Source organism: Frankia sp. CcI156 (assembly GCF_001983015.1).
Lineage (GTDB): Bacteria > Actinomycetota > Actinomycetes > Frankiales > Frankiaceae > Frankia > Frankia casuarinae.
This window is the reverse complement of record NZ_MOMD01000022.1, coordinates 57,672-115,342: the sequence shown is the minus strand read 5'-3', so window position 1 is coordinate 115,342 and position 57,671 is coordinate 57,672. Positions and strand designations below refer to the sequence as shown.

The window sequence follows — 57,671 nt, the reverse complement described above, 5'->3', positions numbered from 1 at the left end:
AGGCCGGGTGGGACCGCTGCGGGGCCGCGGTCGGCCGCTACAGTCGGCCTATGAGGCTTGCGGTGATTGGCGGTGACGGGATCGGCCCCGAGGTGGTGGCGGAGGGGTTGCGGGTGCTGCGCGCGGTACATCCCAAGGTCGACACGACCGAATACGACCTGGGTGCCCGGCGCTGGCACGAGACCGGGGAGACGCTGCCCGACTCGGTGCTGGAGGAACTGCGCGGTCACGACGCGATCCTGCTCGGGGCGGTCGGTGATCCCGGCGTGCCCAGCGGTGTCCTCGAGCGTGGCCTGCTGCTGCGGCTGCGGTTCGAGTTCGACSATCACGTCAATCTCCGGCCGGTGCGGCTCTATCCGGGAGTCCGCTCGCCGCTGGCCGGAGATCCGGCCATCGACATGATCGTGGTGCGGGAGGGCACGGAGGGGCCGTACGCGGGCGCGGGGGGTGTGCTCCGGAAGGGGACGCCCCATGAGGTGGCGACCGAGGAGAGCCTCAACACCCGGTACGGCGTCGAGCGCGTCGTGCGCGACGCGTTCCGGCGGGCCGATCGACGCGAGCGTCGCCACCTGACTCTCGTGCACAAGAACAACGTGCTGACCAAGGCCGGCGACCTGTGGTCGCGCACCGTGGCCGAGGTGGCGCCCGAGTTCCCCGACGTGCGCGTCGACTACCAGCACGTGGACGCGGCCTCGATGTTCTTCGTGACCGATCCGGGTCGGTTCGACGTCGTCGTGACGGACAACATGTTCGGTGACATCCTCACCGACATCGGCGCGGCCATCACCGGCGGGATCGGCCTGGCCGCCAGTGGCAACCTCGATCCCTCCGGTGTCCACCCGAGCATGTTCGAGCCCGTGCACGGCAGCGCCCCGGATATCGCCGGCAGGCAACTCGCCGACCCGACGGCCACCGTCGCCTCGGTGGCGATGCTACTCGATCATCTCGGCCACGCCGAGGAGGCGGCGAAGGTCGAGGCCGCCGTCGCCTCCTCCCTGGCGGATCGTGCCGCCGCGGGAGCGGCCCAGCCGTCGACCCGGGAACGTGGCGAGGACCTTGCCGCGCGGGCTGCGGGCTGAGTTCTCGTCACGCCGGTCTTCTCGTCACCCCGCCACGCCGGTCTTCTCGTCACCCCGCCACGCCGCCGGTGGAGGCCGGATGGTTGATCGCCGCGGGGCCCTTCCGGTCCAGGTGCGTCGTGGTTATTCTCTACGGGAGCCGTAGATCCGGTAAGACGGCAGCCGACAGGGCCCCACCACGGCGAAGATCGGCGGATTCGTCATCTCCTGTTCGCTTCGTCGCACTTTGGCCTGGAGTCGCCGTGCCTATCACCCCAACCTCGAAGATCTGGATGAGTGGAGAGTTCGTCGACTGGGACGACGCCCGCATCCACGTGCTCAACCCGACCCTGCACTACGGGTGGGGTGTGTTCGAAGGCATCCRCTGCTACGAGACGGCCCAGGGGCCCGCCGTGTTCCGGCTGACGGACCACATCGCCCGTCTCTACCGCAGTGCCAAGATTTATGTGATGGAGCCGTCCTTCACGCCGGAGCAGGTCGTCGCGGYGACGAAGGAGACCATCGCGGTGAACGACATCGCCTCCTGCTACATCCGGCCGCTGATCCACCTCGGTTACGGTGAGATGGGGCTCAATCCGTTGCCCTCTCCTGTCGAGGTCATGATCGCGGTGTGGCCGTGGGGTGCCTACCTTGGCGAGGAGGCGGAGGAGAACGGCGTCCGCGCGATGATCTCCTCCTGGAAGCGGAACGACCCGAACATCACGCCGCCGGCGGCCAAGGCGTCCGGGCAGTACCTCAACTCGTCCCTGGCGAAGGTCGCGGCGGTCAAGGCCGGTTACGACGAGGCAATTCTGACCAGCCCCAACGGCCACATCGCCGACGGCACCGGGGAAAACGTCTTCATCGTCTCCGGACGCAAGGTCATCACTCCGCTCCTCACGGACGGTCCGCTCGGTGGCATCACCCGCGCCTCGATCATGAGGATCGCCGCCGACCAGGGGTACGAGGTGATCGAGCAGCACATCGTGCGCACCGACCTCTATCTGGCTGACGAGGCGTTCTTCACCGGCACGGCGGCCGAGATCGTGCCGATCGTCGAGGTGGACGACCGGCAGGTCGGGAGCGGGAAGCCGGGCCCCGTCACCCGGGAGCTGCTGGAGATCTTCCACCGCGCGACCCGAGGGGAACTGGACCGATACCAGGAGTGGAACGAGTTCGTCCAGCAATAACGCCGTGGCCGGCGTCGTCGCGGGCGTTCCACGTTGCCCCGCGTCCCGGCCAGGGCCGTGAGCCCGGCCCCGCGTGGCCGGGCTCACATAATGCCCATGCCGAAGCATCGTGTGCTCTGGTCAACACGGCAGGCAGGGCCTACCGTCGCGAGTAGCAGTTTTCACGAATGCACAAGCGTCGGGAGGGCGTCGTGCGGGTTTCGGAGGGTATGAGTTCCCTTGTTCTCATGATCGGCCCGGGGCACACGCTTCGCCAGGCGGCGAGGCTGATGGCGGCGCGCAAGGTCGGTGCCGCGGTCGTCCACGATGCGGACAGCGAGGGCTACGGGATCCTGACCGAACGGGACGTTCTGCGGTCGATCGCCGCGGCTCAGGATCCGGATGTCGAGATCGCGGGTGACCATCTCACCCGCGATGTCGTCTTCGCGGATCCGGAGTGGTCCTTGGACGAGGCGGCTGCCGCGATGCTGCGAGGTGGTTTTCGGCACCTTATCGTTACCTCGGGTGGTGGCGTAGCCGGAATCCTCTCCATGCGCGACGTGGTACGTTGCTGGAGTAGTCATCATGTTACGGTATGATGTCGACTGTGTCGTACGCCGGGAATGCTTGCGGTCTGCCGCCGCATCCGATCCCGTCGTCCGGGGTAGTTGGGGAACATGAGGCAGGCGGACGGCGCTACGGTCACCGCATGCACGACAACGAGGCGGTCGCCCTGCTCCGAGCGACCACGCTGCTGAAGGAACTGCAGGAGGAGGACCTGTTGCGGCTCGCCACACGAGCCGTCACGCGACGTTTCCGGCGTGGACAGGTTGTCTTCACGGAAGGMGAACCCGCTGACACCCTTCTGGTGGTCGCCTCCGGACGGTTGAAGGTGCTCACGAAGGCCGATGACGGCCGTGATCACGTTTTGAACATTGTCGGGCCACGGGAAACCCTGGGAGAACTCAACATCGTCGAAGGGGGGACCCGGTCCGCCGGCGTCGAGGCGCTCGAACCGAGTACCGCGCTGGTTCTCGACCGCACCGCGGTGTGGGAACTCGTGCGGGAACGACCGGCCGTCGCCGAGCAGCTCATCCGAGCACTGGTGGCGCACGTGYGACGCCTCACCGGAGCGAATGCCGACCTCGTCTTCCTCGATCTGCCGCGACGCGTGGCCAAGTTGCTCCTGCTGCGGATGCGGGAGGCAGGGCGTCCAGTGATCGAACTCGGCCTCACACAGACCGAGATCGCCTCGCTGCTCGGCGGTTCCCGCCAGTCGGTGAACCAGGCGTTGCGCGAGTTCGAGCGGAGGACCTGGATCCTCTYGGAAGGTCAGACCATCACGATCCTGCAGGTCGACCGGCTACGTCGGTTCGCGGGGGACTGAGATCCTCCGCTATGGCGCACGCCACACCCGTCACATGTCGGGCCTGTTACATCGTAGGCTTGTCACCCGGCGGCGAACCCGTCTCCGTCGCGCGCTTCGGTCGCTGACCCCTGGGACCGGGCGCGTGGCGGCCCCAGGTTCCCGAACTCTGCTCGGTTCGGCGTGCCGGAGGTTGTCCGGACCGCTCGGCTTGGCCGGGGCGGAACGACCCAAGATCCTTGCGGAGGGGCGCCCCGTGCGGCCATACGATCCCGATTCCCTGCACGTCTATGACACGACATTGCGGGACGGTACCCAGCAGGAGGGGCTGTCGCTCTCGGTCGGCGACAAACTCGCGGTGGCCCGTCACCTGGACGATCTCGGCGTCGGTTTCATCGAGGGCGGCTGGCCGGGATCGAACCCGAAGGACGCGGAGTTCTTCACCCGGGCGCGCGGCGAACTGAACCTGACGACCGCCGTGCTGACCGCCTTCGGGGCCACCMGGCGGGCGGGCCGCGCCGCCGCGGACGATCCCCAGGTGGCGGCGCTTCGGGACGCGGGGACCTCGGTGGTCTKCCTGGTCGCCAAGTCGGATCTGCGCCATGTCGAACGTGCCCTGCGCACCACCCCGGCCGAGAACCTCGCGATGATCCGGGACACCGTCGCGCATCTGCGCGCGGAGGGAAAGCGGGTGTTCGTTGACGCCGAGCACTTCTTCGACGGCCATCGGGTGTATCCCGACTACGCTCTTGAGGTCGTCTCCGTTGCGGCCGAGGCCGGTGCCGAGGTCGTCGTGCTGTGCGACACGAACGGCGGCATGCTCCCGACGCGGATCGGCGCGGTCGTCGCCGATGTCCTCGCCGCAACCGGCGCCCGGCTCGGTATCCACTGCCACGACGACGCCGACTGCGCGGTCGYGAACACCCTGGTGGCGGTGGAGGCCGGCGTCACCCACGTGCAGGGCACCGCAAACGGCTACGGCGAGCGGTGCGGGAACGCCAACCTGCTGAGCGTCATCGCGGGCCTGGAGACCAAGTTGGACCGGGCCGTGCTGCCGCCCGGGCGGCTGCGTGAGCTCGTCCGGGTCTCTCACGCGATCGACGAGGTCACCAACTCCGTGCCCGACCCGCACCGGCCGTACGTCGGGGCCAGCGCCTTCGCGCACAAGGCCGGCCTGCACGCCAGTGCCGTCAAGGTCGATCCGGACCTGTACCAGCACATCGACCCGGCGGTCGTGGGCAGTGACATGAGGATGCTGGTCTCGGAACTCGCCGGTCGGGCGACCATCGAACTGAAGGGCCGTGAGCTCGGCCTCGACCTGTCGAACCAGCGTGAGGCGCTCGGACGGGTGGTGGACCTGGTCAAGGAGCGGGAGGCAGCCGGATACGTCTACGAGGCCGCGGAGGCCTCCTTCGAACTCCTGCTGCGCGACGAGGTGACCGGCCGGCAGCGGTTCTACACCCTCGAATCCTGGCGCGTCATCGTCGAGCAGCGTCCGGGCGGCGAGGTGGCCAGCGAGGCGACGGTGAAGCTCACCTCGCACGGCGAACGCCACGTCGCGACGGCGGAGGGGAACGGACCGGTCAACGCTCTCGACACGGCACTGCGCAACGCGCTGGAGAAGGCGTATCCGGGGTTGGCCGATCTGGACCTGGTGGACTACAAGGTTCGGATCCTCGACGGCAAGCAGGGGACCGGCGCGGTGACCCGGGTCCTGCTGGGAACCAGCGACGGCCGCGAGCGCTGGGACACGATCGGCGTGGACGAGAACATCATCGCAGCCTCCTGGGCGGCCCTGGAGGACGCTGTCGACTACGGACTGCGGCGGCAGGGGGAGAGCCCGGACCCGGTCGCGCCCTGACGCCGGGCCCCACCCCCGGGCGGGCCGCGCCCGGGGGTGGGGCCCGGCGTATCGCCCGCGGAGCAGCCCGCCGCCGCGGGCCGGTCCGCCGGCTACGTGCGGTCAGTCCTGCGGGATCTCCTCCCACCACTGGCACCACCAGTCGCCGCCGACCAGAACGCGCAGCTTCGGGTGCCAGCAGTAGGCGATGTCCTTGTCGGTGTCCAGGTAGTACAGGCAGTTGTCGCACCGCTCGTCGCCGTTGGGTTTACCCCGCAGGATCGCGTCTTCGGCCAGGTGGCCCAGTTTGACGCTCAGCTCCTCGTCGATCGGCTTCGGCTCGGGTGCGCCGACGTCGTAGACGGGGGTGGTGTCGGTCTCGCTCACCGTCTTCCTTTCCTTTCTTCTGCCGGTCCTCTGCCGGGTAGCTTGCCGGGTAGCTCCGCGGTGATGTCGGCCGTCCGCGTCGGCTCTGGTCAGTACAGGACAGCGGGACCGGGTGGCCGCCATCCGCTRGTGGACCAGGCGGTGGACCAGGCGCGGATTCTGGCCTGATTCTCGGTCACTCGTCACCGTTCTGGCGAACCTGATCAGGCCCCGGCCGTGGTCATGTCGGTCATACAAGTCATACCCGCGGCGTGGCGGGGCCGCCCACCGGCCGGTCGTGTCAGCGCCTTCCGCGGGCTCGGTACGGTTTGGGGGTGCGTATCGCGAGGTTTACCGATGGTTCGGAGCCTGGGTTCGGGGTCGTGGAGGGGTCGATCGAGGCGGGTACGGCCGTGATCCGCGGCATCACCCCGCATCCGTTCGGTCCGTTCTCCTTCACCGGCGTCCGCCGGGGGCTCGGCGACGTGCGGCTGCTCGCTCCCGTGCTGCCGAGCAAGGTGCTCTGCGTGGGCAAGAACTATGYCGACCATGTCCAGGAGATGGGCGGTGACACCCCGCCGCAGCGTCCGATCCTCTTCCTCAAGCCCTCCACCAGTGTCGCCGGCCCGGGCGATCCGATCATCCTTCCGTCGGACAGCGAGCGGGTCGACTTCGAGGGCGAGCTGGCGATCGTCATCGGYCGGCTGTGCCGTGACGTCCCGGTGGAACGGGCCTTCGAGGTGGTGCTCGGCTACACCTGCGCCAATGACGTGACCGCTCGCGATCAGCAGAAGGCGGACGGCCAGTGGACCCGGGCCAAGGGCCATGACGCCTTCTGCCCCCTCGGTCCCTGGATCGAGACGGATCTCGACCCGGCGGATCTGCCCATCCGCACCACCCTGGACGGCGAACTGCGCCAGAGCTCCCGAACCGGCCTGCTGCTGCGCGACGTCCCCTCGTTGATCGCCTACCTGTCGTCGGCCATGACGCTGCTACCCGGCGACGTGCTGCTGACCGGAACGCCCGCGGGCGTGGGGCCGATGTCACCGGGGCAGACGGTGGCGGTGACAGTCGAGGGCATCGGGACGCTCACCAACCCGGTGACGGCTCGCTAGCGCCCGCGGTGCGATCCTCCGCCGGGTGGCCGTGGATCGGGTGGCTGCCGGTCGTTCCCGATGCCCCAGCCACGGGACGTGACGGGGATGACCGGCGTACATCGGCACCCCGGCGCGCTGATGTGCCCTCTGCATGAGGTACAGTAGGCAGCGCCCGGACAGGGCCCATGGGGTATGGGGTAATTGGCAGCCCAACGGATTCTGGCTCCGTTAGTCTAGGTTCGAGTCCTGGTACCCCAGCTGCACCAGATCTACCGCTCGGTTGAAACTGGCCGCTATGCTGTATAGTGTGACACGGCTGTATGGTGTGATACGCGCGTAAGCGCGTAAGTAAGAACCAGAGTCTTGGCCCCGTCGTCTAGCGGCCCAGGACGCCGCCCTCTCAAGGCGGTAGCGCCGGTTCGAATCCGGTCGGGGCTACACAGTGATTTTATCTTTGATTCTTCGCAGAGGGTGAGAGATGCGCCCTCGCACCAAGACCATCGATGGCCCCCGGATTCCTCTCCGGGGGCCATYGTCATGTCGGGCGCGATCCGGGCCTACCGCACAACCTCGAACCGCAGCATGGCCGCGGGGTGGCGGGCCATCGTGCACGCGCGGCAGCCGCAGGACGCCGGGCCTCCGCGGCCGTGGACCACTTCGATCTCGGTGTCCGGGGTCGAGGCCACCAGGCGCAGCTGGGGGCGCGCGGCTCGGGCCATGACGGCGGTCAGCGCGGGATCGTCGGTGGCACCCGGCTGCGGCGGGCCGATCCGACCCGCGGTCGACGGGGCGATCGCGGAAGCGGTCGAGGCTGTCAGGGCCACTGAGGGCACGGTGTCCTCCTCCATGGGGGGCCGTCTCGGGGCCACCCCGCGGACCACAGCCTGGCGGGGAGAGCGAGGTCCGCGCCATGCTCCGTTGAGCCCGGTACCAGGTGGTGCAGATGGCCTAGTCAAACCTGGGCACTGTCGCCATGCGACACCACCCTTGACAACCATGGTGCTCCAGCACCGGATCGGTACAAACTTGCGCGGATGTCCACCGTCAGTCCATCGACACCCGAACGCGCACGGCGTCGGCATGGTAGTGCGCATGTGGGGCGCGCCGCCCGCCATGCTGGTCGGCTGCGTCCGCCGGGATCGGCACCGGAGCAGGTGGACGTCCTGCCGGGAGTTGCCCGGCGCATCACCTCGCTSCTTCCCCAGGGCCGCGGTCTGCCCATCGAGGACTGGACAGCCCGTCACACGTTGATGTGCCTGGTGCTGGCGATGCACCCGCCGGTCATCGTCTGTTACGCGATCTGGCGCGACCTGAGCCTCGTGCACGGCTTTCTGGCGGCCAGTCTGCCGGCGCTGCTGTTCGCCTCCGCGGTGGTGCCCGGCCGCCGTCGGGTCCGTGCCCTGGCCGCCAGCCTCGGGCTGTTGTGCTGTTCGGTCGTCCTCGTCCATCTCTCGGGCGGCCTCACCCCGATGTACTTTCACTTCTTCGTGGTCGTCGCATTGATCGCGCTCTACGAGGAGTGGACCGTCTACCTGCTGGCGATCGCCTTCGTGTTCGTCGCCAATCTGGCGATCGGCAACATCATCTCGGCCGACGGGGAGTTGCTGGACAACGCCTGGCTGGTGGCCGGCCTGCACGCCGGCTTCATCTTCGCCCTTGCCTGCGCACAGATGGTCTTCTGGCACTACAACGAGCAGTCCCGCCGCCGGGTGGAGCACTACCGGCAGCAGCTCTACGAGGGTCAGCAGAGCCTGATGGCCCGGTTGGAGGAGACCGACAGGATCCGCAGCGACCTGGTTGCGACGGTGTCGCACGAGTTCCGCACGCCACTGACCGGTATCCGCGGAAACCTGCTGACCATCAAGCGCCGTCGCGACCGGCTCTCGGACGCCCAGCTCGACGATCTGCTCGATGCGGCGGTGAACTACTCCGATCGCCTCTCCCGCCTGCTGGAGAACATGCTCACGGCCGCCACGGCCACCGGCACGGACGAGACCACCATCGCCGATCTGCCGGAGGTCGTCCGGCACGTGCTCGCCACGCTCTCGTACGCCGGGTCGCCAAGCAGCGTGACGGTGGATCTTCCGCCAGAGCTGCCGGTGCGGATGGYCCGGCAGGCCCTCATCCAGGTGGTCGCGAACCTCGTCGACAACGCGCTGGTGCACTCCTGGCCGGGAGCGCCGGTACGGCTCATCGCCGGCCGGGTGGGCGACGAGGTCGTCCTGCGCGTCCGCAATCCCGGGCCCGATCTCGACCCCGACACCATCCRCCAGCTCTTCGAACCGTTCACCCAGCGGGACAGCACGGCGACCCGCCCCACGGACGGGGCCGGCATGGGGCTCTATGTCGTGCGACGCCTCGTCGAGGTACACGGGGGACGGCTGCGGATGTCCTCGGAGAACGGCGAGATCATCGTCGAGGTGGACCTGTGGGCRGCGACCAGCCTGGCGGCGCTCGCGCCGGAGCCTGAGGCGGAACTACCGGTTCCGATGCCCCTGCCGCGCAGTATCCGGGTTGACGAGGAGCCGGGTAAGCCACGGCTTACCGGCGGGCCACTCGCTGGTTCCCGGGACGACATCCGCTCGTTGCCCATGGACCGTTTCGGCTGAGCGGGGCGGGAAGACCGTTCCCCGCGCCGGGCTGATCCCCGTGCGGGGCTGATCCCCGTGCCGGGAAGGCGCCGGGACCTGCCCCGCCGGCGGCCCGATGGTCAGGCGTTCAGGTCCTGGCCGTCGATGTCGATGTCGATGTGGGGGTCGGGGCCGGGGCGGACGCTGGGGGCTTGGTGCAGGCCAGGGTCAACGTCACCGTCGTGGAATGGCGTGGACGCTGTCCGGTGGGGGAGTACGCCGACACCTTGCTGGTCTCGCTGTTGCTGCATGACCCGTTGACCGCGGTGGAGGTGAAACCGGCGAGGGTGAGCTGCCACTTGGCGTCCGACTCGGTCATTCCGATGACGCCGGGTACCTGCGCGCAATCCTCAACCTGCAGGTTAATCGTGGCTGTTTTGGCAATCTTCCCCGACTTCGGGGACTGGTGCGCGACGGTGTCGACCGCACCGGCGCCGTAGCACCCGAAGGCCTTACTGAGGTTCGTGAAGCCCGCCGATTTCAGGGTGTTCTCCGCCGTGGTGAACGAGCTGCCCTCGGTGTTGGGAACGGTCGCCGTGCCGTCGTCGGTGGGTGACGGGGACGGGCTGCTCCGCGCCGTCGGGCTGTTCGTCGGCGTGGCCCCCGTGGGGCTGGCCGCAGGCGCCGTGCCGGCGCCGGGAGAGGGAGATCCCTTCGCGCTGGGCCGCGGGGTCGCCCCGCCCCCGGAGAGGCTCGTCGGGTTGACCCCAACGGCCACGCCCGGAGCGGCTCCGCTGGTTCCGAAGCCGGAACCGCCCGAGGCCGCCGCGGCGGACACCCCGCCGGGACCGTCCGCGCTCAGTTCCGCGCCGGTGCCCCCGCTGGAGGCGAGCGCCCAGCCGCCGGCACCGGCGACGAGGGCGACGACAAGGCCCGCACCCGCCGCGATCCGGCTACGCCGCCGCCGGTCGGCAGCCGCCCGCGAGGCGGCCGCGGCCCCACCGATCGGGGGGCCGGGTTGGTGGTTCGCCGGGATCGCCGACATGACTGTGTTCGTGTCCGCGGCCGGGGCGTCGGAGCGGGCCGGGACCCGCAGCGCCGGCTGCATGCCGGTCGGGGCGTCACCGTCCCACCCTCCCCGGCCGCCGGTGGCCGGGGCCATCCGGGTGCGCTCGACGCCGCCCTCCCGTCCACCGGCCTGCGTGCCACCGGCCTTCGTGGCGGTGGTCAGCGGACTGCCCGCGATCTGCGTGTGCTCCAGGTCGGACCAGGCGGCTGCGCCGACCGCGTCGCCCGCCCCGACCACGCATCCCGCGCCCCCCGCCGCGGCCACGGCGGCGGAGCGCACCACGCGCTGCGTTCCCGTGGCGGGGGAATGATCCGCGCTTCGGGCCGCGGACGCGCCGGCGAGTGCGGAGAGCTGGATTCGGTTGTCATGCTCGGCATGGCTGCCTGGCCTGGACGCGTAGCCGCCCCCCCAACGGCTGGCCTCGAGCGCCTCGACCAGGTCCTCGGCCGCGTCGGCGGCGCTCACGGGCCGCCCCCTCGGGGACTTGGCGAGCATTCCGGCCAGCACACCCCACACCGGCGCCGGCACACCCTGGATGGGCTGGGGCTGTTTTTCGCGGTGCGCCTGCAGGAGCTCGGCCGGGTTGGGGGAGTCGAACGGCGGYGAACCCGCGAGAAGCTCGTACAGCACGACTCCCGCCGAGTACACGTCCGCTGCCGGGGTGGGTGGCGCGCCCGTGCTCAGCTCGGGAGCCATGTAGAGCGGGGTCCCGATCGGCCCGGTGACGCTGGTCCGGGACGAACCATTGATCATCTGGGCGATCCCGAAGTCGGTCAGGCGCACGATCGGATGAGCCGGATCGGAAGTGTCGATGAGTATGTTCTCGGGTTTGACGTCCCGGTGGACGACGCCGGCGGCGTGCACGCTGTCGAGCGCCCACAGGGTGCCGACGACGAGCCGGACCGCCTCCTCCACCGGTCGAGGCCCGAACTCGCGCAGATGGGTCCGCAGGTCGGGACCGTCAACCAGATCCATGACTATGGCGAGCACGTCGGGTTCGTTCACCAGATCGCGTACGGCGACGAGATCCGGGCTGTCGAGGTCGATCAGAAGGTCCCATTCACGCAGGAAGCGCTCCACGATCTCGGGATCGTCGGCGAGCTCGGGGCGCAGCACCTTGATGGCCACGGGAGCACCGCCCGAGACGGCGGCGCCCCGCCAGACCTGGCCGGTCGTACCCTGCCCGAGTATCTCGTGCAGCACGTACCGCGAACCCAGTTTGCGCACCGCGCGTTGTCCCCTTCTTTGGCGCCGCCCGGGGCGGCCGAACCTACGACGGCGCCGCTGCGGGCGGCGGCGGCCCGTGGGCGGAGCCCGCAGCGTCATCCGGACGAGCGCACCAGTGCGCGGGCGAGCTGTATCGCTTGCACTAGATGCCAATACCCGCATGGGTCATCCGGCCTACTGTTCCGATCATCCGAGACGGACGACTCGAACAGGCTACGACGTAGGGCGGCGAAGCCGCGCGGCGGGGGATACCCCTGCGCGGTGGAGCCGCCGCCCGCCACCGGCAGATGTAGCCCGGGCAGTCGCGGGCGTGGGGTCCGAATGGGGGATTCAAAATGGCGAATGGCAAGAACGGCCGACGAAAAGGTCCGGTCGCGTGTTTTGTGGCCGGGGAAAAGTTGCGGTGGTCCACCGGTTGGTGGCCGACGTCCGGTGGCCGGCGGTTGGTGGCGGGTGGATGCAGGCGAGTGGATATAGACGAGTGGTGTGTCAGCCGACGGCCGGTGTCGAGAGCCGGGCCGCCGCGGCGAGGACCGCCGCGCGGTGCCGGCGCCCCGGCGACCGGGTGAGCCGCTCCACCGGTCCCGACAGGGACACTGCCGCGATCACCGTTCCCGTGCCATCGTGCACCGGGGCGGACACGGACGCCAACCCCCTCTCGCGTTCCCCGATGCTCTCCGCCCAGCCACGATCGCGCACCCGGCGGAGGACAGCTTCGTCGAACAGGGCTCCGGCGAGCAGTTCCGGCTCGGGATGCGCCGCGAAGGCGAGGAGGACCTGAGCACCGGACCCCGCGGTCATCGGGAGTGCGGCGCCGACGGGCACGGTGTCGCGCAGGCCGCTGGCGCGTTCGGAGGCGGCGACGCAGTGGCGCAGGGCCCCGCGCCGCACATAGAGCTGGGCACTTTCTCCGGTCACCTCACGAAGCTCGGCGAGAACCCGGCCGGCCCGATCCAGCAGGTCCCACGGCAAGGGGGTCGGGGTCCCCGCGGCGAGCCGCGGCCCGGAGACGAAGCGGCCGTCGGCGGTCCGGCCGAGCAGGCGGTGGACCTCGAGAGCCTGTGCCAGCCGATGCGCCGTCGCGCGGGTGAGCCCGGTTCGGGCCACCAGATCAGCCAGTGACGCCGGTCCCGCCTCGACGGCGGTCAGCACGAGGGCTGCTTTGTCCAGGACTCCGACTCCGCTAAGCTGTTTCACACATTGATACTGTCATCCCACATCATGAGACAACAAGCTGTGGGAGAGGGAAACTCATCACCACGCCAGAAGAGGGGAGAATGGGTTGCCCATGGGGCGCACACTTGCGGAAAAGGTCTGGGACGCCCACGTGGTGCGGCGCGCCGACGGTGAACCGGATCTGCTGTACATCGATCTGCACCTGGTTCACGAGGTCACCTCGCCGCAGGCGTTCGAGGCCCTGCGGCTGGCCGGGCGGCCCGTGCGGCRTCCGGAGCTGACCCTCGCTACCGAGGATCACAACGTCCCCACCACCGACACGCTGGCGCCGATCGCCGATCCGATCTCGGCGGCCCRGGTGGAGGCGCTGCGGAAGAACTGCGCCGAGTTCGGCGTGCGGCTGTACCCGATGAACGACCCGGGCCAGGGCATCGTGCACGTCGTCGGCCCCCAGCTCGGGCTGTCCCAGCCCGGCATGACGATCGTCTGCGGTGACAGCCACACCTCCACCCATGGCGCGTTCGGGGCGCTGGCCTTCGGGATCGGCACCAGCCAGGTCGAGCACGTCCTCGCGACCCAGACGCTGCCGCAGCGCAGGCCGAAGACGATGGCGATCACCGTGGCGGGCGACCTGCCCGTCGGGGTCAGCGCGAAGGATCTCATCCTGGCGATCATTGCGCGGATCGGTACCGGCGGTGGTGCCGGCCACGTCATCGAGTACCGCGGTGCGGCGATCCGGGCCCTGTCGATGGAGGGCCGGATGACGGTCTGCAACATGTCCATCGAGGCCGGCGCGCGCGCCGGGATGATTGCGCCCGACGACGTCACGTTCGAGTATCTCGCCGGGCGGCCGCGTGTCGCCACCGGTGCTGCCTGGGAGGAAGCGGTGGCCTACTGGCGCACCCTCGCCTCCGACTCCGACGCGGTCTTCGACCGGGAGGTCGTGATCGATGCCGCGAGCCTCACGCCCTACGTCACCTGGGGAACCAACCCGGGCCAGGCCGCACCGCTCGGATCGCTGGTTCCCGCGCCCKCCGACTACCCGGACGCGGCCGCGCGGGCCTCGGTCGAACGAGCGCTGACCTACATGGGCCTCACCCCCGGCACCCCGTTGTCCGACGTCACCGTCGACACGGTGTTCATCGGATCGTGCACCAACGGGCGCCTGAGTGACCTGCGCGCCGCCGCCGACGTGCTGCGCGGCCGGCGGRTGAGCGAGGGGGTCCGGGTCCTGATCGTTCCCGGCTCCATGGCGGTGAAGGCGCAGGCCGAGGCGGAGGGGCTCGACGAGGTCTTCCGAGCGGCGGGAGCGCAGTGGCGCAGCGCCGGCTGTTCGATGTGCCTCGGCATGAACCCCGACACGCTTCGGCCCGGCGAGCGCAGTGCCTCGACGTCGAACCGCAACTTCGAGGGCCGGCAGGGGCCGGGTGGGCGCACCCATCTCGTCTCGCCCGCGGTCGCCGCGGCCACCGCCGTGACCGGTCGGCTGACCGCTCCGGCGGATCTGTAGCGCGCCCGGCGTGGATCGTCGGTCCACGCACGACGGCGACCGTCGTTCATCCACGACTTCTTTGAGAGGGGAGCGTTTCCGCGATGGAGGCGTTCACGATTCACACCGGGCGCGCGGTGCCGCTGCGCCGCAGCGACGTCGACACCGATCAGATCATTCCAAGTGAGTGGCTCAAGCGGATCGAGCGGACGGGATTTGGCGCCGGCCTGTTCGCGCAGTGGCGCGCCGACGACGGCTTCGTGCTGAACGAACCAGCGTACGCCGCGGCGTCGATCCTACTGGCCGGCTCGGACTTCGGCACCGGTTCCTCGCGGGAGCACGCCGTCTGGGCGCTGCAGGACTACGGGTTCCGTGYCGTGCTCTCSCCCCGGTTCGCGGACATCTTCCGCGGCAACGCCCTCGGCAACGGCCTGTTGCCGGTGCAGCTGTCGGCTGAGACGGTCGAGGCACTCACGTCCGCGGTCGAGGCCGATCCCACGATCGAGATCACTGTCGATCTCGTCGCGCGCGAGGTCCGGGGCGCGGGGCTGGTGGCCACCTTCGACCTCGACGACTTCACCCGCTGGCGGTTGATGGAGGGGCTCGACGACGTCGGGCTGACCCTTCGCCACGAAGATATGATCACCTCTTTCGAGGCCGGTCGGCCCGCCTGGTCGCCGACCACCGCCTAACGCCCGGGGCTGTCACCCGGCCACCGGCGTCCGGATGCGCCGGTTCCCGAGCACCGCACCATCCGCGGGGACGGAGTCGGATCCGGTCTCGGTCGGGGGTTCACGGTGGTGCGTGTCGGATCTCACATTCAGGAAGGTGGGATGGGTGGCGGGTGCGCCGGGGGGGCGTTCCCCATCTCTGTGGGGATGAAGCGACTGTCGCGGCCGGCTTCCGGGTAGCTACCCATCGGAGTGGCATCAGCGATGTCGGGGGCATCCGGCTACCAAAGGGTGACATTGCGCCCAAACCAGAAGGCAATTCTCGCTACTGAACGTAATTAATCTGCCGAACGGGCTATGTCGCCCGGACCCTACGCATCCCGTCGCCCACCGGAGCGAACCCGTTGACGTGCGGGTTTGTGTGACGCGACACGCTCACGGGAATTGCCCTCGACAGTGGAGATGCCTACGGTGCAGCGCAGTGTGATGCCCGATCTGCTCCCCACCCCGCGCCCGCGGGGGGCGTCCGGAGGTTGTTGTGAACAAGTCCCAGTTGGTTGACCGCATCGCCCAGCAGATCGAGGGCGGGCGGTCGAACGCCACCAAGGCCGTCGACGCGGTGTTCGACGCCATTCAGGAGGCCGTCGCGAGCGGAGAGAAGGTGACCATCACCGGCTTCGGCGTGTTCGAGCGGGTGGAACGGGCCGCCCGCACAGGTCGTAACCCGGCGACGGGTGAGCCCGTGCACGTCGCTGCCTCGGTCGTGCCGAAGTTCCGGCCCGRCTCCGAGTTCAAGTCGAGCGTCTCGGCGAGCAACGACTGACCATCGGTGCGGGCGCCGGGCTTACCGGTGCCCGCGCCGCATGGCGTCGGCCATCAGGTCGTGCTGGTAGTCCGACAGGCGAACGTCGTCCGGCCCGGTCGTGCGTCGTTCCCAGCGGCCGTCGGACTGCAGCACCCAGGCGGACACCTCGTCGGAGAACGCATGGTCGAGCATCTGCCGCAGGGTGTCTCGCCGGTCCGGGTGCGGGACGCGCACGAGTGCCTCGATACGGCGGTCGAGATTGCGGTGCATCATGTCCGCGCTGCCGATCCAGAACTCGCCAGACGAGGTGAACTCGAGGACCCGGCTGTGCTCCAGGAACCGCCCCAGGATCGAGCGCACGTGGACCGTCTCCGACAGGCCCGGCACTCCGGGACGTAGGGCGCAGATCCCGCGGACCAGGCAGTGCACGGGTACCCCGGCGATGGAGGCGTGATACAGCGCGTCGATCACCTGTTCGTCGACAAGGCTGTTGACCTTGATGCGGATCCCGGACTCCCCGCCCCCCCGGGCAGCCTGGGCCTCGGCTTCGATCCGCTGCAGGATGCCGTCCCGCATGTGCTGCGGGGCGACCAACAGCGAGCGGTACTCCGTCTGTCGGCTGTAGCCGGTGAGGACGTTGAACRGGTCGGTGAGATCCGCGCCCACGCCCGGGTCGGCGRTCAGCAGCCCGAGGTCCTCGTAGAGCCGAGCGGTCTTGGGGTTGTAGTTGCCGGTACCCACATGGCAGTAGCGGCGCAGGCCGCCGCGTTCCTGGCGTACCACGAGGCAGGTCTTGCAGTGGGTCTTCAGGCCGATGAGACCGTAGACCACGTGGCAGCCGGCCCGTTCCAGCTCGCGGGCCCAGCGGATGTTGGCGCTCTCGTCGAACCGGGCCTTGATCTCGACGAGGACGACGACCTGCTTTCCCGCCTCGGCCGCGCCGATGAGGGCATCCACGATGGGGGAGTCCCCGGACGTGCGATAGAGCGTCTGCTTGATGGCGAGAACATGCGGATCGGCCGCCGCCTGCTCGATGAACCGCTGAACGGACGTGGTGAACGAGTCGTAYGGGTGGTGGACGAGGATGTCGCCCTCCCGGAGCACGCTGAAGAAGTCCGGTGTCTCGCCGTCATCGGTCGTSAGCCGCCGATGTGTGATCGGGACCCGCGGCGTATCTTTCAGCTCCGGGCGGTCGAGGTCGTAGAGAGCCCACAGGGTCGACAGGTCGAGCAGGCCGGCGACCCGATGTACCTCGCGCTCGGTGATCTCCAGCTCCCGCATCAGCAGGGTGAGCAGATCATCATCGATGTCGGCGTCCACTTCCAGGCGGACGGCGGGACCGAACCGGCGCCGGGCGAGCTCGCGCTCCAGAGCCTGGAGCAGATCCTCCGCCTCGTCCTCCTCGACTTCGAGGTCGGCGTTGCGGGTGACCCGGAACAGATGGGAGTCGATCACTTCCATGCCCGGGAACAGCTGGGAGAGATGGGCAGCGATCACTTCCTCCAGCGGGACGAAGCATGCGCTCGCCTGGGGGGCCAGACCCCCCGGGACACCGGCCGTGTCGGTAGGCTCCACCGCTACGGGGACCAGCCGAGGAACGTTCTGGGGCACCTTCACCCGGGCGAAGCGGTCGACCTCCCCGCCCGGGTCACGGACCTGGACGGCCAGATTGAGCGACAGCCCGCTGATGTAGGGGAAGGGGTGCGCCGGATCGACGGCGAGGGGAGTGAGCACCGGGAAGATCTGTTCGTGGAAGTAGTGGTGCAGCTGATCACGCTGGGTCTCGGTCAGCTGGGGCCAGAACCGGATGCTGATCCCGGCATGGGCCAGCGACGGCCCCACCTCGTCGGTGAAGCATCGCGAATGCCGCCGGGTGACCTCGGCCGTCATCGTGCTGATGAGATCGAGTTGTTCCCGGGCGGTCAGCCCGTCGGCGGAGCGGACGGCCAGTCCCGTCGCCTCGCGTCGCATCAGCCCCGCGACCCGGACCATGTAGAACTCGTCCAGGTTGCTGGCGAAGATCGCTAGGAACTTCGCGCGCTCCAGCAGGGGCGTGGACACGTCCWCGGCGAGCGCGAGGACCCGGGCGTTGAAGTCGAGCCAGGACGCCTCCCGGTTGATGAAGCGGCCGGCGGGCAGGTCGGACGGCGCCGGCTGACGCGGCGCCTCCAGGGGCTCGAGCAGGCCACTGCGGGCCTTGCGCTGAGGCTGTTCAGGACGGGTCGCCATCAGCTCGCTCATGCCTGTAGATGGTGCCAGTCCCCGATGGACTCGGCAGCATCGATGTGGCATCTCTGGCAGCGGGGGCCGGGCGGGACCCGCATCGCCGGTCTGACCCCGATCCGGACACTGGCAGAGACCGCGYGGCACGCGAAGTATTCGCCTACTCTTTGTGATATAGCGATCACGCGCTACGGTGCCGAGAAGCGCCGTCGCGCTCGTTTGTACCTTATCGTGATGTAGCGGGCCGTTTCCGTGGTCCGGTCGGATCCCTCTGCCCCAGGCGGCCGACTGCCCCAGGCGGCCAGCACAGGGGGAGGAGGGCGGGACGAGGGATGCTCGTCGACGCCGCCGCGATCGCCGCGGGCCTGACCGCGACACTGAGTTGTGCCCGGGCCGGTCGCCGTCTCGGTCGAGTACGGGGCCGCTGGTTGGTGTGGCTGTCCTTCGCGCTGGCGACCTGGACGGTTGGACAGGCCGGATGGATGCTGCACCGCTGGGACGGGGCATCGGTCGGAGGGCGGACGGCGACGGATGCCGSGTATCTCACCGACGCCGGCCAACTCGCCATGCCGGTCCTCGCACTCGCCGCCTTCGCGGCTGTTCCCGCGGGTCGGGCGCGTCGATCACGACCGCGCGCGGGCGTGCTGGCGCCGGCAGGGATGGCCGGCCTCGCCGGGGGCACCCACCGCTGGCCGCCGAGTTCCTCGCGGCTCACCCGCGTCGCCGGGGCGGGCGGCGAGGGGGTGGCCGCCGCCTACCCGCGCGCCAGTCCGGCCACCGCGTTCGACGAGGTCATACTCGGCAACTCCCTGTTCCTGCTCGCCTGGTCCGGGGTGCTCGCCGGGATCGACGAAGTGGACTCCTCCCGCCCGCCGCAGCCGGTGGAGCATCTCCTCGCGGTTGCGCATCCGATCGTCGTGCTGCTATTGATCATCGCATTCCTGCACGTGGCAGGCTTCCGGCAACCGGTGGACCTGCCCGCCGTCGCGATCGCCGGAACCGGACTGGTGTGCCTCGCGGTCGCCGGCGTATGGATCGTTCAGCTCGACGGCAGGGATCCCACGATGACGGGTTCCTGCTCGGTCGCCGGTGCCCTGTTGATCGTCCTTGCGGCATCGCGTGCCGGCCGGGGGGACGGCCGGGAGAACGGCTGGGAGGACGGCCGCCGGTCTCGCCGGTGGCCCGTTCACGGCGAACTGCTCGGATGRCTGTGGCCGGCGGTCCCCTATGTCGCCGCGGCCGTGGTCGCGGCGCTTCTGCTGGGGCGGGCCCACGGCGGAGTCATTCTCGATCCGGTCGAGATTATCGGGGGTGCGACGCTCGTCCTCACCGTCCTCGTCCGGCAGCTGACGACCCTGCGGGTGAGTCAGCGGTTGGCGAGCCGGGTCGGCGAGGCCGAGCACGAGGTGCGGCACTGGACATCCCATGACCCGTTGACCGAGCTGGCCAACCGCACCCTGTTCCACCAGCGGCTCACCGACGCCCTCGCCGCGAGCCGCCACGACGGCCGTGACGTGGCCGTCCTGTACTGCGACCTCGACGACTTMCGGGTCGTCAACGACAGCCTCGGGCACGCCRCAGGTGATCATCTGCTGCGCGCGGTCGGGCAACGGCTACGACACTGCGTAGGCACGTCGGACACCGTGGCGAGGCTCGGCTCCGACGAGTTCGCCGTGCTGTTGGACGGTGGGCGGGAACTGCCCGAGACCGTCGCCGAACGGGTCCTGGCCGCGCTGCGCCAGCCGGCGCAGGCCGCCGGTCACCTCTGGCCGGTCCGCGGGAGTGTGGGGCTGGTCGTCGCGTGCCGGACCCAGGAGACCACCGAGGCGCTGCTCCGGCGGGCCGACACGGCCGTCCACACGGCAAAACGAACGGGAAAGAACCGTCTGGTGGTCTACCGGCCCGGACTGTGCCCGCCCAGCGCCGGCACGCACCTCGCCGACGCCTTGGCCACCGCCCTGCGCARGGGAGGACGGTCGGCCGGCTTCGACGTGCACTACCAGCCCATCGTGCGGCTGCGCGATCGCAGTCCGGTCGCCCTGGAGGCCCTCGCCCGATGGACGGAGYCGGGGCGTGGACCGGTGCCACCGGGCACCTTTGTCGCGGCCGCGGAGGACGGCGGCATCGTCGGCGCCCTCGACGACATGGTCCTCACCCAGGCCTGCGCGGAGGTCGCCGTGGCGTACCCGGCCTCGGCACTGCGGCTGCACGTGAACGTCTCAGCCAGCAGGATCGCCGACACCACGCTGCTCGACAGCGTCGCCCAGGCGCTGGCGGCCAGTCGGTTCGACCCGGGCAGGCTGGTGGTCGAGATCACCGAAACGAGCCGGATTGACGATCTGCGCGGCGCACGCGAGGTGTTGAACGAGGTTCGTGCGCTGGGGGTGGCGGTCGCGCTCGACGATGTCGGTGCCGGCCACAGCACATTGGCCGCCCTCCATCAACTGCCGGTGGACGTCGTGAAGCTCGATCGGACGCTGCTCGAACCACCGCCCAGGGACGGACACCGGGTGGCGACGATGCGTCGATCGATGATCAGTCTCGCGCACGCCCTCGGTGCCGTCGTCGTGGCCGAGGGCATCGAGCGGGAAGGACAGATCGCCGAGCTCGAGGAGCTGGGTTGCGAGCTGGGTCAGGGATACTTCTTCGCCCGACCTGGTCCGCTCGCGTCGCTCACGATCCGGCGCTGGGTTCCGCCTACGATCCCCGGTGGTACGGACAGCCCTGACTCCGCCGAGGTGCCCGATTCGCCGCCGGATCCGCCGGAGTCCTCCGCCACGAGCGGGGAGTGATACCCGGCGGTCAGCGCCGCCCTGGTGGCCCGGCCTACCCCCAGGTCCCGGGCCTGCGCCAGATCCGCCAGCGTGTCGACGTCACGTCGCAGTCCCGGTACCGAGCCACCGAGGGTTCCCGTCAGATCCACCGCTCCGGAGSGACGGTGCGTGGCGTGACTGTGTGGTCCGAATGCGGGCTGCAGGGTGGCGCCGGCCGACGCGGTCAGCAGAACGGTTCCCGTTCCGGTCGCGTCGGCGAGAACCGCTCGACGGTGCTGGCTCGCCTCGGACAGCGCCTGATGCAGCTCGGGGGGGCGCAGCGCGGGAAGGTCGGCGGAGAGGGCAGCCACCGCACGGGTGGGCCAGCGGGCCGAGGCCAGCGCGGCGCCGTGCACCAGAGCGGGATTGAGACCTCGGTCGGGTTCGTCCGGAATCACGACGAGCCGAGCACTCCTCGCAGCCGGGGAAAGATTCGGTTGATCTGCGCCAATATAGTGGGAATTGAGGAGAGTCGACAGGGCGTGGTCGGMCGTCCGATCGTTCGTTACGATCATCACGGCGCCGACCAGATCGGTCTCGGACTCAAGTACCGCCATCACCGTGTCCAAGGCCATCGCAAGGGCCAGCCGGCTCCGGTCGGGGCGGTCCAGCCGGGTCTTCGCCCGGGTGAGGTTCTTCAGCGGCAGCACGACCGTCCAGGACACTCCGTTTCGTGGGAGCCACACGAAGGCGACCATAGGCCATGCCGACCCCGCGGTGCGCCGGGTCCTGCGTGCGCGGGCTGAACGCCGGAGCCGTGGCGCGTCCCCGGCATGCGGCGCATCCTGCGTGGTACCCGCCAGATCGGCGTCTACGGTCAGAGTGAGGACGCGGCGGACGCGGCGCGATGCGAGGTGTCCAGCCGGCCGGGCGTCGATACCAGGCACRCGATCCATCCGGAGGGCACAATTATTGTCGATTCCCGCCACAAGGTAGAAAACGCCTCGATCGGTGGCGCCTTCCTCGTACCCATCGTCGGGGTCGCGATCACTCCCCCCGCTCGGCCGGACGTTTCCTGGGGAACCAGGTGAGACGGGCCGCGGTGCTTACGGCCGGGTCCTGGGGAAGTGTGTTCGCGAAGGTCCTCGCGGATGCYGGAGCACGGGTCAACCTGGTCGCCCGTGACCCTGAGATCGTCCGGGCGGTCAACACCCGCCAGKTCAATCCGCGCTATCTRCCGGCGATCCAGCTGCCGGACCGGGTGCGCGCGATGTCCGACGCGGGGGAGGCGCTGGCCGGCGCGGAGTTCGTGGTGCTGGCCGTACCGTCTCAGGCGCTGCGCTCCGTCCTCGCCGGATGGGCGCCCCTGATTGGGCCCGACGCCGTCTACGTCAGCCTGATGAAGGGGGTGGAGGTGGGCAGCCAGTTGCGGATGAGCGAGGTCATCACGCAGGTCACAGGCGTGTCGCCGGACCGGATCGCGGTGGTGAGCGGTCCGAATCTGGCGCCCGAGATCGCCGCCGAGCAGCCGGCGGCGACTGTGGTCGCCAGTACCTCGACGAGCACGGCGGAGGCCGTCCAGGCGGCGTGCTGGACGCCCTATTTCCGCCCCTACACCAACACCGACGTGATCGGCTGCGAGCTGGGCGGAGCGATCAAGAACGTCATCGCACTGGCTGCCGGCATGCTGGAGGGAATGGGCTTCGGCACCAACAGCCTCGCCTCGTTGATGACGCGCGGCCTGGCCGAGACCCTCCGACTCGGGGTCGCGCTGGGTGCCGATCCGATGACATTCGCGGGACTGGCGGGACTGGGGGATCTCGTGGCGACCTGCGGCTCCCCGCTCTCGCGCAACCGCACCTTCGGCGAGAAACTCGGGCGTGGCCTCACGCTCGCGCAGGTGGAGGCCGAACAGCAGCAGGTCGCCGAGGGGGTGCGCTCCTGCCGCCCCCTGCTCGCCATGGCCGATGACCTGGGCGTCGCCATGCCGATCACCCGCCAGGTCGAACGGGTCCTCTATGAGGGTCTTCCCCCGATGGAGGCCGTCAAGGATCTGATGAGTCGGGAGCCGGGCCCGGAGTACCGGCTCCGTCCCTGACCTGCGTGTCCCTGACCTGCATGCGCCTGGCCTGCACGCGCCTCACCTGCATGCGCCTGGCCCGGCAGCACCGTCGTTCCGGTCAGGTCGGGGCGTGGTCGGTGCCGGGGGCGAACCCACGGCCTGCGTGTCAATGAACGCTCCGATCGAGCGCAGCTTACCCACCGGGTCCTCGTAACCGCGTTCGAGGAAACGGGTCCCGCGGATGATGCTGGTGCCGTCGGCCACCAGCGCGGCCAGCACGTAGGCAAAGCCGGCGCGCAGGTCGGGGATCGCCAGATCACCGCCGGTGAGGGAGGTCGGCCCGCTCACGACCGCCGAATGCTCGAAGTCCCGGGACGCGAACCGGCAGGCCTTCCCACCGAGGCACAGGGTCGACAGGGCGATGTCGGCGCCCATCTCGGCCAGTTGTCTGGTGTATCYGAACCGGTCCTCGTAGATCGTCTCGTGGATCACGGAGGCACCCTTGGCCTGGGTGAGCAGGACGACCAGGGGCTGCTGCCAGTCGGTCATGAACCCGGGGTGTACGTCGGTCTGCACATGTGACGCGGTCAACGGCTGGGCCCGGAAGAAGGTCATGCCCCGCGGGGTGACCTCGAACTCGCCACCGAGCCGGCGGAGGTGGTTGAGGAAGGTCGCCAGATGTTCCTGGCGGGCACCGACCACCTCCACCCTGCCGTTGGTGGCCACCGCGRCCGAGGCGAAGGACGCGGCTTCGATGCGGTCGTGGATCGGGGCATGGGTGGCTCCCCGCAGTGCGTCGACCCCCTGCACCACGATCGTGCGGTCGACTTCCACGTCGACGAGGGCGCCCATCTGCTGCAGGAACATGATGAGGTCGATGACCTCCGGTTCCACCGCCGCATTCGAGATGACGGTCGTACCCTGCGCCCGGACCKCGGCCAGGAGCAGGTTCTCGGTCGCGCCGACACTCGGGAACGGCAGCGCGACATGGGTGCCGTGCAGACCCAGCGTCTTGACCTGGACGGAACGCAGCTGCTCGACGATCTCCGCACCCATGGCACGCAGGCCGGCGAGGTGGAAGTCGACGGGACGCTTGCCGATCCGGCAACCGCCGGGCAGCGGGATCACGGCTTCGCCGACGCSGTGCAGGAGCGGGCCCATCATCAGGATCGGTATCCGGTTGACCCCGGAGTAGGCCTCGGACAGCKACGCGTCGATGATCTTTTCGGTGGCGAGTCGCACAGTGTGCTCGTCCAGCCACTCCACCTGGGTGCCGAGTTCGGCGAGCATGCCCAGGACCACGTCGACCTCGGCGATCCGAGGCACCCGGGTCAGGGTGCACGGCTCTGGCGTGAGGAGGGTGGCGACGAGCAGCTTGGTGACCGAGTTCTTGGCCCCGGACGCTTCGACCGAGCCGGTGAGCGGAGCGCCGCCGACGATGCGATACCACCGTCGGTCCGTGCTGGTGGATGGTACCACTCCCGAGCTGTGCGCCCCCACGGGCTACCTCCACGGTGATGATGCGGATGCGTGACGTGCGTCAGGTCACGTGCGGCGGGGCGATTGAACCAGACGCCGCCGGCGCGGCCCGAGCCCGGCTCTCAGGCTGCTACCTACGGTGACGATAGCCGTGGTCTACCGGGCCGATCCCCGCGCCGAGCGGAAAGCCGCTGGCCAGGGCGCCACTGACGTAGGCCTTGGCGGCCTGTGCGGCCTCGACGTGACCACGCCCCTGCGCCAGGTGCGCGGCGATCGCGGAGGCCAGCGTGCATCCGGTGCCATGGGTGTGCCGCCGGTCCAGGCGGGGGCTTCGGAGGACGACCTCGGTGGTCCCGTCGGTGAGCAGGTCGACCGCGTCGCCGGGAAGATGCCCGCCCTTCACCAGCACCCAGCGCGGGCCCAGGGCGAGCATCGCCTCGGCGGCTCTGGGCAGGTCGGCGACGTCCAGCACCTCCACCCCGGTCAGCAGACGTACCTCGTCGAGGTTCGGTGTGGCGATGGTGGCRCGGGGCATGAGCTCCGTACGGACCACCTCGACCGCCTCCGGGGACAGCAGGGGGTCGCCGTGCTTGGAGACGCTGACCGGATCGACCACGACGGGTACGTCGAGCCGCGAGAGTTCGGCGGCGACCAGCGAGACCAGAGCCGCGGAGGAGARCATCCCCGTCTTCACCGCGTCGACCCCGATGTCCGCCACGACCGCTCTGATCTGGGCTCGGACCGCTTCCGGAGGGAGATCCCACACACCATGGACGCCCAGGGAATTCTGTGCCGTCACCGCGACGATCGCACTCATGCCGTGGACGCCGAGGGCGAGCATCGTCTTGAGATCTGCCTGAATGCCCGCGCCGCCGCCAGAATCCGATCCGGCGATCGTCAGTACGCGGGGCGGGGCGGAGCTCGGTTCCGGCGGCGGCTCGCTCCGGATGCTCCGAGCGTTCACGTGTCTCCTATTCTTCGCTCTGGGTAGCTGCGTCGTGGTTGCCATCACAACCGGGTACCGAGCCGGCCAGCTGACCCCCACGATTGGGGTTCCGGATGAGGCCGGGYGACCCCTCGGTCGGTCCCTGTCGGCCGATCTGAGCAAATTCCTCGACCTCGGAGGCTCTCATCCGGGCCGTTTGCCTGTTACCTTCTGTCGGCCCGTAGTTCTGCTCGACGGGCTGTCGACGTCCGACGAGGGAGCGTCTGTGGTCCACGCGTACATCCTTATCCAGACCGAGGTCGGCAAGTCCTCCTCGGTTGCCAAGGAGATCGAGCAGATCCCCGGGGTCACCCAGGCCGAGGACGTCACCGGCCCCTATGACGTCATCGTCYGGGCGGAGGCGGCCACCGTCGATGACCTCGGGAAGATGGTCATGGCGAGAGTGCAGTCGGTCGACGGCATCACCCGCACGCTGACCTGCCCGGTCGTTCACTTCTGAGCTTCTCCGCCGCTGAAGCTCCTCCGTCCCGACGTGGGTCAGGTCGGCTCCGGGACGGGGGACCCGGTGGGCGCTCCCGGCTCCCGGCTCGCGCCCACCGCCGGGGCCGGGCCACCGGTGACGTCGGTGGCGCGCCAGAATCGGGACATGGCCACCGGTGGTGAGCAAGCCGAGCGGGGCCGACGCCCGGCACGGGGCGGGCGCCGGCCGGGGCGGTCATGTCGGTATCCGGTGTTCGTCGCCTCGTGGGTCCTGCTCGCGCTGGTCGGATGCGGCGGTCCCGGATCGATTCGGCTGACCAACGTGCCGATTCCCGCGGAGTCGGTCCGTTCGTCGTGCGTGGACCTGGTCCACGATCTTCCCCCGTCGCTCGGGGACGACCTCGACCGCCGGACACTGGACCCCCCACAGGCCACGGCGGCGGCCTACGGCGCGGCGCCGGTGGTGCTCACCTGCGGCGCGCCCRGTCTTCCGGCAAGCTACCGTCCCGATGCGATGCTGTCCGCCGTGGACGATGTGGGGTGGTTCGCCGAGAACCTGGGCGGCACGACGGTGCGCTATTCCACCCCCACGCGGCAGCCCCAGGTGGTTCTCACCCTGCCCGCCGACRTGCAGGCGTTCGAGGTACTCGTCTCGGTCGCCCCCGCCGTGCGGGCGCACAGCAGGTCGACGACATCCTGAGACGAGCTCCCGGCCATTCCCGCCCGGCGGAACGCCTCCACGCCGTCACGGGCCCGGGTGGCGCAGGTGCCGGGCGGTCAGCGCAGCCCCGCTCCGTCGCGCAGGGCCAGCCTGACGAGCCGGTCCACCAACTGCGGATAGGTGACCCCGCTCGCCTCCCACATCCGCGGGAACATCGAGGTAGGGGTGAAACCGGGCATCGTGTTGACCTCGTTGATGATCACATGGTCGTCGGCCGTGACAAACATGTCAACCCGCGCGAGCCCGGCACAGTCCAGGGCCTCGAACGCCGCGATCGCCACTCCCCGGACCTCCTCCCGTACCGCGTGGGACAGGTTGGCCGGGACGTCGAAGTGGGTGGCGTCGGACATGTACTTGGCCTCGAAGTCGTAGAAGCCGGCCGAAGASGTGACGGTGATCTCGGCGGRCACACTYGCCTCGGCACCGGGGCCGTCTAGAATTCCGAGGACCCCGCACTCGATCTCGCGGCCGACGATCGCCGACTCCACCAGGACCTTGGGGTCGCTGGCGCGGGCTGCCTTGATCGCGGTGTCCAGGTCCGCCCAGGCCTCGACCCGGCTGATCCCKATACTCGACCCGCCGCGCGCGGGCTTCACGAAGACGGGCAGCCCCAGCCGTTCCTGGTCGGCCCCGGTGAGTGTGTCACCGGCTCGCAGGACGGCGTAGGAGCCGACGGGAAGGCCGGCGGCCCGCAGCAGTGCCTTCATGTGTTGCTTGTCCATGGCGGCCGCGCTGGCGAACACCCCGGAGCCGACGTAGGGCAGGCCGGCCATCTCCAGGAGACCCTGGACCGTCCCATCCTCCCCAAAGGGGCCGTGGAGCAGCGGGAAGACCACATCGATGTCCCCGGGAATGTCGCTGCTCCCGAGAGCGTCGCTGCTCCCGAGGGTGTTCCTGACAGAGTCGAGGCCGCCGCGGGGGCGGCACGGCAACAGACCGGGCGTCGTCGGATCCGCGGCCAGGACGACGCTCTCACCGTGGGCCGCGACGACGGCGGGCAGTCGGTCTCCCGTCACCGCGAGGGCGGTCGGGTCGTCCGGCAGCACGACCCAGCGGCCATGTGTGTCGATGCCKACGGGGACGACGTCGTAGACGTCACGATCCAGGGCTCGCAGTACACCGCTGGCCGATATACAGGAGATCGCGTRCTCGGTGCTGCGGCCACCGAACAGGAGGGCGAGCCGAATCCGACGCCTGGAGCCTGCCATGCCGGGACACTAACGGATCGGCGTCGGTGACCGGCAGCGTACCCGACGTGGATGTGGCCGCGCTCCGCCTCGACCTCCACGGGAGGCCTGTGTCCGGTGACGCCCCGTCCGGCCGGAGTAACGTCCGGCCCGGAGGGCTCAGGCGCGAGAGACCTTGCCCGCCTTGATGCAGGAAGCGCAGACGTTCAGCCGCTTGGGGGTCCCGCCCACGACCGTGCGCACGGTCTGGATGTTGGGGTTCCACCGACGGCGCGTGCGTCGGTGGGAGTGGGAGACCGACATACCGAAGCCCGGCCCCTTGCCGCAGACGTCACACACCGAAGACACGAGAAACACTCCGTCGAAGTAGTAGCCGAAGTCGAAGTAGTACTGGTCCCGGTAGGCGTGCCCGGGACGTCAGGGGAGTCAGAACCAGAATCGTACGCAACCCGCGACCCTGACGGCGCCGCCGGGGGACGCGCGCAGTGGCGGCCCGCTTGAGGTTACCCCACCTTCTGTGGTCCAGTTCTGTGGTCCAGATGATGCGGCGGGAGCCGGTGGGTCTCGGTACTGTCGGTGCTCCGGTGCACTATCGGTGATGTGGTCGACCTCGACACGCCCCTGAAGGCCCTCGTCGGCGCGCGTGCCGCCGCCCTCCTGGCCGATGGTCTGGAGTTGAGGCTGGTCGGTGATCTGCTGGGGCACCTGCCCCGCCGGTACCATGAGAGAGGCGAGCTGACGGACCTCGCGGACCTCGTCGTCGGTGAGACGGTTACGGTCCAGGCCCGGGTCGAGAAGACGGAACGCCGCCCGATGCGCGGCACCCGGAAGTCGATGGTGCGCGTGACGGTGACGGACGGCCGGCATTCACTGTCGCTGACCTTCTTCAATCAGAGCTGGCGGGAGCGTGACCTACGTCCCGGGACGACCGCGCTGTTCGCCGGCAAGGTCGACGAGTTCCGCGGGCAGCGTCAGCTGACCAACCCGGAGGTCCAGCTCCTCGAACCCGAGGAGAGCGGGGAAGCCGTCAGCGGTGCGCCGTTCGCGAACGCGCTGGTTCCGATCTACCCCGCCTCCGCCAAGGTGCCGAGCTGGACGCTGGCGAGGTGCGTCCGGCTGGCGTTGGACTCTCTCGATCCCGTCGAGGATCCGTTGCCGGACGATCTCCGCAGCCGGTACCGCCTGCCCGCTCTGGCCGAGGCCTTCCGGCTGGTTCACCAGCCCGCGAACCGTGGTGAGATCGCCTCCGGTCGTCGGCGCCTCACCTGGGATGAGGCTCTGGTGTTGCAGGTGGCGTTGGCCCAGCGGCGTCGTGAGGTGGAGGCGCTGGCGACAACACCCCGGCCGCAGCGTCCGGATGGTCTGCTGGCGGCGTTCGATGCCGATCTGCCCTTCCCCCTCACGACGGGCCAGCGCGAGGTGGGGAAGACGATCGCAGCCGAGATCGGTCGGCCCGTTCCGATGCATCGACTGCTACAGGGAGAGGTGGGTTCGGGCAAGACACTGGTCGCCCTGCGGGCGATGCTCACTGTGGTCGACACGGGCGGCCAGGCGGTACTCCTGGCGCCCACCGAAACTCTTGCCGCTCAGCACAGCCGAAGCCTCCGGGAGATGCTCGGCGATCTGGCCCGGGCAGGGGAACTAGGAGCCGATCATCGGGCCACGCGGGTGACGCTGGTCACCGGATCGATGGGAGGGCGTGCGCGGCGGGAGGCTCTGGCGGAGATCGCGGACGGTTCCACCGGTCTGGTGGTCGGTACTCATGCCCTGCTGCACGATGAGGTGATTTTTAACGATCTTGGTCTGATCGTCGTCGACGAACAGCATCGTTTCGGCGTCGAACAGCGGGACGCACTGCGAGCGCGTGGACGACGTCCTCCCCACCTTCTTGTGATGACCGCGACACCGATTCCCCKGACGGTCGCGATGACCGTGTTCGGTGATCTCGAAGTCTCCGAGCTCACCGAACTGCCAGCGGGACGCTCTCCCATCGGGACGTTCGTGGTGCCGGCGAGCCAGAGATCCTGGACGGATCGAATGTGGGGACGAATCCGCGACGAGGTGGCCGCCGGGCATCAGGCCTATGTCGTGTGTCCCCGGATCGGTGYGGGCGGGGAGGACGGGGGCGGGGAGGATGATCCCGCCGAATCCTCGGCTGCCGGTCCGGATTCGCGAGCGTCCCGACCAGCTGCGACAGTGTGTGAGGTGCTGCCCCTGTTGGTGGATGGCGAGCTTGCGGACCTCAGGGTTGAACCGCTGCACGGTCGTCTCGCACCCGGGCAACGGGAGGCCACCATGAACCGATTCGCGGCCGGCGAGGTCGACGTGCTGGTCGCCACCACCGTCATCGAGGTGGGAGTGAACGTACCGAACGCGACAGTGATGGTCGTCCTGGACGCGGACAGGTTCGGCGTGTCCCAGCTGCACCAGCTGCGCGGGAGGGTCGGCCGGGGCACCGCGCCCGGCTGGTGTCTTCTGCATACAGCGGCCGAGCCGGGATCCCCCGCCTGGGAGCGGCTCAGCGCGGTCGCCGCCACCAGCGACGGGGCGAAGCTGGCCCGTCTCGACCTCGCGCAGCGTCGAGAGGGCGATGTGCTCGGGGCCGCCCAGTCCGGCGGACGACGATCCCTGAAGCTCCTGGAACTTCTTCGTGATGAGGACCTGATCCGCGACGCACGCGAGGAGGCCGGTCGCCTGGTTGACGACGACCCCGGGTTGGACCGGCATCCCGCACTGCGCCGGCTGCTCGACGCGGTTCTCGACGACACCAGTGTCGCCTTCCTCGAGAAGGGATGACCGGGTGGCCCGATGACGCGCATCATCAGTGGAACCGCGGGTGGTCGGCGGCTCGTGGTTCCACCCGGAACGACCACCCGTCCGACCTCGGAACGTGCCCGTGAGGGGTTGTTCAACACCTTGTCGACCTGTCTGGATCTGCGGGGTGCTCGGATTGCCGATCTTTATGCCGGGTCTGGTGCGGTCGGTCTGGAAGCGCTGTCTCGGGGTGCCACTCATGCTCTTCTCGTCGACCGCGATCCGGTCGTGATACGCACTCTGCGGCGGAACGTGACAGCGCTGGGACTGTCGGGCGCGAAGATCGCGCAAGCCGCGGTAGAGCGTGTGGTGCAGAACACCTCGGATAATCCCTACGACGTGGTTTTCYTCGATCCGCCGTACGCGATGCRCGATTCGGAACTCGGCGAAGTGCTGTCAAAGCTGCTGGCGGCCGCCTGGTTGACTGCGGACGGTGTCTGCGTTGTCGAAAGATCGCACCGCTCGGGCCCGGTCGCCTGGCCTGACGGGTTGTGTGCGCTGCGCGACCGGAGGTACGGGGAGGGTGCTCTCTGGTACGGTATTCGATCATGAGGAGGGCAGCCTGTCCCGGTTCATTTGATCCGATCACCAACGGTCATCTCGACATCATCGTCCGAGCGAGCAGACTCTTCGACGAGGTCGTGGTCGCCGTATCGATCAACAAGAACAAGGTCACCTTGTTCACCGTCGACGAGCGGATGGAGCTCATCAGAGAGGCCCTGCGTGATCATCCGATGGCGCCGTCCAACGTCCTGGTGGATGCGTCCCACGGGCTGATCGTCGATTTTTGTCGGAGTAGGGGTATCCAGTCGATCGTCAAAGGACTGCGTGCGGTCAGCGACTTCGACTATGAGCTTCAGATGGCGCAGATGAACAATTCGCTTGCGGGCGTGGAGACTCTTTTCATGAGTACGAACCCGCAATATGCCTTTCTGTCCTCCAGTCTGGTGAAGGAGGTYGCGCGTTACGGAGGTGACGTGTCGGGGCTGGTACCGGATGTGGTACTCAAACAGCTCCGTGAGCGCCTCGCTCAGTAACCCCCGCCGGGTGKGTAGCCGCCGACCGACTTCCGCCGGGCTCTCCCGCCGTTCCGGACTGTCCGGGCTCCGGGGCCGGTCGCGGGGGGCGAGCGGCACCCGAGCGGCTTCCTAGGCGGAGGTCCGCCGCCCGCCGGGCTCGGGTGTCCGGAGATCCCGGCAGCCTGATCGGATCGTCCGCGGCACCGATCGGATAGGCTAGGAGACCGTAGTAGCTGACCGGCGTTGGTAGCTGACCGGCTTGGTAGTTGACCGKCTGGAGTCTGTTCGTCGATCCTCTGGGAGGGTCCGGGYCGCTGGGAGGGTCCGGGGTGCCGCTGGGAGGGTCCAGGGTGCCGCTGGGAGGGTCCAGGGTGCCGCTGACGTCGGGCTGCCTCAGTCGTCAGCGACGCCGGGTAGCTACACCACCACGAAGGCCCTGTTTCGGCTGGCCTTCCTGACATTGACGTAGATGTGAATTCGACTGCCGCCATGACTGGATCCCACTTTCGCCGTCGGACCMCGAGGGGTCCCCTTGTACTGGACACCCGTGAGCTCGGTCGTCGGCCCGGGTCGATGCGGCTTGTCCGGGCGCAGGCGGAACTTCCCGCCGATCTCGGAACCGAGATGATGTGGGTGCCGGCCGGCGCAAGCGTCACCCTGGACCTGCGTCTCGAATCGGTGATCGAGGGTGTCCTGGTCAGCGGGAGCGTCGTGGCGCCGCTTCGGGGTGAATGTGCGCGCTGCCTGGACGACGTGTCCGAGGTCAGCATGGTCGAGTTTCGCGAGCTGTTCTACTACCCTGACCGAGCCGTGGACCTGGGTGAYGACGAAGATGCTCGGGTACTGATCGATGATCATGCGGACATYGAGCCCGTGGTGCGGGATGCCCTGGTACTCAACCTTCCGCTGTCACCCATCTGCCGTCCGGACTGTGCGGGACTCTGCGTGGACTGCGGGGTGCGTCTCGACGATGTCGAGCCTGGACATTCCCATGCGCGATCCGACCCGAGATGGGCGGCGCTGTCCGCGCTGGCCGGCAGCGGAGCGACGGGAACCGAGAAGGGTCGCACCGACCCTCATGAGAGCAAGGAGAAGGAATAGTGGCCGTCCCGAAGCGGCGCACCTCGCGCAGCAACACCCGGTCCCGGCGTTCGCAGTGGAAGGCCAAGGTGCCGACCCTCGCAAAGTGCTCGCGGGGGCACGTGATCCGGCCGCACACCGTCTGTGGCACGTGCGGCCGGTACAACGACCGTCAGGTGCTTGACGTCTGACCCGGTGTGACACGTATCGCCGTTGACCTGGTGGGGGAGGGGTTGCCTTCCGGGCCTCTCCTCGAGGCATTGCCCAGTGCGCTCGGCGCCGATCCGCATCTGGTGCTCACTCTGGTGACATCCGGTGATACCGTCCGGGATGACCTTGCTCGGCTGGGAATTGTGCCAGGCGAGCGCGTCCTGCTCGCCACGGCCGCTCGCAGCGTTTCGGCGGGCCCGGAGGCATTGCGTGAAGTGCGAGCACGTCGGGACTCCGGCGTCCKGGTGGCGGCGCGCCTGGTCCGTGACGGACATGCCGATGCGATGGTCTCGACAGCCCCGGCCGAAGCYGTGGTCGCCTCGGCTCAGTTCACCTACGGTCTGCTCCCCGGGGCGACACGGGCCACTCTCGCCTCGATTGTCGGCGGGGCGAACGCCCCCGTCGTGCTGTGCGACGCGGGGGCGACGGTTGATGTGACGGCGGACGAACTCGCCCAGTTCGCGGTCGCGGGCAGTGCATACGCCGCGGTTCGCTTCGCCGTCAACGCTCCCCGAGTCGGGCTTCTGACGGCGCGTCCAGCGCTTCCCGACACCTTGCGACGAGCCGCCGACGAGCTGCTCCGATCGCTCGATCTGCACTATGTCGGCCCGCTGACGGCTGATCGGCTCCTCGCGCCTTCGTGGACGGGCGAGCCGGGCGACGGCCAGAAGATCGATCATCGCCGTGGAGTTGACGTGGCGGTCACCGACGGATTCACCGGAGATGTCCTGATGTCCGTCATCCGCGGGATGCGATGGTGGGAATCTCATCGGGGTACGGGGCACCTGTCCAGGGCCGGTCTGGATCCGGGATGGGGAACGTTGGAAGATCCTGATGTGCGGGGGGGAACGATCGTGCTGGGGGTCGATGGTGTCGCGGTCCACGCGGAGCGGGCACCGGATGAAGCCGGCRACAGCCAGGCAGTCGGGCTGCTCGCGGCGCTGAGGGCGGCGTCGGTCGCGGTCCATGCGGACCTGGCCTCTCGGACCAGAGCGGCGATGGCGATCTTGGTGGCGCGTCRCCGGGCCCTGGCCGGGCTGGTCGGATGACCCGCCAGCTGCCACCCCCGCCGCCGCGGGACGGCCTGATCGAGGTACTCGAGGTCGCCATCGACCCCGAGCTGCTCGACCGCGCCCTCACACACCGCTCCTATGCCTATGAGAAGGGCGGCCTGCCMACCAATGAACGCCTGGAGTTCCTGGGCGATGCGGTGCTCGGTCTGGTGGTGACGGCGGCACTGTTCATCCGCCACCCGGATCTTCCCGAGGGGCAGCTCGCCAAGCAGCGGGCCTCGGTTGTGAACATGCGGGCTCTCGCGGACGTGGCACGGGGGATMGGACCCACCGGGCTCGGTCCGTACCTGCTGCTGGGCCGGGGCGAGGAGACCACCGGGGGGCGCGACAAGGCGAGCATTCTCGCCGACACCCTCGAGGCCATMATCGGGGCGGTCTATCTGTCCTCAGGCCTCGACGTGGCCTCCGGTTTCGTGCACCGTCTCTTCGATCCCTTGCTGGACGAGGCCGCCGGCCGAGGCGCAGGGCTTGACTGGAAGACCTCACTGCAGGAACAGACGGCGGTGCTGGCTCTCGGGCCGCCCGAATACATCGTCGAGGAGGCCGGTCCGGACCACGCGAAGCGATTCACCGCCTACGCGAGGATCGCGGGAGAGCCACTGGGCGAGGGCGAAGGGGGAAGCAAGAAGGAGGCCGAGCAGCGGGCGGCCGCCGCGGCTTTCGCGGTTCTCGAGGAACGGTCAGCCTTGGGGCGGGAGGACGGTTCGGGCGCGGACGTCGCCGGCGGAAATCACGAGAAGTCCGCCGTCGGCAGCCTTGATCACGATCAGGTCTCGGGTCTGTGAGAGTGGCTGATCATCAGCTGCCCCGATTCGCTTCCTGGGCGCTGGCGACAGGCTCGGTGGTGGCAACAGCTTCAGTGGTGGCAACAGCTTCAGGGGTGGCAACAGCTTCATCGAGCCACGTCGAGGGTCCGGTGTCATCCCACTGACCCGACCCGACGACCGGAGATCATGCCAGAACTCCCCGAAGTAGAGGTTGTTCGCCGCGGTCTGGAACGTGGTGTCGTCGGTCGCGTCATCGCATCGGTTGACGTCCACCATCCTCGTGCGGTGCGCCGTCATCTGGCCGGTGCCGCCGACTTCTCGGCGCTGCTCGTCGGCCGCCGGATAACGGCGGCACGACGCCGCGGCAAGTATCTGTGGCTGGTACTTCAGCCGCCGGTAGACCATGCGGCGTGCGCTCCGGTGGTTCCAGAAGAACCACCGGAGGAGGAATCAGCTGCCGTGCTGGCCGAGATGTCTCCGCCCGCCCTGCCCCCAGGTCATCCGGCTCAGGGGGATGCACTGATCGCCCATCTCGGGATGAGCGGACAGTTGCTCGTCGTTCCACCCGCCACCCCCGACCAGAAGCATCTGCGGATCCGGTTCGTCTTCACGGACGGAGGACGCGAACTGCGATTTGTGGATCAACGCACCTTCGGTGGCCTGGCGGTCGCAACGGGGGAAGCGGATCTGCCTGCTCCCGTCGCGCACATCGCCAGGGATCCTCTGGATCCCGCCTTCGACGAGCGGCTCGTCACGGAGAGGATGCGTCGACGCCGTACCGGCGTGAAGCGGGCCCTGCTCGATCAGACACTTGTCAGCGGGGTCGGGAACATCTACGCGGATGAGGCCCTGTGGGCCGCGAAGCTGCACTACGCGCGGCCGACCGAGACCCTCACCCGGGCGGAGGTCGGCAGGCTGCTGGGTTGCGTGCGGACGGTGATGATCGCGGCTCTTGAGGTGGGCGGTACGTCCTTCGACCGCCTGTACGTGTCGGCGGACGGAGTCAGCGGGCTGTTCGAACGGTCGCTACAGGTGTATGGCCGCGCGGGTCGGCCGTGCACACGATGCGGAGACGCGGTGCGCCGGGACGCTTTCATGAACCGGTCGAGCTTCACTTGCCCCACCTGCCAGCCGCACCCAAGACGGGCCAGGTGGTAAGGTTCGATCACACGTTCGAATCCMGCGGCTCTCGGGTGGGGTGCCGGGCGTGGCGTCCGCGATAGTCGGGTGGGGAGCCAGACCTGCCGCGGCGTTCACAGTTATCGCCTCGTCCAGGACCGAGACCGGGCTGCCGGGATCGGTGAGGCATCATCCGGCACGTCGGTTGGCTGGCCTGCCCCCGACGCGACATGGACGGAGACGCGATGAATCCGGATGCCCTGCTCGGTCGTATACGGAAGCTGTTGGCGATGGMGGAGGCGGAGGGGCTGAGCGAGGCCGCYCGCGAAACCTATAACAGCAAGGCGGCCGAGTTGATCGCCCAGTACGGGATCGACCGCGCGCTGGTCGAGGAGGCGTCGCCGCACCGCGTCGAGGCGGCTGACCTGGTGGTGGCCGTCGATCCGCCCTATGCCCGRGACAAGATCTCGTTGCTCGCGGGCATTGCCGCACCGCTTGGTTGCCGGCTCGTGTACCGGACCGAGCAGCGTGCAGTGGGGACGGGGCACTCCGCTCATCTGTTCGGGATGGATGCGGATATCCACCGCGTGCAGATGTTGTTCACCTCGTTGCTGGTCCAGCAGGCACAGGGATTGGCCCTCGCCCGTCCACCACGCCAGGAGGACCCGCGGGCGTTTCGTCGGTCGTGGATGGCAGGCTTCGCGGTGGCGGTGGCGGRGAGACTGACCAGGACGGAGCGGATGGCCCGGGAGCGGGCGCAGAYCCAGCAGACGCAGACCCGGGAGAACGGATCGGACCGGCCCTCGACGACGCCGTCGGTGGCCGTCGTCCTGGCGAATCGAAGCCAGCGGGTGGACGCGCACCTGGCAAGAGCCTATCCCAGGTTGCGAGCGCCAAGGACACGCCAGCTCTCTGGGAGCGGCGGTCGTGCGGGCTACCAGGCCGGCGAGCGGGCTGATCTTGGCCTGGGTAGCCGGGTGTCCAGCCGCGTCTCACCGGCGATCGGCATGAGGTAAATCGTATGGGTAGTAGTTACGCGTGGTACTGACTACTGCTTGCCGCCCGGCAGATTGGGCACCGCTGTCTGGGTAGGCCCTGCGGTACGCGGCGGGGCGTAGCCAGGACCAATAATCTTGTCTGCGCTGTCGACCGGCTCCGGGGTGACCTGGCGGTCACCATCGGTGCTCGCGCGTGGGACGGGTAGTGTGCCGCCGTCCTGAGAGAAGTTCTGGCCGCAACCGCTGAGAAGGAGTGCCGAGCCGAGAGCTCCACACGCGAGTAGCACGGCAGCGGACCGGCGGCGGAAACGTGGCCGGTCCGGCCGTTCMAGCCGATGATCACCCTGCCGCCGTGTCTCTTTCGGCCGGCCTGCCATGTCTGGGAAGTATGTGGTATCCACAATGGCCAGTACCCTACCGTGCTGATGAGCGATGTATCCGCGGAGCAGAGGGAGTCCGGACACGCCGTGGTCCGATTCACTGCCCGGGTCGCCGGCCTTGTCCAGGGCGTCGGCTTTCGTGACTACGTGCGTACCCGGGGCCGGCGCCTGGGCCTGGTCGGATCCGCCACCAACCTCCCGGACGGGGCGGTCGAGGTGGTCGCGGAGGGGCCGGAGCCGGCCTGTCGTGACCTTCTGCACTTGTTGATGACGGGTCACACCCMTGGGCGGACGGACAGGGTGGAGGCTGTGTGGCAGGTGGCGCAGAGTGATCTGACCGACTTTCGACGAAAGTGACTGGTTGCAGACGCTGCGTTGTCGGAACTGTCGTGGGTATGACCGTCCGCTTTTTGCATGTTCACCGGACCGGCTCGGGAGCATGTGGCATGCTCTTGACTTTCGGTCACTCGACATGGGAGCCTGGAGTCATTGTTTGGGGCGCACTCTGATCTGTTCGGATCTTGTGCTGTCTGACACCCACTAGGTCACTCATCGTGGAGGACCATCACTATGGCGAAGGCCCTTTTTGGCCACGTCGGTTCCGGCGGCGACTTGCGTCTCTCTTGCGAGGTGCGTCGGCTTCGTGCCCGAGTAGCGGAGCTCGAGGCAGAACTGGCTCGARTACGTGAGGTTAACGAGGCGTTGGTGGGTGGTGTCGACGTGCCGGAGKATGTCCGGGCGCTCGACGCCGAACCGGCGTTCAGCTGAGCTGGCGGGGCGTTCCTCGGGGAGGCGCCCCCTCGTAGTGGGTATGCCCGGTTACGTGGGCAAGACTCCGTTTCTACGGGCGTCATGATCGCTGAGATCGTCGAATCGGTCGTTTTCCCGGCTGGCTCGTCCCTGCCCAGTGATGTTGCCCGTGTGTCTCGGATCACTTTGGCGGCTCTATGTCCAGGAAGAGCCGGGCAACCTCACTCCCCGCCTTCTTCGTACTTTTTTCGGAGCGTAGCCTGCTGGGTGCTTCGGGTGGCCGACTAGGATGGCTCTGTCGAACGTCGGCTGAGTCCGGCCATCCCGGGTCGAGCCGGTGAACCCTTCCAGCGCTCCGGAGACTGGTGCATCTCAAGAACCTGACCCTGCGGGGCTTCAAGTCCTTTGCGAGCTCGACCTCCCTGCATCTCGAGCCGGGAATAACCTGCGTGGTCGGGCCCAACGGGTCGGGCAAGAGTAACGTCGTTGACGCCATCGCCTGGGTACTGGGGGAGCAGGGTGCCAAGGCCCTGCGTGGCGGCACTATGTCCGATGTCATCTTCGCGGGCACGCCCGCTCGCCCGGCCTTGGGGCGCGCCGAAGTACTCCTGACGATCGACAACTCGGACGGCGCGCTCCCCATCGAGTACACCGAGGTGACCATCGGGCGACTGATGTTCCGCAGCGGCGAGAGCGAATACACGATCAACGGTACCGGTTGTCGCCTGCTGGATATCCAGGAACTGATGAGCGACTCGGGTATCGGCCGAGAGTTGCACGTGATCGTCGGCCAGGGCCAGCTCGACGCGGTCCTGCACGCGCGCCCGGAGGATCGCCGTGCGTTCATCGAGGAGGCCGCCGGCGTCCTCAAACACCGTAAACGCAAGGAGAAGGCACTCCGCAAGCTCGAGGCGATGTCGGCGAACCTCACCCGCCTCACCGATCTGTCCGCCGAACTGCGTCGGCAGTTAGGGCCGCTCGGTCGGCAGGCGGAGATCGCCCGTAAGGCCGGTGTGATTCAGGCTTCGCTACGGGACGCCCGCCTGCGCCTTCTCGCCGACGATCTCCATCGTGCCCAGGTCGCGATCACCTCCGACCTCGCGGACGAGGAGGCATTGCGGGCGCGGCTGACGACCACCGAGGCCGCTCACGCCGCGGCCGCCCGCCGTGAGGAGCAGCTGCAGGCCGACCTGACGGCGATCATTCCGCGCGCCACCGGCGCCCAGGAGACCTGGTACGCCCTGGCATCCCTGCGGGAACGGCTGCGGGGCACCCGTTCCCTCGCCGTCGAACGGGGTCGCCTGTTGCGTGCCGCGACCGACGACGTACGTGGGCGCCGCGACCCCGAGGAACTGGAACAGGAGGCCACGGCGGTCCGGGAGCAGGAAATCGCCCTCACCGAGCGGCTGGAGCGTGATCGGGATCTGCTCGCCGAGGTGGTCACCAGGCGTGCCGATCTCGAGGCCGCGCTCGCTCAGGAGGAGAAGGAACTGATCGCCGCGGCACGCGCGGCGTCTTTTCGCCGTGAGGAGATCGCGCGCCTTGCCGGCCAGGTGGAGGCCGCCAGGTCCCGTGCCACCAGTGCCGAGAACGAGATAGCACGGACGACCGAGGCACTCGACGCCGCGCGGGAGCGGGAGACCGAGACCTCGGCGTCACGTTCGGCCCTCGAGATCGAACTCTCTCGGATGGAGAGCGCACGGGAGGATCTCGCCGAGCAGCACAGCGCGGCCGTGGYAGTGCATGCCGCTGCCGCCGAGCGGCTCGAGGTCCTGCGCGGTGAGGAGCGTAGCGCCGAACGTGACCGCGCATCCTGGGCCGCGCGATGCGACGCGCTGCACCTCTCCCTCTCGCCGGCCGACGGAGCCGCGGCACTGTTGAGGGCTGCTACCGGCGCGCAGACCGGGCAGACCGCCTCGAACACGGCGGAGGACTCGGCTCCGGCACTGGATCCGACCCTCGAGGTGATCGGCCGGCTGGCCGGCGTCCTGAGCGTGACCGCCGGCGCGGAGGCGGCCATCGCCGCGGCGCTGGGCCCGGCGGCGGACGCCCTGCTCGTCGGCACGTCGGGGGATGCCATGGCGGCCTTTGCGTGGCTGCGGGAAACGGATGCCGGCCGAGCAGCGCTGGTGGCCGCCGTCACCGTCGCGGATGAGCCTGACGCCTGCGCCGGCCCTGACGCCTGCGCCGGCCCTGACGGCAGCGCGGCGATCGTCCCGGGGGCGGCCAGCGCCGACGGTCCGCTCCCGGCCKGTGCCGTTGCCGCGCTGGACCTGGTGGAGATCGGTGACGATCGGTTCCGTACCGCCGTGTCGTCCCTGCTCGCCCGGACTGTCGTGGTCGAGGATCTGGCGGCGGCCGAGCGGGCCACGGCGTTGCGCCCCGACCTGCGGGTGGTCACCCGCGCCGGCGACGTCATCGGTGCCCCCCTCTCTATCGGTGGCAGCGCGAACCCGCCGTCCGCGATCGAACTGCAGGCCGCGGCGGACGAGGCCGAGGCCGGCGTGGCGGAGGCGACCCGTCGCGTCGAGTCCGCCCACGAGGCGTTCGAGCCCGCGCGTGCCGAGGTGACCCGGGCCCGTACCGCCATCGACGCGGCACTGGCGGCGCTGCACGGGACCGATGCCCGGCACCGGGCGCTGTCCGAGCAGATGGCGCGGCTCGATCGTTCGGGAGGGGCCGCGGCATCCGAGATCGCCCGGTTGGAGGGCGCCCGATCACGGGCCGAAACAGCCCGTGATCGGGCATACGGAGCGTTGACCGAGCTCGAGGCGTCGCTCGCCGCGACATCGGAGCAGCCGGAGGCGGGGGAGCGGGCTCCGGATGAACGAGACCGGCTCGTCGCGGCTACCTCCGCCGTGCGCGCCGCCGAGGTCGAGGCCCGGTTGGCCGTCCGTACCAGCGAGGAGCGGGTGCGAGGCCTGCAGGGACGCGCCGACGGACTGATCCGCGCGGCGGCGAACGAGCGGGCGGCACGGGCCGCGGCGGCCCGTCGGCACGAGGTCCGCGAGCGGCAGGCGGCCGTCGCGACGGCGATGGGGGATGCGGCTCAGGTCGCTCTCGACCGACTGGACCATTCGCTGGCTCGCGCCGCGGCGGGGCGGGAGGAGGCCGACGCACTGCGCAAGGCCGCCGAGACGGAGCTGGTCGGGGTGCGTGACCAGGGGCGCGCTCTGGCCACCGAACTCGCGGCGCTGCGCGACGCCGCCCATCGCGACGAGCTGGCCCGAGCGGAGAAGCGGCTGCGGGTGGAGACCCTGGAAGCCAAGGCTCTGGAGGAGCACGGTATCGACGCCGATGACCTGGTGGCCGAGTTCGGCCCGGACACGCTGGTCCCGCCGGATGAGCCCGACGGCACCGCGGCGCCGTTCGATCGAGCCGAGCAGAGCGCCCGGGCCGCCACCGCGGAGAAGCAGCTGGCCCGGCTGGGGCGGGTGAATCCCCTGGCCCTCGAGGAGTTCGCCGCGCTTCAGGAGCGGGCCGCGTTCCTGTCCGCGCAGCTCGAAGACATCAAGAGCACCCGCCGGGATCTTCTGCTGGTCGTCGAGGAGGTTGATCTGCGGGTGCGTGAGGTCTTCGCCGTCGCGTTCGCGGACACCGCCCGTGAGTTCGAGATCGTCTTCTCGACGCTGTTCCCGGGCGGTGAGGGCCGGCTGGTGCTCACCGATCCTGATGACATGCTCACCACGGGCATCGAGGTCGAGGCGAGGCCGCCGGGAAAAAAGGTGAAGCGTCTGTCGCTGTTGTCCGGCGGGGAGCGTTCACTGACCGCACTCGCTCTCCTGCTCGCGATATTCCGGGCCCGCCCTTCGCCCTTCTACGTGCTCGACGAGGTCGAGGCAGCTCTGGACGACCGCAATCTCGGCCGACTGCTCGAGGCCGTCGAGGGTCTGCGTGAGAAGTCGCAGCTGATCATCATCACCCACCAGAAGCGGACGATGGAGATCGCTGACGCCCTGTACGGCGTGGCCATGCGGGGCGACGGGGTGACGACAGTGATCAGTCAGCGGCTGCGGGAGCGGGCGGCGCTCTGACGCCGCCGCCCTCCCGCCGGGCGAGCGCCACGGCCTTGTGGCGTCATCTGTCAGGATCGGTACGTGGAGCTCCTCATCCTGATCGTCGTCATCACCGTCGTCGTACTGGCCACCGTGGGCCTGGTGGCCGGCACGGCCCTGCGTCGACGCCCCCGCCGATCCATCGAGGAAGGCCCGCGCCCGGGCGCCGACTACCGTCCCGGGGTCGGTGACGACGCCGAGGTACCCCGCGATTCGGCGACCAGGACGGTCGACGACATCGGTCTTCCCGATGTGCTGCCGCCATCCCCGACGGAGAGCGATGGCGTCGGCGCCCCGCTCGCCGAGATACCGGCCGCGCCGGGGATCCCGGTCCAGGAGCGGATCCCACCGGAGGCACCGCCGCCGGCAGCCGGCCGCCTCGTCCGGCTGCGCCTGCGGCTGGCTCGTTCGCAGAACGCGCTCGGTCGCGGACTGCTCTCCCTGCTGTCCGGCGACAATCTCGACGAGGACGCGTGGGAAGACGTGGAGGCGACCCTGCTCCTCGCCGACGTCGGGGTCACGGCGACCACCGAGCTGGTCGCCGCGCTGCGGGAACGCACGAAGGTGCTCGGTGCCCGCACGCCCGCGGATGTGCGGGAGATGCTGCGCGACGAGCTGCTCGCCCAGATCGGTACGACGACCGACCGATCGCTGCGCACGACGGCCCCGGATCGTCCCGCCGTCGTGCTCGTCGTCGGTGTCAACGGCACGGRCAAGACCACGACCTGTGGAAAAATCGCGCGGCTGCTGGTCGCGGACGGGCGTACGGTCGTGCTGGGCGCGGCGGACACGTTCCGTGCCGCGGCCGCGGATCAGCTTCAGACCTGGGGTGAACGGGTCRGCGCGATCACGGTCCGCGGGGCCGAGGGGGGTGACCCGGCGTCGGTGGCGTTCGATGCGGTCCGACAGGGCACGCAGAGCGGCGTGGACACCGYGTTGATCGACACCGCCGGCCGGCTGCACACCAAGGCAGGTCTGATGGACGAGCTGGCGAAGATTAAAAGAGTGGTGGGCAAGCACGGTCCGGTCGACGAGGTGCTGCTCGTGCTTGACGCCACGACCGGTCAGAACGCGCTTGTCCAGGCGCAGGTGTTCACGCAGGCGGTTGATCTCACCGGAGTCGTGCTGACCAAGCTGGACGGTACGGCCAAGGGCGGGATCGTCATCGCCGTGCAGCGCGAGCTCGGTATGCCGGWGAAACTGATCGGCTTGGGAGAGGGTCCAGACGATCTTGCTCCCTTCGAGCCGGAGGCGTTCGTCGACGCGCTGTTGGGCGAAGCCGGCTGATCGATCGAGTGGCCGCCGGATCGACGAAGACCACAACGTGCTCAGCGTCAAGACCTTCCGGTCGTTCGGCATGTGACCTAAGCTTCATCACTGAGCGGAGCTGTGGGGCTCCGCGGTCAGCCGCGACATGTTCCTCGGTGTTCTCCTGGCTGGGGGGTGAGCGTCCGGCGAGGCGTCTCGCCCTCCTCAGCGCAGAGGGCGGACCCGGCAGGTGAATGACCAGGCCGGCGTCCGTGCGGGCATGCCTCGCCGGGCCGCGCACGTCGCGTCCGCGTCGATCGGCCGATGCGTGACGCCGTCGGTTGATCGGACACGGGGGTGTGCTGCCTTCGTCGTCGGGTGCGTACGCTGGTCCCTGCGGTCCGTCTGCGATCTCGGAGTGTGTGCGCGTGTTCGACACCCTTTCCAGCCGCCTCGACAAGGTCTTCGCGTCGCTGCGTGGCAGAGGGCGCCTTACCGATGCCGACATCGACGCCACCGCGCGGGAGATCCGGGTGGCTCTGCTCGAGGCGGACGTCGCGCTCCCGGTCGTCCGTGGCTTCGTGGCCGCGGTGAAGGAGCGTGCCCGCGGCGCCGAGGTCAGTGCGTCGTTGAACCCTGCCCAGCAGGTAATCAAGATTGTCAATGAGGAGCTCGTCGCGATCCTCGGCGGCGGCACGACGACGCTGCGGTACGCCAAGACCCCGCCGACGGTGATCCTGCTCGCCGGCCTGCAGGGAACGGGTAAGACCACCCTGGCCGGCAAGCTCGGGCGCTGGCTCAAGGCTCAGGGTCACACCCCGCTGCTGGTCGCGGCCGACCTGCAGCGTCCGAACGCGGTCAACCAACTGCAGGTGGTCGGGGCGCGGGCCGGGGTGGAGGTCTTCGCGCCCGAGCCCGGCAACGGGGTCGGGGATCCGGTGCGCGTCGCGCGCGACGCGCTCGCGCACGCGCACCGGCAGGTCTTCGATGTGGTCGTCGTCGACACGGCCGGGCGGCTCGGCGTCGACGAGGAGATGATGCGGCAGGCGGCCGACATCCGCGACGCCGTCTCACCGGATGAGATTCTCTTCGTCCTGGACGCGATGATCGGTCAGGACGCGGTCGCGACCGCGAGCGCCTTCGCCGATGGCGTGGGATTCAGCGGCGTGGTCCTGACCAAGCTCGATGGCGACGCGCGCGGTGGTGCGGCCCTTTCGGTCGCCCAGGTGACCGGTCGGCCGATCATGTTCGCCTCCACCGGTGAGGCCCTGGACGACTTCGACGTCTTCCACCCGGAACGCATGGCGTCGCGGATCCTCGGCATGGGTGACGTCCTCACCCTCATCGAGCAGGCCGAGAAGGCGTTCGAGGCCGAGCAGGCCGAGGCCATGGCGGCGAAGATGGTCGCCTCCGAGTTCACTCTCGAGGATTTCCTCGAGCAGATGCTCGCGGTCCGCAAGATGGGCCCGATCGGCAACCTGCTCGGCATGCTGCCGGGGATGGGCCAGATGAAGGATCAACTGGCGCAGGTCGACGATCGGGACGTCGATCGGGTGGTTGCGATCATTCGGTCCATRACGCCGACGGAACGGCGTGATCCCAGGATCCTGCAGGCGTCCCGCAAGGCTCGGGTCGCGCGTGGATCCGGGGTCACGGTCACCGAGGTCAACCAGTTGCTGGACCGGTTCGCCGAGGCCCGCAAGATGATGCGACAGATGGCTGGCGGCATGGGGATGCCGGGGGGGATGGGTCGAGCGAAGGCCGCCTCGGCTCGCAAGGCCGCGAAGAAGGGCAAGGGAGCCAGTCGCAAGGGTAATCCGGCGGCACGGGCGGCCCAGGCCAAGGCGCAGAAGTCCACTGCGCAGGAGCGGGCGGYGAAGGGCCCCGCGCTTCCGGACGGCATGCCGGATCTCTCGGCGCTGATGCGGCAGCAGGACGGCTTCGGTGGGATGCCGCCGCGCGGCCCCCGCGGGGGCCGTTGACCCGCGCGATGCGGCCGTGGGGCGGGTGCACGGGCTCCCCGCTCGTGTGCGGCGGTCACGATCTGGCAGACTGTAAGCTCAATACAGGCCCTGCCTGCCAGCGTCGGTGTGGCTGCCCTCATTCCTCGCGGTGTCGCGCGGGAGATGTGTGAGTGGCTGTCCGGCGCGGGTGCTTCCCACCACCGGGGCTCCATGCGCAGCCATGGAAAACCAGTGGTCATCGACATGTCTGGAGCCGTTCGACCACCGTGGCAACCAAGATTAAACTGCAGCGTCTCGGCAAGATGCGCGAGCCGCACTACCGCATCGTCGTGGCCGATGCCCGTACCAAGCGGGATGGTCGGGTCATCGAGTCCATCGGGCAGTACCACCCCAAGTCTGACCCGAGCATCATCAAGGTCGACGCCGAGCGGGTGGGGCACTGGCTCTCGGTCGGTGCACAGCCCACCGAGCCCGTCCTCGCGATCCTCAAGGTCACCGGGGACTGGCAGAAGTTCAAGAACCTGCCGGCGCCCCCGCCGATGAAGGTCGCCGAGCCAAAGGCGGACAAGCGGGAGATCTTCCAGGCGGCCGCGCGGGCCGCCGCGGGCGCCGAGGACCGGCCGGCGACCACGCCGAAGAAGGCCAAGAAGTCCGGGTCGGCAGAGGAAGCGGAAGCCGCCCCGGCCACGGACGCACCGGCCGCGGGGCAGTAGGTGCTGGAGGCGGCCCTCGAACATCTCGTGCGAGGCATCGTCGATCACCCCGACGACGTCCGGGTGGACCTGAACAACGGTCGGCGTGGACGCACCCTGGAGGTGCGGGTGCACCCCGAAGATCTCGGGAAGGTCATCGGTCGGCGAGGTCGTACCGCTCGTGCGCTGCGCACGGTGATGGGTGGTGTCGGAGGCCGGGGCCTTCGGATCGACGTCGTCGATGTGGATCGTTAGGATCYGTCGGCGTTGTCGCGAGCTTCGTCCTGATTGCCCGAGAAGTCGTGGCTGAGGAGATCGTCGTCGGGCGGATCGGCCGTCCGCATGGCATCCGCGGTGAGGTCACGATCGAGATTCGTACCGACGTGCCCCACCGCAGGTTTGTCGTAGGGGCGGTCCTCGGTCGCGAAGGGGGGGGGACTGCGCTCACCGTCTCCGGCGCTCATTGGCACTCGGGCCGCCTGTTGCTTCACTTTCGCGGGGTGGACGATCGTGGCGCCGCGGAGGCGCTGCGCGGCGTGCTCCTGACCATCGACGCGGATCAGGCGGGATCGCCGCTCGACGACGCCGACGGTGACGGCGAAGCCGTGGAGATGTGGTGGGATCGGGACCTGGTCGGCCTGCGGGCGGTGACCACGGCGGGCATGTTGTTGGGGCACGTCACCGACATCATTCACTCCCCTGCGGGAGACCTGCTCGCGATCGGCGGCCCGGACGGTGGCGAGCATCTCGTCCCCTTCGTCCGTGACATCGTGCCGACCGTCGACCCCCCCGCCGGCCGGATCGTCGTGGATCCGCCGCCCGGCCTGCTCGATCTCGATTAACCCGGGTCCTGGGCGGGAAGTCGGCTGCGCGCCCTCGGCCCGGTCTTCGGCTGGCGGGTAGATCGGGTTTCTGGGCAGGCAGCCGATATCTCTGAAAGAGCCGATATCTCTGAAAGCAGCCGATGCGCGCCGACATCGTCACCATCTTCCCGGCCTATCTCGAGCCCCTGCGTCTGTCGCTCGTGGGCCGGGCTCAGGAGCACGGAACCCTGCAGATCCATACACATGATCTGCGGATGTGGACCACGGATGTTCATCGCACCGTGGATGACGCCCCCYACGGGGGAGGCCCGGGGATGGTCATGCGGCCCGAGCCCTGGGACGCGGCGTTGTCGCAGATCACCGCACGAGTGGCCGATAGCCGGCCCCGGGTCGTCGTGCCGACCCCGGCGGGGACTCCGTTCACTCAGCGCCACGCCGAAGAACTGGCGCGCGAGCCCTGGCTGGTGTTCTGCTGCGGGCGCTACGAGGGCATCGACGCCAGAGTGATCGAGACCTGGGCCGATGACGAGATCTCCATTGGAGACTATGTGCTGGCCGGGGGCGAGGCCGCGACCCTGGTGATTCTCGAAGCGGTTACGCGGCTGCTGCCCGGAGTACTCGGTAACAGCGCCTCAGTCGCCGATGACTCTTTCTCCGACGGCTTGCTGGAGGGCCCGGTCTACACCCGTCCGCCGGTATGGCGGGGGACCGAGGTGCCGCCCGTTCTCCGCTCAGGCGATCATGAGGCGATCGCCCGCTGGCGTCGTTCCCAGGCGCTTCGTCGTACCCTGTTGCGGCGCCCGGACCTCCTGGAACACCGCGAGTTCGCCGAAGCGGACCGAGTCGTACTCGCTGCCGCCGCGGCCGAGGCGGCCGGGCGGATGCTGCCGGCCCCCACCGAGGGGACGGGCCTGATCCATCATCGTGACGTCGAGGGGCCGGGCGAGGGGTAGGGCGGTCCGCTCTCTCTCCCGGGTGTGGCACAGTAGGATGCAGTGTCCGTCGGTTCGTGACCGGTTCGGGCGGCCTCGGGTCGCATGTCTTTCCCGCGGGACACCTCGCGGTGATTGCGTCCACCCATGCCGGCCGGGTCGGCCTCGACCACGGATTGYCCACCTCGGTGCGTTCCGGGGCCGCGGACCATCCATCTCAACTCTTCAGGAAGCGACTGCCATGCACACCCTGGACAGCCTCGACGCCGAGTCGCTGAGGACCGACGTGCCCGAGTTCTGGCCGGGCGACACCCTCAASGTCCACGTGCGGGTCGTCGAAGGAAACCGTCAGCGCATCCAGGTCTTCCAGGGTGCCGTCATCCGCCGCCAGGGTGGCGGGGTGCGGGAGACCTTCACCGTCCGTAAGGTCAGCTTCGGCGTAGGCGTGGAGCGGACCTTTCCCCTCCACAGCCCGATCGTCTCGAAGATCGAGATCGTGAGCCGTGGTGACGTCCGACKGGCCAAGCTGTACTACCTGCGTCAGCTGCGCGGTAAGGCCGCCAAGATCAAGGAGAAGCGTGAGCCGGTCGCGCGCTGAGGCCACCGCCACCCCGTGACGCGTCCGGATTCTCCATCCGCGACTTGCCGGTTGCCCGTGCAGGTGGCGCCGCCGTTGATGGACGAAGATAGGCGGCACGGTCCGCAACGCTGTCGCAAGGTGCGGCTGGTGGCACGTCGACCGGTCCGATGAGGTTTGACGGTCGATTCTGCGAGGTGGCGGCGTGAATGCATCCGATCCCAGTGGGCCTCGGGTACCGGGAAGAACCGATGGCGGTCAGCCGGACGGTGCGTGGCCGAGYCCTGCGGCCGAGCCTGACGGCCCGAAGGACCAGGCACAGCCCGACGGTCCGGAAGCCACCGGTCGTCGGGTTTCCCGGCCCGAGGCGGCGCGGACCCGTGGCCGTGGCTCGTTCCTCCGCGAGCTCCCGGTCCTTGTGCTGATCGCCTTTCTGCTCGCCCTGCTCATCAAGGCTTTTCTGGTCCAGGCGTTCTGGATCCCCTCGGAGTCGATGGAGCGGACGCTGCTGGTTGACGACCGGGTTCTCGTCAACAAGGTCGTCTACCACTTCCGCGACGTGCACCGGGGTGAGATCGTCGTCTTCAATGGCAAGGGAACCGGATTCGATCATGCCGAGTCCGTCGTCCCGCCGCCGAGCAACGCGTTCAGCAGGTTCGTTCGTGGCGCGCAGAACCTGTTGGGTCTCGGGGCCCCGAGCGAGACCRACTTCATCAAACGCGTCATAGCGGTCGGCGGCGACACGGTCGCGTGTTGCGATACCGCGGGCAGAGTCTCGGTCAACGGCCATCCGCTCGACGAGCCGTACGTCTACCAGAACGACTATCAGCGGTTCGGTCCGCTGACCGTCCCGGCTGGCTACCTGTGGGTGATGGGTGACCATCGCGGGGCCTCCTCGGATGCCCGGCAGAACGGACCGATCCCGAAGCATGCGGTGGTGGGACGGGCCTTCGTCCGTGTCTGGCCACTTGGCCGGTTCGGATTCCTGGGCGTTCCGAACGATTTCGCCGGGATTCCCGCCGCGTCGGTGCTGCCTCCGGCTCCTCGTGCGTCGGCCGGGTCGACCACATCCGCCGCGCTGTCTTCTACCGGCGACGCCGTGGTGCCGCTGCCGGGCTACCCGGCCACGGATGACGTATCCCTGTTCGCCCTTGCCGTGCTGATCCCTCCGGCGTGGACCGCCACCCGTCGGCCTCGCCGGATGCCACGAGGATMCACGCGCACGCGCGCACCAGGGACGGCTCGCCGCCGCGGTCCGTCATGAGACACTACGGTGTCGCTCTTCGCCGGGATGCCGGGCTGTTCGGTTACGAGCGCGCCCTGAACAGGCATGGTCTCGGCCCGGTCGCAGGGGTCGATGAGGCGGGTCGTGGGGCATGCGCCGGACCCCTGGTCATCGCCGCGGTGATTCTGGCTCCGGAGGCTCGTCAGCGGCTGGCGCGGTTGGCTGACTCCAAGCTCCTGACCGAGCAGATCCGTGAGAGCGTTTTCGAGGACGTGATGGCCGCCGCCGCGGCGTGGTCGACCGTCGTCATCTCCGCGGCCGAGATCGATCGGGTCGGCTTGCACGTGGCCAACATCACCGGAATGCGACGCGCGGTGGCGCGCCTGTCTGCGCGCCCGGGTTACGTGCTCACGGATGGATTCGCGGTCGCCGGTTTCGGAGTGGAGTCGTTGGCGGTGGTGAAGGGAGACCGGGTGGTCGCGTGCGTGGCGGCAGCTTCGGTCGTGGCGAAGGTGACGAGGGACCGGATCATGCGTGCGTTGCACACGCGCTATGCCGAGTACGATTTCGCGCAGCACAAGGGATACGTCACCGCGGCCCACGCGGCGGCGCTGGCGCGCTGCGGACCGTGTGACGAGCATCGGATGTCGTACGTCAACGTGGCTGCGCATGCGGCGACGACGAGGGAAGCACGATCGTTGCGGCTGGAGGACAGGGTGCTTGTGACCAGCCGGCATGGCGTCACGGAGACTGTATGAGCGCGGAAGACCTCGAGAAGTATGAGACCGAGATGGAGCTGCAGCTCTATCGCGAGTACCGCGACGTGGTGGGGCTGTTCTCGTATGTGATCGAAACCGAGCGCCGCTTCTACCTCGCGAACGACTACCAGATCGAGGTCAGGAACAGCACGGACGGCGAGGTCTTCTTCGAGTTGATCTTGCGGGACGCCTGGGTGTGGGACATGTTCCGGCCTGCGCGTTTTGTTAAGAATGTCCGAGTAGTCACCTTTAAAGATATCAACGTCGAGGAGTTGACCAAGGCCGAGCTCTGACGCCGACTCTCGGCGTCACGCTTTCCCGGCCCGGCTGCCTGATCGCCTCGGCATCTTGATCGTCTCGGCGGTATGTTCGGCGGATCGGCACCTCATTCCGGTCGGCTGTCGCCTGGATCGACGGTGCGATTCGACCCGTCACCGAAGTCCGTGATGACCCGCTGAGATGTCCGCCCAGCTCGCTCCTGTGGAGAAACCCTCGTCATCCACATGTCGATCATGTGGATGGCTCTCCGGCCCGCCCACGTCCACGCTGGTCACGACCGGCGGGCACCCGTCCCCCGGCGAACGGGAGCGGCGATGCGGGCAAAGGACGCACTGGGCAGGTTCGGCGAAGATGTCGCCGCCCGCCATCTGGCGGCGGTCGGCGCCGAGATCCTCGACCGTAACTGGCGCTGCCGCGAGGGYGAGCTCGACCTTGTTGTGCAGGACGGTGAGAGCCTGGTGTTCTGCGAGGTCAAGACCCGATCCGGGACGCGTTACGGATCGGCCGCCGAGGCCGTCGTAGGTCGCAAGGCGGCTCGGATCAGACGCCTGGCCGCCCGGTGGCTCGCCGAGCACCCCCACGCCTCGTCATTGGTGCGTTTCGACGTCCTCCTGGTGTCCCGTCCTTCGACGGGTCCGGTTCGTGTCGAGCACATCCGGGGAGCGTTCTGATGGCTCTCGCGCGGGCCCGGGCGGTGGCGGTCGTCGGGGTCGAAGGTCACATCGTCGAGGTGGAGGCGGATCTCGCCGATGGTCTTCCGCGGCTGACTCTCATCGGTCTGCCCGATGCCGCGTTGCATGAGTCGCGGGATCGGATTCGCGCCGCGATCGTGAACTCGGGCCAACGGTGGCCTGATCGGCGCATCACGCTCGGGTTGTTCCCCGCCACCCTCCCGAAATCGGGCAGTGGTTTCGACCTGGCCATGGCGGTGGCGATCCTCACCGCGGCCGGCGTGGTGYCGCGCGCCGCCCTGCTCCGTCGGGTACTCATCGGCGAGTTGGCGCTGGATGGCCGGGTGCGCGGTGTCCGCGGGGTRCTCCCGGCGGTACTTCGGGCGGTGGCTGCCGGTGTCGAACGGGTCGTGGTGCCGGCGGGCAACGCCGCCGAGGCGGCGCTGGTACCGGGCGCGGTGGTGGAGCCCGCTGTCGATCTCATCAGTGTGCTGGCGCTCCTGCGGGGAGAGATCGCCGCCGAGCCCGTGGCGGCCCCCACGACCGAAGCTGCCTCCACCGACGGTCAGGCCGGGGATCTGGCGGACGTGGCGGGGCAGAGCAGGGGCCGGCTGGCCGTCGAGGTCGCGGCGGCCGGTGGCCACCACCTGTTCATGCAGGGGCCGCCCGGCAGTGGCAAGACCATGCTGGCCGACAGACTGCCCGGGTTGCTGCCGAACCTCGGTACCGAGGCCGCTCTCGAGGTGACCGCGGTCCATTCGGTCGCCGGCCTGCTGCCCGCGGACTGCCCGCTCGTCACCCGACCGCCGTATCGCAGCCCGCACCACAGCGCGACCCCGGCGGCACTCGTCGGGGCAGGCTCGACGGTGATCCGGCCCGGGCTGGCCAGTCAGGCGCACCGGGGCATCCTATTTTTGGACGAGGCTCCGGAGTTTACCCGTCAAAGTCTCGATGCGCTACGTCAACCGTTGGAGAGCGGAGAGATCGAGATCGCCCGCGCTCGCGCGACGACCCGGTTTCCCGCCCGCTTTCAGCTGGTTCTGGCGGCGAATCCCTGCCCGTGTTCGAAGGCCCGTGGCCCGCGCGCGGTGGGCTGCGAATGTCCGAGCCTGGTCCGTCGGCGCTATCTGGCCCGTCTGTCCGGGCCGCTCCTGGATCGGATCGACATCCAGGTGGCGTTGAGCGCTCCCAGCCGGGCGGAGCTACGGGCGGACCGTGGCCAGGGTGATTCGTCCGCGGTTGTCGCGGCGCGGGTCGCCGCGGCCCAGGATGCGACCCGGGTCCGACTGGCCGGAACGCCGTGGCGGCTCAACGCGGAGGTGCCGGGGCCGGCGATGCGCCGCCTGTGGCCGCTGCCGGCGAGGGCGACGGCCGTGGCCGAGCGGGCATTCGAAAGAGGCCTGCTCACCGCGCGCGGTCTCGACCGTGTCCTGAGGTTGGCGTGGACCTTCGCCGATCTCGCCGGCCGGGGCACGCCCGGTCCCGAGCAGTTCGGTGCCGCGCTGGATCTGAGATTGCCCGGGTGGTCGGCATGAGCGTGGGAGACCCCCATGGGGACGCTCCTGACCGTGACGTGAACCGTGTCGCCCAGCAGGAAGAAGCCGCAGAAGAAGCCGCATCCGGTGCCGTCTTCAGGGAGTGGGACATGAGCTCGACGACTCCGCCGGATGCCCGGGGGGCGGATCCCGCTTCCGCGCCCGGGAGGGTGGCACCGGGTGACAGCGACTGGTCGGATCCCGAGCGGTTGGCCCGTGTCGCCCTGGCTCGCGTCTTCGGCCCGGAACATCGTCGCGTGGCCGTCGAGGTCAGGCGTCGGGGTGCGTTCGAGGTGTGGAATGCGCTCCGGGCGGCGCATCCGAGTGTCGATCCGGTTCGGGACCTGGACGCGGCATGGCGCGCCGGCGCCCGGCTGGTCTGTCCCCAGGACGCCGAGTGGCCCCTCGAACTGGATGCCCTGGACCGCCTTCGGGACGCGGGGGATGGTTCGATGATCGGCACTCCACTGGCTCTGTGGGTTCGCGGTCCGCTCAACCTGAGCGAGCTCCCACCCCGGGCGGTCACAGTCGTGGGCTGCCGGACCGCGACCAGCTACGGGCTGCATCTCGCCGGAGAGATCGCGTTTGCGATGGCGGAACAGGGATGGGCCGTGGTGTCGGGAGCCGCGTTCGGCATTGACGCAGCGGCACATCGGGGGGCGTTGGCCGCAGCCGGACCGACGGTGGYGGTGCTCGCCGGGGGTGTTGACGTTCCCTACCCGACCGCCCATGTGGAACTGCTGGAGGAGATCGCCCGTACCGGGGCGGTAGTCAGCGAGGTGTCGCCGGGCACGCCGCCGTACCGACGCCGATTCCTCACCCGTAATCGCATCATCGCGGCTCTGTCCCGGGGGACGGTCCTGGTCGAGGYGGGCCACCGTAGCGGCGCGCTGAACACGGTCGCCCACACCCGTCGGCTCGGTCGTCCCGTCATGGTCGTTCCGGGACCGGTGACCAGCGCCATGAGCGCAGGCTGTCACCGGCTGCTCCGGGACTTCCGTGAACAGACGGTTCTGGTCACCGGGGCCGAGGACATCAGGGAGGAAATCGCGAGTATCGGATCGCTCGTACAGCGGCCGGCGAGCGGGAATGGCCCGCGGGACGGATTGTCCGAGGCGGTGCGCGAGCTTCTCGACGCGATGCCGRCCCGCGCTGCCGTCGGGGTGTCCGTGYTGGCGCGCCGCACCGGCCTGCGCCCCGAGGCGGTGCTGGCGATGCTGGGCCCACTCGCGGTGGAGGGGCTGGTCGAGAACGTGGCGGGCGGTTACCGCCTCACGGATCTGGGCCGAGCGCCGTCGAACCCGTCCCATCCCGCAACGTCCGGCAGGAGGTCCGGTACCCAACCGGGTGCCGCCCACGGCGGGGCGGATCGTTCCCCGACGCGCAGTACCGCGGATCCGGGACTCGACGGGGAAAACCCCGACGGCGAAAACCCCGACGGGGAGACCTGAGTCAGCCCGGATGCAATGTCCCCGGGTGCAGTGTCACGGACGCCGCGGCGTCTTGACGAGAACCATCGATGTTGCCACGGTCGTCTCATGGTCCTGCGAGGCGAGAGCGCCGAGGRGCCCGCCGACGGTCGGCTTCTGCCGCGGCAGCGCTCCCGAGCGACGTGTGGATCAGACGCCCGGCCAGTCGAGATCGTCGAGACACCCGAGTCCGACTGGGACACGGCGGTCGCGGGTTTTCTCCGCCACCTCATCGCGGAGCTGGCCCGATCTCCTGAGACCGTGCGTGCCTACGCCGCCGACCTCGCTAACCTGCGCGCTCATGCGGAGCGGATGGGCTGTTCGGTCCTCGCCGACCTCGATCTGGCGCTTTTGCGGAGCTGGCTCGCTTCGATGCGCGCCGCCGGGGCGGCGCCGGCAAGCCTGGCCCGGCGCGCCTCGATGGCCCGGGTCTTCTCTTCCTATGCGGCGCGCCATGGCTTCCTCGACACCGACGTCGCCGCACGGCTCGTGGGTAACCGTACGGTCAGAAGGGTGCCTGAGGTGCTCACCGCCGCGGCCGCGCGTCAGCTCCTTGAGAACCCTTCGCCTGATGTGTCGCCCCCGGGCACGTCGCAGCCGTCCGGGCTGCCGGACTCGACGGCAGACTCCGAGCGGGTCGTACGGCGGGCGGTGGAGCTGCGGGACGCACTCGTTCTCGAGCTTCTGTATGGCAGCGGAATCCGGGTGTCCGAGCTGTGCGGTCTTGACCTGGGGCACATTGATGACGACCGAAGGTTGCTGCGGGTCCTCGGTAAGGGCGGCAAGGAACGCAGCGTGCCGTTCGGTGTGCCGGCGGTGGCCGCCCTACGGTCCTGGAGATCAACGGGACGGCCGCGGCTGATGACCGCTCGTAGCGGGCGTGCGCTGCTCCTCGGCCTGCGCGGAGGTCGCCTCGATCCGCGCACGGTACGGCGGATTCTGACGACGAGGGTGGCGGCCGGTGTCGCTCCGGCCGGCCTGACTCCGCATGGTCTGCGGCATTCGGCGGCGACGCACATGCTGGAAGGCGGGGCCGATCTGCGCTCCGTCCAGGAATTTCTCGGCCATGCGAGTCTCGCGACCACGCAGATCTACACCCATGTGACACCGGAACGGTTGCGCGCGGCCTTCGAGCAGGCTCACCCCCGAGCCTGAGACAAGGCCGGGGGACCCAGGGGAGCGATCTGCTGGGAGGAGGGGCAGGAGGCGGGGCGGAGTTCTGCGGAAGAACAGCAGGGGATCGAGGTAGTCTATCCCGCGCAGAAGCCCCCAGTGCAGGCATGCGGCCACCGGACAGCCTGGATGGCCATCGCTCATCCAGCCGAGCAGGTCTCCGGCTCGGACCGCGGTTCCGGGGCTGATCGCCGGCGTCAGTGGTTCGTAGGTCGTGCGGAGGTCGCCATGCGTGACGGTGACGATGCCGCGGTTCGCCACGGACCCGGCGAAACTCACCACCCCGTCGGCCGCGGCGAGAACCGGGGCGGCCGGAGAGGCCTTGAGGTCGACTCCGCGATGACCGGGTCCGTAGGGCGAAGGCGGGCGTTTGAAACCGCGGCTCACCGTGACGGCCCCCGACAACGGCCATCGCAGAGCCCGGACCCCGCCGCCGTGGGCCGGCGGTGCCGCGGAGTTCTCCGGTCCGACGTCGCCGGGTGGCGGGTCCGGGTGCTCGTCCCCTTCTCCGCCGCCCAGCGGGCCAGCGGCCGGCGGGGTCACGGCCGGCCGCGTTCGTTCCCCGGCCCGGCGGGCCGCCGGCCGGAGGGATCGTGGGGCGGAGGGAGGCCGGACGGCGGGAGTCGCCGGTCGTCGAGGTGACGAGGTCGCCTTCGGCGCGGGGGCCGGGGGCGAGGGGGCCGGATGTGCCGCCGGCGTTGACCGCGCCGTGGACGGAGCAGGTGTCGTCGAGGGTTCCGCCGACGTGCCGGGGGTGAGCCTGAGAGGAGGTGGGCCCGCGGTCCTCACCACAGCCCGAACCTGGCTGACCCCCAGAGCCTGCTCGATGACGTCGTGGCGGGGCTCGGTACGGAATCCGTCACCGGGGCCGAGCCCACCGGCGGAGTCGGTCGCACCGGACGGGGCAGACCGCCCAGGCTCGGACAAGGACTCGGGCAAGGCGGTGGTGCTCCGTTGCGGATCACGTGCCGCCAGGACGAGGCGTGGCCCGTCGGCGTGTGGCTTGATCGGCATCGTGACGGGCCGTCCCAGGGCGATCAGGATGGCGACCGCCGGGATGACGAGCCAGAGCGGGTCGAAGCGTGGCAAAGGGGGCATGACGGTGACACCTCCGGGTCCGGGGGAGGCGCGGCGGCCGGATCCGGTCCAGGTCCGCTCGTCCGGCCGCCGCTGTGCCGGTCCGAAGGGGGAGCGGACCGGCCTCGTCCACGGTGCGGCGTTTTGACGCCGTTGGGTAGACCGGCCGTGTGATCTGTGGATAACTCCCGCCGCGTGCTGTCGATGCCCGCGCTCTGTGGACATCGCCGGCCGGTCCGTTGATCCGATCCGACGTGGTAGTCCGATGGATCCTCGTGCCCGGCGGGTATCATCGATCGCAGGGCCCGTCCACCGGGCCCAGTTCGCACGCCCACTGTCGATGATCCGGATCYGATCATCGGAAGGGTCTCCTCGGTCCGCCGCACAGCGGCGGCCACGACCAATCGGGCGTCAGGGGCTGCCGTCGTCAGATGGCGCCGTCACAACCGAGGCGTCCCGGCCCAGGCCGGGCGGGAAGGAGCGACGTCCGATGGCCGTCGTCACCATGAAGCAGCTGCTGGAGAGCGGTGTGCACTTCGGGCACCAGACCAAGCGCTGGAATCCGAAGATGAAGCGGTACATCTTCACCGAACGTAACGGCATTTACATCATCGACCTGCAGCAGACACTGTCCTACATCGACCGCGCCTACGACTTCGTCAAGGAGACCGTGGCGCACGGTGGGACGGTCCTGTTCATCGGGACGAAGAAGCAGGCMCAGGAGGYAATCGAGGAACACGCGGCCCGGGTCGGAATGCCGTACGTCAAGGAGCGGTGGCTCGGTGGCATGTTGACCAACTTCTCCACGGTCTACAAGCGTCTTCAGCGGCTCAAGGAGCTCGAGGAGATCGAGGTGACCGGTGGTACCGAGGTGCGCACGAAGAAGGAGCAGCTCGTGCTGACCCGGGAGAAGGTCAAGCTGGAGCGCACCCTCGGCGGTATCCGCGACATGAGCCGGGTGCCGAGCGCGGTGTGGGTCGTCGACACCAAGAAGGAGCACATCGCCGTCGGTGAGGCCCRCAAGCTCGGCATTCCCGTCGTGGCGATTCTCGACACGAACTGCGACCCGGACGAGGTCGACTACCCGATCCCCGGCAACGACGACGCGATCCGCAGCGCTGCCCTGCTCACCCGGGTGGTCRCCGATGCGGTCGCGGACGGTCTGATGGCCCGTGCGGGCGCCTCGAGCTCTGCCGATGCCAAGCCCGAGCAGTCCGCGGGTGAGGAG

General features: G+C 69.3%; 51 protein-coding genes, 2 tRNA genes and 2 pseudogenes (1 of these 55 only partly in view). 44 read left to right on the top strand and 11 right to left on the bottom strand.

Translation table 11 applies throughout. The features are described from left to right. The first annotated feature begins 50 nt into the window (after positions 1–50). The 5 genes from CcI156_RS10515 (at position 51) to cimA (ending at position 5,454) form a co-directional block, all read left to right on the top strand. A complete protein-coding gene (locus CcI156_RS10515) occupies positions 51–1,079 on the top strand; it encodes a 3-isopropylmalate dehydrogenase (protein WP_076805480.1) in 1,029 nt (342 codons plus the stop codon). 242 nt (positions 1,080–1,321) lie between these two features. After that, positions 1,322–2,248: a branched-chain-amino-acid transaminase gene (ilvE, locus tag CcI156_RS10510; RefSeq protein ID WP_076805451.1), complete on the top strand. Its 927-nt coding sequence runs from the start codon at positions 1,322–1,324 to the stop codon at positions 2,246–2,248. 191 nt (positions 2,249–2,439) lie between these two features. Continuing rightward, positions 2,440–2,826 carry a cyclic nucleotide-binding/CBS domain-containing protein gene (locus CcI156_RS10505; RefSeq protein WP_023840243.1) on the top strand — a complete coding sequence of 129 codons (387 nt, stop codon included), beginning with the start codon at positions 2,440–2,442 and terminating at the stop codon, positions 2,824–2,826. Between the two features lie 110 nt (positions 2,827–2,936). Beyond that, on the top strand, positions 2,937–3,614 hold the full coding sequence (locus CcI156_RS10500) for a Crp/Fnr family transcriptional regulator (RefSeq protein ID WP_076805450.1): 678 nt from the start codon (positions 2,937–2,939) through the stop codon (positions 3,612–3,614). 235 nt (positions 3,615–3,849) lie between these two features. Next, positions 3,850–5,454, top strand: a complete 1,605-nt coding sequence (gene cimA, locus CcI156_RS10495; protein WP_139341472.1) for a citramalate synthase — start codon at positions 3,850–3,852, stop codon at positions 5,452–5,454. A 102-nt stretch (positions 5,455–5,556) separates the two neighbouring features. Here cimA and CcI156_RS10490 read toward each other — a convergent pair whose 3' ends face one another. Beyond that, complete coding sequence (locus CcI156_RS10490) at positions 5,557–5,820, bottom strand: hypothetical protein (RefSeq protein WP_011438003.1); 264 nt, start codon at positions 5,818–5,820, stop codon at positions 5,557–5,559. Positions 5,821–6,134: 314 nt separating this feature from the next. On the opposite strand from CcI156_RS10490, the gene CcI156_RS10485 reads away from it, so the two are divergent. The 3 genes from CcI156_RS10485 to CcI156_RS10475 all read left to right on the top strand — a co-directional run bounded on the left by CcI156_RS10485 (position 6,135) and on the right by CcI156_RS10475 (position 7,334). Then, positions 6,135–6,914, top strand: a complete 780-nt coding sequence (locus tag CcI156_RS10485; protein ID WP_076805449.1) for a fumarylacetoacetate hydrolase family protein — start codon at positions 6,135–6,137, stop codon at positions 6,912–6,914. A gap of 168 nt (positions 6,915–7,082) precedes the next feature. Further along, positions 7,083–7,154: transfer RNA gene (locus CcI156_RS10480), tRNA-Gln, on the top strand. A 107-nt stretch (positions 7,155–7,261) separates the two neighbouring features. After that, a tRNA-Glu gene (locus CcI156_RS10475) sits at positions 7,262–7,334 on the top strand. A gap of 119 nt (positions 7,335–7,453) precedes the next feature. Here CcI156_RS10475 and CcI156_RS10470 read toward each other — a convergent pair. Further along, a complete protein-coding gene (locus CcI156_RS10470; RefSeq protein WP_023840241.1) occupies positions 7,454–7,729 on the bottom strand; it encodes a hypothetical protein in 276 nt (91 codons plus the stop codon). Between the two features lie 201 nt (positions 7,730–7,930). Between CcI156_RS10470 and CcI156_RS10465 the strand changes: the two genes are divergently transcribed. After that, entirely contained in the window at positions 7,931–9,505 is a 1,575-nt protein-coding gene (locus tag CcI156_RS10465; RefSeq protein ID WP_076805448.1) for an ATP-binding protein, read from the top strand. Positions 9,506–9,614: 109 nt separating this feature from the next. Here the strand turns inward: CcI156_RS10465 and CcI156_RS10460 are convergent, their stop codons facing one another. Both CcI156_RS10460 and CcI156_RS10455 read right to left on the bottom strand, forming a co-directional pair. Further along, positions 9,615–11,762, bottom strand: coding sequence for a serine/threonine-protein kinase (locus tag CcI156_RS10460; RefSeq protein ID WP_023840239.1), 2,148 nt, complete (start codon positions 11,760–11,762; stop codon positions 9,615–9,617). A 489-nt stretch (positions 11,763–12,251) separates the two neighbouring features. Continuing rightward, a complete protein-coding gene (locus tag CcI156_RS10455) occupies positions 12,252–12,959 on the bottom strand; it encodes an IclR family transcriptional regulator (RefSeq protein WP_011437998.1) in 708 nt (235 codons plus the stop codon). Between the two features lie 91 nt (positions 12,960–13,050). Between CcI156_RS10455 and leuC the strand changes: the two genes are divergently transcribed. The 3 genes from leuC to CcI156_RS10440 all read left to right on the top strand — a co-directional run bounded on the left by leuC (position 13,051) and on the right by CcI156_RS10440 (position 15,921). Further along, positions 13,051–14,448: a 3-isopropylmalate dehydratase large subunit gene (gene leuC, locus CcI156_RS10450; RefSeq protein ID WP_076805447.1), complete on the top strand. Its 1,398-nt coding sequence runs from the start codon at positions 13,051–13,053 to the stop codon at positions 14,446–14,448. A gap of 83 nt (positions 14,449–14,531) precedes the next feature. Beyond that, positions 14,532–15,119 carry a 3-isopropylmalate dehydratase small subunit gene (leuD, locus tag CcI156_RS10445; RefSeq protein ID WP_076805446.1) on the top strand — a complete coding sequence of 196 codons (588 nt, stop codon included), beginning with the start codon at positions 14,532–14,534 and terminating at the stop codon, positions 15,117–15,119. Between the two features lie 517 nt (positions 15,120–15,636). After that, the gene (locus CcI156_RS10440; protein WP_076805445.1) at positions 15,637–15,921 is read left to right on the top strand and encodes an HU family DNA-binding protein; all 285 of its coding nucleotides are present in this window, start codon (positions 15,637–15,639) and stop codon (positions 15,919–15,921) included. Between the two features lie 21 nt (positions 15,922–15,942). Here the strand turns inward: CcI156_RS10440 and CcI156_RS10435 are convergent, their stop codons facing one another. Continuing rightward, on the bottom strand, positions 15,943–18,144 hold the full coding sequence (locus CcI156_RS10435) for an RNA degradosome polyphosphate kinase (RefSeq protein WP_076805444.1): 2,202 nt from the start codon (positions 18,142–18,144) through the stop codon (positions 15,943–15,945). Positions 18,145–18,458: 314 nt separating this feature from the next. Here CcI156_RS10435 and CcI156_RS10430 point away from each other — a divergent pair. Then, positions 18,459–20,822: pseudogene (locus CcI156_RS10430) on the top strand (putative bifunctional diguanylate cyclase/phosphodiesterase); the annotation flags it as partial. Here CcI156_RS10430 and cofC read toward each other — a convergent pair. Then, entirely contained in the window at positions 20,759–21,637 is an 879-nt protein-coding gene (gene cofC, locus CcI156_RS10425; RefSeq protein WP_371681794.1) for a 2-phospho-L-lactate guanylyltransferase, read from the bottom strand. The pseudogene CcI156_RS10430 and the gene cofC overlap by 64 nt on opposite strands. Positions 21,638–21,712: 75 nt before the next feature. Between cofC and CcI156_RS10420 the strand changes: the two genes are divergently transcribed. Continuing rightward, a complete protein-coding gene (locus tag CcI156_RS10420) occupies positions 21,713–21,970 on the top strand; it encodes a hypothetical protein (RefSeq protein WP_076805442.1) in 258 nt (85 codons plus the stop codon). Then, positions 21,967–22,977, top strand: a complete 1,011-nt coding sequence (locus CcI156_RS10415) for an NAD(P)H-dependent glycerol-3-phosphate dehydrogenase (protein WP_175637568.1) — start codon at positions 21,967–21,969, stop codon at positions 22,975–22,977. The genes CcI156_RS10420 and CcI156_RS10415 overlap by 4 nt, the downstream gene beginning before the upstream one ends. Before the next feature lie 42 nt (positions 22,978–23,019). On the opposite strand, the gene murA is transcribed toward CcI156_RS10415, so the two are convergent. Together murA and thiD are read right to left on the bottom strand one after the other, a co-directional pair. After that, entirely contained in the window at positions 23,020–24,441 is a 1,422-nt protein-coding gene (gene murA, locus CcI156_RS10410; protein WP_076805441.1) for a UDP-N-acetylglucosamine 1-carboxyvinyltransferase, read from the bottom strand. Between the two features lie 109 nt (positions 24,442–24,550). Then, positions 24,551–25,384 carry a bifunctional hydroxymethylpyrimidine kinase/phosphomethylpyrimidine kinase gene (thiD, locus tag CcI156_RS10405; RefSeq protein ID WP_076805440.1) on the bottom strand — a complete coding sequence of 278 codons (834 nt, stop codon included), beginning with the start codon at positions 25,382–25,384 and terminating at the stop codon, positions 24,551–24,553. A gap of 247 nt (positions 25,385–25,631) precedes the next feature. Here thiD and CcI156_RS10400 point away from each other — a divergent pair, with 247 nt between their 5' ends. Next, entirely contained in the window at positions 25,632–25,865 is a 234-nt protein-coding gene (locus tag CcI156_RS10400; RefSeq protein WP_076805477.1) for an Lrp/AsnC family transcriptional regulator, read from the top strand. Positions 25,866–25,931: 66 nt separating this feature from the next. Beyond that, positions 25,932–26,546 (top strand): DUF3515 family protein, encoded by a 615-nt coding sequence (locus tag CcI156_RS10395; protein ID WP_254847365.1) that lies wholly within the window; start codon positions 25,932–25,934, stop codon positions 26,544–26,546. A gap of 77 nt (positions 26,547–26,623) precedes the next feature. Here CcI156_RS10395 and CcI156_RS10390 read toward each other — a convergent pair whose 3' ends face one another. Both CcI156_RS10390 and rpmB read right to left on the bottom strand, forming a co-directional pair. Further along, on the bottom strand, positions 26,624–27,775 hold the full coding sequence (locus CcI156_RS10390) for a D-alanine--D-alanine ligase family protein (RefSeq protein WP_076805439.1): 1,152 nt from the start codon (positions 27,773–27,775) through the stop codon (positions 26,624–26,626). Between the two features lie 138 nt (positions 27,776–27,913). Beyond that, positions 27,914–28,102, bottom strand: a complete 189-nt coding sequence (gene rpmB / locus CcI156_RS10385; RefSeq protein ID WP_011437984.1) for a 50S ribosomal protein L28 — start codon at positions 28,100–28,102, stop codon at positions 27,914–27,916. Between the two features lie 252 nt (positions 28,103–28,354). Between rpmB and recG the strand changes: the two genes are divergently transcribed. The 26 genes from recG to CcI156_RS10250 all read left to right on the top strand — a co-directional run bounded on the left by recG (position 28,355) and on the right by CcI156_RS10250 (position 55,348). After that, on the top strand, positions 28,355–30,550 hold the full coding sequence (gene recG, locus CcI156_RS10380; protein ID WP_076805475.1) for an ATP-dependent DNA helicase RecG: 2,196 nt from the start codon (positions 28,355–28,357) through the stop codon (positions 30,548–30,550). Positions 30,551–30,562: 12 nt separating this feature from the next. Then, the gene (gene rsmD, locus CcI156_RS10375) at positions 30,563–31,120 is read left to right on the top strand and encodes a 16S rRNA (guanine(966)-N(2))-methyltransferase RsmD (RefSeq protein ID WP_076805438.1); all 558 of its coding nucleotides are present in this window, start codon (positions 30,563–30,565) and stop codon (positions 31,118–31,120) included. Beyond that, complete coding sequence (gene coaD / locus CcI156_RS10370) at positions 31,117–31,605, top strand: pantetheine-phosphate adenylyltransferase (protein WP_011437981.1); 489 nt, start codon at positions 31,117–31,119, stop codon at positions 31,603–31,605. Before rsmD ends, coaD begins: the two co-directional genes overlap by 4 nt. A 471-nt stretch (positions 31,606–32,076) precedes the next feature. Then, positions 32,077–32,688, top strand: coding sequence for a DUF177 domain-containing protein (locus tag CcI156_RS10365; RefSeq protein ID WP_076805437.1), 612 nt, complete (start codon positions 32,077–32,079; stop codon positions 32,686–32,688). Then, a complete protein-coding gene (rpmF, locus tag CcI156_RS10360) occupies positions 32,688–32,858 on the top strand; it encodes a 50S ribosomal protein L32 (protein ID WP_011437979.1) in 171 nt (56 codons plus the stop codon). Before CcI156_RS10365 ends, rpmF begins: the two co-directional genes overlap by 1 nt. A gap of 6 nt (positions 32,859–32,864) precedes the next feature. Continuing rightward, positions 32,865–33,926, top strand: a complete 1,062-nt coding sequence (locus CcI156_RS10355) for a phosphate starvation-inducible protein PhoH (RefSeq protein WP_076805436.1) — start codon at positions 32,865–32,867, stop codon at positions 33,924–33,926. After that, complete coding sequence (rnc, locus tag CcI156_RS10350) at positions 33,923–34,735, top strand: ribonuclease III (protein WP_011437977.1); 813 nt, start codon at positions 33,923–33,925, stop codon at positions 34,733–34,735. The genes CcI156_RS10355 and rnc overlap by 4 nt, the downstream gene beginning before the upstream one ends. A gap of 168 nt (positions 34,736–34,903) precedes the next feature. Beyond that, complete coding sequence (gene mutM, locus CcI156_RS10345; RefSeq protein ID WP_011437976.1) at positions 34,904–35,875, top strand: bifunctional DNA-formamidopyrimidine glycosylase/DNA-(apurinic or apyrimidinic site) lyase; 972 nt, start codon at positions 34,904–34,906, stop codon at positions 35,873–35,875. 206 nt (positions 35,876–36,081) lie between these two features. After that, the gene (locus CcI156_RS10340; protein WP_076805474.1) at positions 36,082–36,852 is read left to right on the top strand and encodes a DUF2786 domain-containing protein; all 771 of its coding nucleotides are present in this window, start codon (positions 36,082–36,084) and stop codon (positions 36,850–36,852) included. A 407-nt stretch (positions 36,853–37,259) separates the two neighbouring features. Beyond that, positions 37,260–37,571 (top strand): acylphosphatase, encoded by a 312-nt coding sequence (locus tag CcI156_RS10330; protein ID WP_076805472.1) that lies wholly within the window; start codon positions 37,260–37,262, stop codon positions 37,569–37,571. Between the two features lie 213 nt (positions 37,572–37,784). Further along, the gene (locus tag CcI156_RS27695; protein ID WP_076805435.1) at positions 37,785–37,982 is read left to right on the top strand and encodes a hypothetical protein; all 198 of its coding nucleotides are present in this window, start codon (positions 37,785–37,787) and stop codon (positions 37,980–37,982) included. A gap of 347 nt (positions 37,983–38,329) precedes the next feature. Then, entirely contained in the window at positions 38,330–41,998 is a 3,669-nt protein-coding gene (gene smc / locus CcI156_RS10320) for a chromosome segregation protein SMC (protein WP_076805434.1), read from the top strand. Positions 41,999–42,061: 63 nt separating this feature from the next. Beyond that, on the top strand, positions 42,062–43,306 hold the full coding sequence (gene ftsY, locus CcI156_RS10315; protein WP_076805433.1) for a signal recognition particle-docking protein FtsY: 1,245 nt from the start codon (positions 42,062–42,064) through the stop codon (positions 43,304–43,306). 389 nt (positions 43,307–43,695) lie between these two features. Next, positions 43,696–45,249 carry a signal recognition particle protein gene (ffh, locus tag CcI156_RS10310; protein WP_076805471.1) on the top strand — a complete coding sequence of 518 codons (1,554 nt, stop codon included), beginning with the start codon at positions 43,696–43,698 and terminating at the stop codon, positions 45,247–45,249. 248 nt (positions 45,250–45,497) lie between these two features. Then, positions 45,498–45,944 (top strand): 30S ribosomal protein S16, encoded by a 447-nt coding sequence (gene rpsP / locus CcI156_RS10305; RefSeq protein WP_011437970.1) that lies wholly within the window; start codon positions 45,498–45,500, stop codon positions 45,942–45,944. After that, positions 45,945–46,178, top strand: coding sequence for an RNA-binding protein (locus CcI156_RS10300; protein ID WP_011437969.1), 234 nt, complete (start codon positions 45,945–45,947; stop codon positions 46,176–46,178). A gap of 47 nt (positions 46,179–46,225) precedes the next feature. Next, on the top strand, positions 46,226–46,765 hold the full coding sequence (rimM, locus tag CcI156_RS10295; RefSeq protein ID WP_011437968.1) for a ribosome maturation factor RimM: 540 nt from the start codon (positions 46,226–46,228) through the stop codon (positions 46,763–46,765). Positions 46,766–46,887: 122 nt separating this feature from the next. Beyond that, positions 46,888–47,700, top strand: coding sequence for a tRNA (guanosine(37)-N1)-methyltransferase TrmD (gene trmD, locus CcI156_RS10290; RefSeq protein WP_076805432.1), 813 nt, complete (start codon positions 46,888–46,890; stop codon positions 47,698–47,700). A 220-nt stretch (positions 47,701–47,920) separates the two neighbouring features. After that, positions 47,921–48,277 carry a 50S ribosomal protein L19 gene (gene rplS, locus CcI156_RS10285; protein WP_076805431.1) on the top strand — a complete coding sequence of 119 codons (357 nt, stop codon included), beginning with the start codon at positions 47,921–47,923 and terminating at the stop codon, positions 48,275–48,277. Between the two features lie 184 nt (positions 48,278–48,461). Continuing rightward, entirely contained in the window at positions 48,462–49,520 is a 1,059-nt protein-coding gene (gene lepB / locus CcI156_RS10280) for a signal peptidase I (RefSeq protein WP_076805430.1), read from the top strand. Then, positions 49,517–50,239 (top strand): ribonuclease HII, encoded by a 723-nt coding sequence (locus CcI156_RS10275; protein ID WP_011437964.1) that lies wholly within the window; start codon positions 49,517–49,519, stop codon positions 50,237–50,239. The genes lepB and CcI156_RS10275 overlap by 4 nt, the downstream gene beginning before the upstream one ends. Next, positions 50,236–50,532: a DUF2469 domain-containing protein gene (locus tag CcI156_RS10270; protein WP_011437963.1), complete on the top strand. Its 297-nt coding sequence runs from the start codon at positions 50,236–50,238 to the stop codon at positions 50,530–50,532. Before CcI156_RS10275 ends, CcI156_RS10270 begins: the two co-directional genes overlap by 4 nt. Positions 50,533–50,832: 300 nt before the next feature. Beyond that, positions 50,833–51,189, top strand: a complete 357-nt coding sequence (locus CcI156_RS10265) for a YraN family protein (protein WP_011437962.1) — start codon at positions 50,833–50,835, stop codon at positions 51,187–51,189. Beyond that, positions 51,189–52,724: a YifB family Mg chelatase-like AAA ATPase gene (locus tag CcI156_RS10260; RefSeq protein ID WP_076805429.1), complete on the top strand. Its 1,536-nt coding sequence runs from the start codon at positions 51,189–51,191 to the stop codon at positions 52,722–52,724. The genes CcI156_RS10265 and CcI156_RS10260 overlap by 1 nt, the downstream gene beginning before the upstream one ends. Positions 52,725–52,834: 110 nt before the next feature. Next, positions 52,835–54,175 carry a DNA-processing protein DprA gene (gene dprA / locus CcI156_RS10255; protein WP_076805470.1) on the top strand — a complete coding sequence of 447 codons (1,341 nt, stop codon included), beginning with the start codon at positions 52,835–52,837 and terminating at the stop codon, positions 54,173–54,175. Between the two features lie 87 nt (positions 54,176–54,262). Further along, entirely contained in the window at positions 54,263–55,348 is a 1,086-nt protein-coding gene (locus CcI156_RS10250; RefSeq protein WP_371681793.1) for a tyrosine-type recombinase/integrase, read from the top strand. Positions 55,349–55,441: 93 nt separating this feature from the next. On the opposite strand, the pseudogene CcI156_RS26175 reads toward CcI156_RS10250, so the two are convergent. Beyond that, a pseudogene (locus CcI156_RS26175) lies at positions 55,442–56,380 on the bottom strand (M23 family metallopeptidase); the annotation flags it as partial. A gap of 553 nt (positions 56,381–56,933) precedes the next feature. Here CcI156_RS26175 and rpsB point away from each other — a divergent pair. Beyond that, a protein-coding gene (gene rpsB / locus CcI156_RS10240; protein WP_076805426.1) for a 30S ribosomal protein S2 crosses the window boundary here: on the top strand, positions 56,934–57,671 show its 5' portion. 132 nt of this gene lie beyond the right edge of the window; the window shows 738 of its 870 coding nt (coding positions 1–738); its start codon is at positions 56,934–56,936; the stop codon falls past the right edge of the window.

Excerpts from the sequence above, each read along its gene's own strand:
- CcI156_RS10275 (WP_011437964.1), top strand. The coding sequence starts at position 49,517 with ATGAGACACTACGGTGTCGCTCTTCGCCGGGATGCCGGGCTGTTCGGT.
- CcI156_RS10270 (WP_011437963.1), top strand. The coding sequence starts at position 50,236 with ATGAGCGCGGAAGACCTCGAGAAGTATGAGACCGAGATGGAGCTGCAG.
- mutM (WP_011437976.1), top strand. The coding sequence starts at position 34,904 with ATGCCAGAACTCCCCGAAGTAGAGGTTGTTCGCCGCGGTCTGGAACGT.